Below are 57671 nucleotides of genomic sequence, written 5' to 3' on the forward strand. Positions count from 1 at the left end.
CGGGATCGAGGCCGCTGCGGCGAAGCTGGGCCATCCGCTCATCCGTCCGGTGCGCGGGGACGAGCCCGAACCCGGGGTGGAGGTGTTCCCGTCCTGGCTGCGGCAGCGGATCGAGGCCGTCATCTGGACGTTGAAGAACCAACTCGGTCTGGAACGCCACGCCGCGCGCACCAGCGAGGGGCTGTGGGCCAGGGTGTGCCAGCGTATCTGCGCGCTCAACGCCGCGATCTGGCACAACTGGCTGGTGGGTGCCCCGGTCAAGCGGTCATTGATCGCTTACGACCACTGACCAGGACACCAAACCCCCATCAACGATCTAGGCCTTGCGGCGCTGGCGCACGGCCTCGGCCAGCTGGGTCAGCACCTCGCCGGTGGTCTCCCAGCCCATGCACTTGTCGGTGATCGACTGGCCGTAGGTCAGGGCGGCGGGGTCGCCCAGCTTCTGGGCCCCCTCGACGATGAAGCTCTCCAGCATCACGCCGATGACGCCCGTCTGGCCCTCGGCGACCTGGGCGGCGATCGCGGCGGCCACACCGGGCTGGCGGGTGTGGTCCTTGCCGCTGTTGGCGTGGCTGGCGTCGATCATCAGGCGGCGGGGCAGCCCGGCGCCCTCGATGACGTCCAGGGCGGCGTTGACCTGCCCGGCGCCGAAGTTGGGGCCGCTGCGGCCGCCGCGCAGGATGACGTGGCAGTCCGGGTTGCCCTCGGTGACGACCACCGAACCGGCGCCGGTGGGGTCGATACCGAAGAAGGTGTGCGAGGCGGCGGCGGCGCCGACCGCGTCCACGGCCACCTGGACGTCGCCGTCGGTGCCGTTCTTGAAGCCCACGGGCGTGCTCAGGCCGCTGCTCAGCTGCCGGTGCACCTGGCTCTCGGTGGTGCGCGCCCCGATCGCGCCCCAGGAGACGACGTCGGCGATGTACTGCGGGGTGATGGGGTCGAGGAACTCGGTCCCGGCGGGCAGCCCGAGCGCGTTGATGTCCAGCAGCAGCTTGCGCGCGGTGCGCAGGCCCCGGTGCACGTCGTAGGTGTCGTCCAGGCCGGGGTCGTTGATCAGGCCCTTCCAGCCGACGGTGGTACGCGGCTTCTCGAAGTACACGCGCATCACGACGCACAGCTCGTCGCGCAGGGAGGGCACCAGCTCCTTCAGGCGGCGGGCGTAGTCCATGGCGGACTCGGGGTCGTGCACCGAGCAGGGGCCCACGACGACCAGCAGGCGGTCGTCGTCACCGTCCAGCACCCGCTTGACCTCGGCGCGGGACTCCTCGACCAGGGCGCTGCGCTCGGCGCCCAGCGGGAGCTCGGCCAGCAGGTCCCGGGGCGCGATGAGCGGCTTGTAACTGGCCACCCGGGTGTCGTTGGTGCTCGGCATGGTGTTCCCCTCGGGTCCCGTCTGTCGTGTTTTCCGCTGTCGCCACGAAAACCGTCTTATGAAAACAGTAGCGCGGACGGTTCGGCGCTCCGCTGCCGCGTCGGCCGGCACGGTTCGCGTGACAGAAAACACCACACCGGTTTCGGGCGCCGAAAAGCGTCTCATTGCGTGAGACGGAATTCTCCCGGTTCCCGCGGCCATTTCCGTCGGGGAGCGGCTCCGGAGCCCGGTCGGTCACCGCTCCAACCCCGGGAGGTCCTCCTCCCAGTACTCGCGCGGGTTGCGCGCGCCGTCGGCGACCGTGCCGCGCTCGGCCTCGGCCCGACGCAGCTGCACGCGACGGATCTTACCGGAGACGGTCTTGGGCAGCTCACCGAACTCCAGGCGGCGCACCCTCTGGTGCGGTGACAGGCGCTCGCGCGCGTGGGCCAGGATCGACCGCGCGGTCTCGGCGTCGGGGGCCACCCCCTCGGCCAGGGCCACGTACGCCTTGGCCACCGCCAGCCGCAGCGGGTCGGGGGAGGGAACGACGGCCGCCTCGACCACGTATTCGTGCTCGACCAGAACGCTTTCGAGTTCGAATGGTGAGATGCGGTAATCTGAGGCCTTGAACACATCGTCGGATCGACCGATATAGGTAATGTAACCGTTCGAATCCCGGCTGGCGATGTCACCGGTGCGGTAGCGGTCCCCGCGGACCACCTCGCGGCTGAGGCCGGGGTTGTCGGCGTAGCCTTTCATCACCCCCACCGGCTCCCGGGCCAGGTCCACGCAGATCTGCCCGGTGTCGGCGGGCTCGTCGGTGGCCGGGTCCGTCAGCACCACGTCGTAGCCCGGCATCTCGCGCCCCATCGACCCGCGCACCACCCGCTGACCGGGGCCGTTGCCCAGCAGTACGGTCGTCTCGGTCTGCCCGAACCCGTCGCGCACGGTCACGCCCCAGGCCTCGCGCACGCGGTCCACCACCTCGGGGTTGAGCGGCTCCCCGGCGGCCACCGCCTCGCGCAGCCCCACGTCCCACACGGCGGGGTCGGCCTGCGCCAGCGTCCGCCACACCGTCGGCGGCGCGCACAGCGTGTCCACCCCGCAGCGCACGACCGCGTCCAGCAGCCCCGCCGCGTCGAAGCGCTCCTGGTTGACGACCAGCACCGTCGCCTCGGCGTTCCACGGCGCGAACACGCTGCCGTAGGCGTGCTTGGCCCACCCCGGCTCGGACACGTTGAGGTGGACGTCGCCCGGCCGCACGCCCAGCCAGTACATGGTCGACAGGTGTCCCACCGGGTACGAGCGCTGGGTGTGCACGACCAGCTTGGGCAGGGCGGCGGTGCCGGAGGTGAAGTACAGCAGCAGGGGGTCGTCGGGGTGGGTGGGGTGCGGGGGGTGGAAGTCCAGACCGGCGTGCTCGGAGTCGGTGTAGTTCAGCCACCCCTCCACGTAGCCCGTGCAGATCCGCGTCCAGTGCCCCCGCAGCGGGGCGAACTTCTCGGTCTCGGCGGCCGAGCACACCACGTGCGCGATCTCGCCGCGCTCCAGCCGGTCCAGCAGGTCGCCCTCGGACAGGGAGGTGGGGGTGGGGCAGACCACGGCGCCGAGCTTGATCGCGGCGAGCAGGGTCTCCCACAGCTCCACCTGGTTGCCCAGCATCAGCAGGATCCGGTCGCCCGGGTGCACGCCCTGGTTGTTCAGCCAGTTGGCCACCTGGGCGGAGCGCTCCGACATCCGCCGGTAGGTGTACCTGGCCTGGCCGCCGTCCTCCTCCACGATCCACAGCGCCGTCCGGTCCGGACGGCGCCCGGCCACCTCGTCGAAGTAGTCCAGCGCCCAGTTGAACCGGTCCGACCGGGGCCAGGTGAACTCCCGGTGCGCCCTCCCCTGGTCCTCGCGCAGGTCCAGGAGCAGGTCCCGGGCGGCGCGGAACTCGGCCGCGCCCGCGGCTGCCGTCTCTCTCGACATGTGGCGACCTCCGGTTCGTGGACAGGGTGCCGACCGCACTGTCCGCCGGTCCCGCCCGGGCGGGGCGGTGCAACGGGTGTGCCCCGCTGGTCCTACCCGGGATGCGCCGCCGTGACGCTTGGGGCCCGTGGTCCGGACGGGCCCTTGACCTCGGGGGACGGTCCGGGCGCCCGGACGGGGCAGGTGCCGGGCGTGGAGTCCGTCGGGGGTGGCGGGCAGTGGGCGGCGCGTGTGCGGTGAGGCGGAGGCCCTGGAGAGCACCGCCCCACCCGCCGTCGGGCGCCCGTCGCCGCGAACCGGGACGGTGACCGCATGCGGCCCCGCGGGGCGGGTCCCGCTGGCTCTAGGATGTGTGGACATGGAGGAACTTCGCGGACACCACGGAACCTGGCGGATCGACGACGAGACGATCCGTGTCCGCTTCGACTCCGGCCGCAAGGTGCCCGCCCTGTTCCGGTCGTTGGGGAGCTGCTCGGTTCCGCTGGCCGCCGTCCGCGAGGTCGACTTCGACCGGGGCACCCGCAAGCACGGGTGGCGGCTGCGGCTGCGGCTGGTGGAGGGCGGCGACCCCTACGCGCTCCTGGGCGTCCCCGGCCGGGACGCGCTCACCCCGCTGCTGATCACCGGCCCGCACGACGGAGAACTCCTCGCCGAGTACTACTCCGAGCAGATCGCCTCCTCGGCCCGCTTCGCCCGCGAGACCCTGACCGGGGAACTCGACCCGCGCGAGGTCGCCCGGGGACTGGTGGCCCGGCCCCCGCTCCAGGTCCGCACCGCCGAGGGCACTGCCTCCTTCGACGGCACCCGCGTGCGCCTCCAGTGGGACAACTGGCTGGCCAGCACGGCCAAGCAGAAGGAGAAGGCCCGCGACTACCAGCTCTCCGAGATCGAGACCGCCCACTGGCACCCGCCGGTCGACGTCACCGAGGGCTACCTGCGCATCGTGCTGCGCGGGGTGACCATCCCCGAGGCCACGGCGCTGGACCACGACTTCTTCACGCTCGCCTCGCACGGGACCAAGGGCAGCGAGGAGACCCTGCTGATGGCCGCCACCGTCAACGCCCACGTCGCGGCGGCCGGGGACCCCCGGCAGGAGCGCGCCGCGCTCGGAGCGGCGGACGACGACGGCAGCGAGGCGATCTTCGCCAAGATCCGCGAACTCGGGCGGCTGCACGCCGAGGGCCTGCTCACCGACGACGAGTTCAGCGCCAAGAAGGCCGAGCTGCTCGACCGCCTCTGACGGCGTCCCCTGTGTGTTCGCGCCCGGTGGACAGCTGGGACGCCGTACCCTCTCCTCGTCGTTCTCCGTCAGGCGTCCGCCGGACACCTCCGTCCGCGGCGCCCGACTCCGCCGGGGTCCCCGGGGAGGAACCACGTACACGAACACGTCCACGAAAGGCCCCACGCTTTGCGTACCTTGTACCCGCCCATCGAACCGTACGACTCGGGGATGCTCGACGTCGGCGACGGACACCGCGTCTACTGGGAGCTGTGCGGCAACCCCGCGGGCAAGCCCGTGGTGTTCCTGCACGGCGGCCCCGGCGGCGGATGCGTGCCCGACCACCGCAGGCTCTTCGACCCGGAGCGGTACCGGATCCTGCTGTTCGACCAGCGCAACTGCGGCCGCTCCACCCCGCACGCCAGCCAGATGGACACCGACCTGTCCACCAACACCACCTGGACGCTGGTGCAGGACATGGAGCGGCTGCGCGAGATGATCGGCGCGGAGTCCTGGCAGGTCTTCGGCGGGTCCTGGGGCAGCTGCCTGGCGCTGGCCTACGCCCAGCGCCACCCCGACCGCGTCAGCGAGCTGGTCGTGCGCGGCATCTTCACGCTGCGCGAGAGCGAGCTGCGCTGGTTCTACCAGGAGGGCGCCTCCCAGCTCTTCCCGGACCTGTGGGAGTCCTACCTGGCGCCCATCCCCGAGGAGGAGCGCGGCGACCTCATCGCCGCCTACGCGCGCCGCCTGAACTCGCCCGACCGTGAGGAGCGCCTGGCCGCCGCGCGCTCGTGGAGCGTGTGGGAGGGGTCCACGGTCACCCTGCTGCCCAACCACGAGCTGCGCGAGCACCACGCGGACGAGGACTACGCGCTGGCCTTCGCGCGGATCGAGAACCACTACTTCGTCAACCGAGGGTTCCTGGAGCCCAACCAGCTCATCGACGGGGCGGAGGCGATCCGGCACATCCCCGGCGTGATCGTGCAGGGCCGCTACGACGTGTGCACCCCGGCCCGCACCGCCTACGACCTGCACAAGGCGTGGCCGGAGGCGGAATTCCACATCGTGGACGACGCGGGGCACGCGTTCAGCGAGCCGGGCATCCTGGACCACCTGATCGAGGCGACCGACCGCTTCGCGAAGTAGGCGGTCCGGTCCCGGGGCGGGAGGGCCGCCCAGGGTCTGCGGGCGGAACGCGGGGGTGGAGCCCCCGTGCTTATGCGCGCCCCGAGCCCCGCGCGCCCCGTCCGGCCAGGCCGGGGCGCGAACGCGGCCGGAGCCGTGCGCGGGAGGGATCGCGCGAGGCGTTCGCCGGGAGCGGGGCGGCGGGGGCGTGCGCCCGCCGCCTCCCTAGTAGCCGCGCTCGTAGGAGCAGCTCATCCCGGCCTGGCCGCCGATCTCGAACAAGCCCAGTTCGTCCAGCTGCTGGAGGCCCCGGTGGCGGGACAGGTTCCACGACGCGAACCCGGCGTCGTCGGCCTCCTCCACGAGGTCCTGGAACCCCACCAGGGCGCAGTCGCGTTCGTTGCCCTCCAGTTCGAGCAGGCCGGGGATCGCGTCGGCGGACAGGTCGCGCAGGTACCAGGTGTCGACCGTGGACAGGTCCAGGTCCTGGTGGCTCTCGGCGATCCGCAGGTCCGGGTTGCCGTAGGCGAACACGGCCAGTGCCGTTCCGGCCAGGGCGGCCGTGACCCGGGGCAGCCAGGCTGCCGACCGGCCCAGGGTGTCGAGCGCCCCCGCCACGAGCAGCAGGCCGAACACCCCCGCGCTCCACACGATCCACGCCTCGGCGCTGGCCCGCATCCGGGTCAGCCCGTAGGTGTCGATGTACAGCTGCAGGCGCAGCATCGCCGAGGCCAGGATGACCAGGGTGAGCGTGCACAGCAGCCCGAGCAGGACGTTGCGCAGGACACGGGTGGTGCTGGAGGGCAGGATGCGCACGACCACCGCGATGACGCACAGGACGAGCAGGCTGACCACGACCAGCTGGAAGAAGCCCTGGCGTGCGTACTCGGCGTAGGTGACCCCGGCGACGCGCTGGACGTACTCGTCGCCGCCGAACATCGCGACGGCCTGGACCGCGAGGAACGCGGTGAACAGGAGGACCAGGGCGCCGAGCGGGATCGTCCACACCCACACCGGCAGGGGAGTCCGCTCGCGGGAGGGGTTCACGGGGAGGGAGTCCACGGGAGTGGTGTGGGGGGCGTGCCTCGGCGCGTGGCGGCGGCGCGCGGCCAGCACGGCGGAACCGGTGAGCAGCATCGCCGTCACCATGGCGAACAGGTCGCCGAACGGGTTGAGGTCGCCCTCCCTGAACAGGTCGGTGAACATCCGGCCCAGGTAGCTGCCGAACACCGGGTCGGCGAAGGCGAAGAGCACGCCGAAGACGAGCAGCAGCCCGACGGTGGCCACCGTGGTGACCAGGACCGGCCCGACCAGGCGGCGGGACCGCGAGCTCTGTAGCGGAGCGGCCAGGAACCGCGGTGTGGAGGGCAGGTTGCGCAACAGGGCGAGCGAGCCGGTGACGACGCCCACCGCGCCCTGGCGGGAGGCGGGGTTGCGCGCGGCGAAGGCCATCGAGGCGAAGAGGAAGGACGCGGTCAGGGTCCACAGGAGCACCCAGCCCGCGTCCCGGAACACCGCCGTGAACAGCAGGGCGGCGGCGAGCACGCCGTAGACCGCCGACCAGGTGTGGGGGTAGCGGTCAGGTGTGGGTTCGGGGTCAGGGGCGGGGGCGGCAGAGGAGTGAGGAACAGAGGGGTGGGGGGCAGAGGCCGCTGGGGTGTGTGGGGCTGTGGGGTGGGAGGAGGTCTGAGGAGTGGGGGCGGGCTGAGGGCCGGAGGTGGATGGGGAGGCGGTGGCAGTGGCGTGTGGTGCTGCGGGGTGGGGGAGGGGCCCGGTTGGGGGTGCGGCGCCTGGAGCGGTCCCGGCGGCCTCAGCGGTAGCGGTTTCGCCAGCACCGGTGGAGGCGGTATTGGTGGCCTCGCCAGCCTCGCCAGCCTCGCCAGCCTCGCCAGCACTGGTGATGCCGGTGGCGCCGGTGGCCTCTTCGCTTCCAGGCGTACGTGTTCCGCCGCTGTCGGATTCACCGGCCTCCGTGGCCTCCGACGCCCCTTCCGTCTCGGCCGAGGGATCGGCCCCGCAACCCTCGCGGGCCTCTGCGGCCCCAGAAGCCGGATTTTCGGTCTCAGGGGAGACCCCGGCCTGCTCTGCGTCCGCTGCGGCTACGGAGGAGTTCTCGGGCCGCGGTTGTCCGTCGTCCTTGGCGGGGCCGCTCTGGGCGACCGGATCGGGGACACCGGAATTCGCGGCGCTGGAGGAGTCCTCTGACCGCGCTCCCTCGTCGCCCTTGGCGGGACCGCCCCGGACGGTCGGACCGGGGAGACCCGAACCCCCGGCCACGGGGGTCCGCGTGTTCCCAGCGGTGCCGGAAGAGCCCCCGGGCCCCGGCTCCCCGCTTCGTTCCTCCTCGTCCTCCATACCGCTCTCGGGGACGGCCGGGCGCACCATCAGCGCGGCGAAAGCGGTCAGACCCGCGACCACACCGGTGATGACCAGGCCGATCCCGGGCCGGTCGAACGTGGCCAGCAGCGCGGCCACCACGCCGACGCCGAGCACGGCGACCGGCAGCCACGCGGGCGCACGGGGCAGGGGCACCCGCGGCCGCTCCCGGTACCGGTAGGCCGGGTCGTGGTACGTCTGCTGGTAGTGCTGGGCGTAGGACAGATGCGCGGACGTCGCGCCGTACTGCTGCGGTTCCCGGTGGGCGCTCCGCGGGCTTGCCTGCCCCACCTGTCCCGGGTGACCCGTCTGACCTGGAGGGACCGGATACCGCTCCTGCTCCGGCGGGCCCGGCCGTCCTGAGACTTCCGACGGACTCAGTCGCCCGGTTCGTAACGGTGGATCCACCTGCCCCGGCTGCCCCTCCCGCTCCACCCGCCCCGCTGGACCCGGTGGCACGGGGGCCCCGTTCGGCCCCGGCACGGGGGCGGCCTCCGCCGCCGACCTACGGTTCTCGGGATTCCCGGTGGTCTCGTCCTCGCTCACCCGTGTGCCCCTTTCCCGACGGCACCGGACGGCCCGGTGCTGTCGGCAGTGGGACAGCGTGTGCGCACTGGTGGTTCACACAACATCCGTTTTATGGACAAAAGCGAAGTTATGGACGTGCGCCGGTGTGCCCGTCCGAGCCCGTACAGCACGGCCGTCCCGGCTAGAGTCGGGGGTCACACCCCTTCCGCGCGAGGAGTCCAGCGACGATGCGAGTCGAGGTCGACTACGACCAGTGCGAGAGCAACGCCCTGTGCACGGCCGCCGCACCGGAGGTCTTCGAGGTCCGCGACGACGACTTCCTCTACCTGCTCACCGAGGAACCCGCCGCCGCGTCCCACGAACGCGTCCGCCAGGCCGAACGCATGTGCCCCAAGAGGGCCATCACCGTGCGGGAGTGACCCCCGCGGCCGCCAACGCCTCGTCCCACGTCGTCGGCTTCTCCAGCAGACCCCGGTAGCGCATGGTCTTGGGCGTGGAGCGCAGCCCCAGCACACCGGTGAGCATTCCGCTCCGGCCCAGGAAGGCCACGAACTTTCGGTCCTCCGGGGAGCCGTGCACGAAGGCGACCTGATCGGCGGGCGCGCCCTGGCCCAGCAGCTGGACCTTCATCTTGTATTGGTCGGACCAGAAGTAGGGCACCGGAGTGAAGGGCGTGCGCCCGCCGTCGCCCGCCAACAGGTTGTGCGCCGCGGCCTCGCCCTGCTCGCCCGCGTTGGTCCAGTGCTCCAGGCGGATCCGCCCGCCGTAGCGCGGGTGCGGCCAGTTCGCCAGGTCGCCGACCGCGTACACGTTCGGCACCGGGGTCGCGGAGTACTCGTCGCACGCCACCGAGCCGTCGGCCAGCAGCTCCACCCCGGACCCGCGCAGCCACTCGGTGTTCAGGTGCACGCCGATCCCGGCGACCACGAGGGAGGCCTCCACCGCCGAGCCGTCGGCGAGCCGGACCCGCTCCACCCGGCCCCGGCCCTCGAAACCGGCCACGCCCACGCCCAGACGCACGTCGACGCCGTTCTCCCGGTGCAGCTCCGTGAGGACCTCGCCGATCCTCGGGTCCACGACCCGGGTCAGCGGTGTGGGCGCCGCCTCCACCAGGGTCACGTCCATGCCCACCGCACGGGCGCTGGCCGCCACCTCGGCGCCGACGAAACCGGCCCCGACCACCACCAGCCGACCACCGGAGTCGAACTCCGACCGCACCGCCTCGGCGTCGTCCAGGGTGCGCAGCACGTACACGCCCGCCAGGTCGGTGGCGGGGCGGCGCGCCCGCGCGCCCGTGGCGATCACCAGGCCGTCGTAGCGCACCGTCGAGGCGGCGCCGTCCGGACCGGACACGCTCACCTCACGGGCGGCGGTGTCCAGCCCCACGGCCCGGCTGCCCGGACGGAAGTCCAGGTCCAGCGCGTCCACGGCCTCGTCCTCGCGCAGGCGCAGCGCCCGGTGGCCCACCAGCCAGCCCGGGCCGCCGCCCGCGGGTTCCATACCCACCCCGGTCAGGACCTCCTTGGACAGCGGAGGCCGCGAGTAGGGCCGGTGCGCCTCCTCGCCCAGGAGCGTCAGCCGCCCCTCGTACCCGCGTTCGCGCAGCGCCTCGGCCGTGTGCAGCCCGGCCATCCCCGCGCCGACGACGACGATGTCGTTGAGGGTGTCCCGCACGGTGGTGTCCCTTCCGGTGGTGGTTCCCCGAGGTCGGGGTCGGTCAGAGTGGGCGGACCTCGCCGACGGGGGCGCCACCTCCGAGGACGTCCACGCGCAGCCGGTCCTGGACGGGGGAGACGTCCACACCGAGGGTCCGCAGCGCGTCGAGTGCGACCAGCGTACGCGCCCGCTCCTCGGCGTCCCCGTCGCTGATCTTGACGGCGACGGTCTCGCCGGTGGCGGCGCTGAGCACCAGCACTCCGTCGGCTCCGCCCTTGGCCACCAGGCCGGGCATCCGCCTCATGAGTTCGGTGTCGATCCGGTCGCTGCCCGCCACGTACAGCGGGTGGGCGCTCATCGCCTCGACCACGGCCCGTTCCGGACCGCCCTCGGGGGCGGTGCGCATGCGCCACAGACCGCGGGCCAGACCGGTCAGGGAGACCGCCATCTGGGGCGCCCCGCAGCCGTCCACGGCGGTGTGCGCGACCGGCTCCTCGCACAGCTCCTCGATGGTCTCGCGGACCAGGACCTGGAAGGGGTGCTCTGCTTCCAGGTAGTCCCCGGTGCTCCACCCCCGGGCGACGCAGGCGGCGAGCATGCCCGCGTGCTTGCCCGAGCAGTTCATCAGCACGCGCTCGGGCTCGCGTCCGGCGCGCACGAACGCGGCGCGCGCCTCCTTGCCGCCGGGAGCGGCCGGGGGACAGCCCAGGGCGTCGGCGGTGAGCCCGGCCGCGGCCAGGATGCGCTCGGTCTCGGCGGTGTGCGCCTCCTCACCGGAGTGGCTGCCCGCGGCGATGGCCAGCGAGGGCCCCTCCAGGCGCGCGCCCGCCCGCAGCATCGCCAGCGCCTGGAAGGGCTTGGCCGAGGAGCGCGGGAACATGGGCTGGTGCACGGGGCCGCGCGCGTAGGCGATCCGGCCGTCCGCGGCCAGTCCGACGACCGCGCCGTAGTGGACGCTCTCCAGCATTCCGGACCGGACGACCTGTGCCAGGGGGACGTACTCGGGCAGCGGGCTCTGGGGCATGCGGGCTTCTCCTCGCCGTTGAGGTCGGGTCAGGGTGCGCGTGGAGTGTCCGCCTGTGGGTGGACACGACTGAGAACGTTACATAACCCCCCTTTCTTCCGGTCGCCCCGCGGTCGCGGAACCGGCCCGACCGCAGGCGCCTCGCGGCCCGGGGGCCGACCGGAGCGGTCGGCCGCCCCGCCGCCGGGAGGGGCCCGCCACGTGCGCGGGGTCCGCTGTCGGACGCGGGGAGTAAGGTCGTTGCCGGTACGCGGCGAGGCGGGACGGCCGTTCGACACGAGGTACGAGGGAGTGGGGCACACGATGGGAACGCTGCGGATGGGCGCGCTGACCCGGCGCAGGGTCGGCATGCGGGCGGCGGACCTGGAGTACGCGGTGCTCGACATGGAGACCACCGGCCTCGAACCGCGCGAGGGCGCGCGCATCGTGGAGATCGCCGTGGTGCGCGTGCGCGGCGACGGCAAGCTCGTGGAGGAGTTCAGCACTCTGATCGACCCGCGCGCGCCGGTGGGCGGCCGGGAGTTCCACGGCATCGGCGAGGGCGACACGGTGGGCGCCCCGACCGCGGCCCAGGTGGTGCCCAGACTCACCGAACTGCTCTCCGGGGCGGTGGTGGTCGGCCACAACCTCGACTTCGAACAGCGCTTCCTGGCCTCGGAGCTGGTGCCCGCCGGGCTGCCCACGGGCCAGGCCGGGCTGTGCACGCTGCGCGCGCTGCGCTCGCAGGTGGAGCTGGAGCGGTACTCGCTGCCCAAGGCCTCCCACCGGCTCAGCGGCGACTGGCCGACCGGACAGCACACCGCGCTGGGCGACGCCCGTGCCTGCGCCAAGCTGCTCGCGGAGATGCTCACCAACGCCCCCGGCGAACTGCGCTACGGCGGTCCCGCGCCCAAGCGGCTCGCGGTGCCGGACCCGGCCCCCGGCCCGGGCGGCGCGACGGGGCCCGTCCGCTGGAAGCCGCGCACGGCGTCGGTGCCCGGCGGACTGCCCCCGCTGAGCCCCTGGCAGGCGCGGTGGCGGCCCCACGAGCTGGACCCGCTGCTGTGCGGCGGGGCCTTCGGCGCCACGGACCGCGCCATCGCGGAGATGGCCGCGCACCGCGACACCCGCTTCCGCGAGCGGCTGGCCGCGGCCGCCGCGGTGACGGGCGGGCTCGCGGCCACCGCCGCGGGCGGCCTGCTGCTGCGCATGGCCGGCGGCGGGAGCACGCGCGACCCCGGTTACCCGGCCGGACGCGGTGACGGCTCCCCGGCGCGGCTGCTCGGCCGGATCGGCCGGTCCGTGCCCAGGGACCGGCCGGGGTTCACAGACCGGACAGGGTGAGGAAGAACGCCACGATCAGCGCGCTTCCGCCGAGTGTGGTGAGCAGCGCCTTGCCCGGTTCGGTGAGCCGGGCCGACACCAGTCTCACGCGGGGGCGCACCATCTCCGGGCTCTGCGCGGCGGCCACGGAGCCGCCGCGGCCGGGGCGGGGCGCCGGGATCCGCCCGGGGACGTAGCTGGGGACCTTGTTGAACATGGCGACCGCCACCAGGACGGCGCCGAGGAGGATCAGTACGAGGGACACGTCGGAGAGGGCCTCACACTCGGTCGAAGGGGCGACCGCCCCGAGGGGCGGGCGGGGTCACCGATTCTGACCGATGTCGCCGTACCGTTGCGACTTGATATCGCCTCGCCAACGTTGTGGCGCAGGTTATGGGCCAGCCCTTATGACTGCGTGTTTACGAGTCACCACTCCGGGTGTTCCTCGCGGCCGTTTGCGGAAGAACGGTGTCCACGGTTTCGGTCGCCACGCCGAGGGCGCGGAGCACGAACCGCGTGACCAGGGCGTGGGTCTCGTCGAGGTCGATCTCCCCGCTGACGAGGGGCAGGCGCTGGGAGCCGACCATCGACAGGGCCAGCCGGGAGACGGGCTCGGCGGGCAGGGGGTCGAACTCGCCCGCGGCGGTGCCCTCCTCCAGGATCTCGGTCAGCAGGCGCTGCATGGGCGCCACGTGGGCGGCGAGCGCCTGGTAGGCGTCCGGGCCGAGGCTGGCCCCGAGTTCGGCGGCGGGCGGGTGCGGATGCGCCATGATGCCCTCCAACTGGAGGCGGACGAACGCCGAGAGCCGCCGCGCCGCCGAGACGCCCGAGGGGAGTTCGCGCCTGTACCGCTCGACGAACGCGCTGTTGACCTGCTCGGTGAAGGCCAGGAGCAGTGCGGGCTTGTCGGGGAAGTAGTTGTACAGGGCGGTACGGGTGATCCCCGCGGAGTTGGCCACGTCGGTCATGGAGATGCGGTCGATCCCCTGGGTCCGGATCAGCTCGTCGACGGCGTCCATGATGCGATCCCGTGTGCGGGCACGGTGGGCGGCGATGGTCGGCGCCGTGATCTTGGGCATCCTCCTATGGTGTCACGCCCGGGGGCGGACCGTGGCGGTGTTCGGTGACCGTGCGCGACGGTGGTGGCAGGGCGGCCGGCAGGGAGCCGTAGGGCCCTGAGCGGGTCGGGGCGGATCGGGGCCCGCGCGCCCCGCCCGGGCTCCGGAACGACCGGGCCCCGCCGCCGGGGCGGGACCGGCGGGCGGTCGGTGGCGCGCCCGCCCGGCCACCGGTTCCGCCCGCTCGGGCGTCATCCCCGGGGCGCCGTCAGCGTACGGGTCAGGAAGTCCCGGATGCGCTTGGCGGTACCGTCCAGGTGGCTCTCCAGCAGGAAGTGGCCGCCTCCGGGCACCAGGCGGATCTCGGCGTCCGGCAGGTCGCGGGCGAAGGCGCGCGCGCCGTCGGGGCCGAAGATGCGGTCCTCGGCTCCCCACACGGCCAGGAGCGGGACGCGGCTCTCCCGGAAGTACGCGTGCACCCGCGGGTAGAGGGGCGGGTTGGTGGCGTAGTCGCGCAGGAGGGCGAGCTGGACGAGGTCGTTGCCGGGACGGCTGATGTCACGGTGGTCGGCCGTCCAGGTGTCGGGATCGACCAGTTCGGGGCGGTCCACCCCGTGCAGGTACTGCCAGCGGACCGCGTCCAGGCCGAGGGCGGTGCGGACCGCCGGTTCCGTCGCGGGTCCCGGATCCTTCGCGTAGGCCCACACGGGCGCCCAGAACTCGGGGACGAAGCCGTCCTCGTAGGCGTTGCCGTTCTGGGTGACCACCGCGGTGACCGCGTGCGGGGCGCGCAGCGCGAGCCGCCACCCGACGGGAGCGCCGTAGTCCTGCACGTACATGGCGTAGCGGGTGACGCCGAGCCCGGCCAGGAGCGCCTCCGTGACGTCGGTGAGCGCGTCGAACGTGTACGCGAACGCGTCGGCGGGTGGAGCGTCGGAGTGGCCGAAGCCGAGGTGGTCGGGGGCGATGACGCGGAACCGGTCGGCCAGCCGCGGGATCAGTCGGCGGAACATGCGCGAGCTGGTGGGGAACCCGTGCAGGAGCACCAGGGCGGGCGCGTCGCGGGGCCCGGCCTCCCGGTAGAAGACGCGGTGTCCGCGCACGGTGGCGTACTGGTGGCGGATCTCTGTCATGACTAACCCTCCAGGGCAACTTTGATGGTTATCGCTGCCACCAGTGGAGCGGATGCGGGGTAACCTGTCAAGTCAACGAAGAGGGTTAGTCCGGGAGGCGGGTGGACATGGTCGACGAGGAGGCGCTGCTCGAAGCGCTGAACAGCACCCCGGTGGTGGACGGCCGGATGTGGGACCTGTGGGCCGACGACGCCGCGCCGCGGCGGTGGGCGCGCGAGCACGGGGGTTCCGATGGCGCGGCGGCGATCGACTGGCTGCGGACGGCGAGGGACGTGCTCCAGGCCGCCACGCGCGGACCCGTGCCCGAGGCGCGGATGCGGGGGGTGCTCGCCGGGGTCTCCCGGGTCCCCGACATCGACGGGTCGGACCTGCGGTGGACCCTCCGGGCGCCGCCCGAGCGGACGCTCGCGGTGGAACTGGTGCTCGCCTGGTACGACGTCCAGGAGCGCAGGCCCGGGCGGCTGCGTCCCTGCGGCAACGACGAGTGCCGTCTCTTCCTCCTCGACCGCAGCCGCGCCAACACCGCCCGTTGGTGCTCGATGAGGACCTGCGGCAACCGCCTGAAGGCCCGCCGCCACCAGGAGCGCGCCCGCCGGGCCCCGGAGGCCTGACGGGCGCGCGGCCGGGGTCAGGCGGCGTCGGCGTCCGCTCCGGGCTCCGGCGCGTACATCCGGCCCAGGTCGGCGAACACCTCGGTGTTGAGCTGGTAGGCCAGCCGGGTCTCGGCCACCAGGCGGGCGGCCGCGTCCCCGTCCAGGGCCAGGGAGTCGAGCCGCTCCCGGTACCCGGCGCGGAAGCGGGGCAGGCTGCCCAGCGCGTCGAAGACGTAGAAGGAGACGCCGGCCGCGTCGGTCAGGCCGTAGGTGCTGGCGGCCACGCGGCGGATGAACTGCCCGCCGGACACGTCGCCCATGTAGCGGGTGTAGTGGTGCGCGACGAACCCCTCGGGGTGGTCGGCCATCTGCTCGATGCGCGCCGCGTAGGTGCGGGTGGCCGGGGTGGGGGCGATCCTGTCGCGCCAGTCGGCGCCGAGCAGGTGCTCCAGGTCGCGGACCAGCGCGGGGACCCGCTCCAGTTCCGGGTAGTGGAACCTTCCGGCGACGGGGTCCTCTGCCAGGCGCCGACCGGTCTCCTCCAGCGCGACGTAGGCGAAGTAGTGCTGGGCGACCATGCCGGTGTACCCGTCCAGGGGGAGCGTGCCGTCCATGAGGGCCCGGGTGAAACCGTGGTCCTCGGCGGCCTGGTGGTCGCTCCAGGTCGCCGCGCGCAGGCGTTCGGAGAACGTCCCGGGGGTGTCGGGGGCGGTCGTCGCGGGAACCTCGGCCGTTGCGCTCATCGGTGCTCTTCCGCCTTCCGTCCGGCACGTTTATGACATCATGTCATTTAGACGGAGGCAGCTGTCAAGGGGGATATGACACCCTGTCATGAAAATCTGCCGGCGTGACCAGGGGTGCCGGGCTCGCCTTCCCTCCGCTTTCGGGCCCTCCGCCCCGGACTCCCTCACGGAGGCCGCCGCACCGCTTCCGAGTGCGACTCCCGCAGGGGCGCCGAGCCCTCCGGAGGGGTCTCGGGTACGCTCGAAGAAATCCAACGCGTGTCCCCCGTCACACCCTGCATGTGCTCGTGCATGGGCACATGCTCGTTCCGTCCGCACGTCGGGGCGGAGCGTCAGCGGGTTCCCACCGCGGGCCAACAGGCCCTCACACAGGGAGAACAGGACTGTGATCCCGGTCTCCGGCGTCGAATGTGTCTCGTCACGGCCGCTGGTCAACAGGTCACCGGGGCGATTATCGTTTGGGTGTCGTGCGGTCCGGACCGCCGGGAGAACCCGGGGCGCTCCCCGGGATCACACGGCGCGACACGGCACCCACGAACCGGCAGACCAAGGGCGATGAGTGGATACCAGGAGAACAGGGCACGATCCCGTGACGGTGATCGGCGGGGAGGCGGCACGGGCCGCCTCCGCCAACGACGCTGCCCCGCACGACGGGGTCTTCCTGGGCGACGACACCGTCCCGAACGAGCGGGTGGAGGCTGCTGTCGAACCGGTTGACGTCCTACTCATAGAAGACGACCCCGGGGACGCCTTCCTCGCCGAGGAACTGCTCGACGAGACGGCCCTGCCCACGCACATCACCTGGGTCCCCACGCTCGCCGAGGCGCGCCGGCACCTGGAGGGCTTCCGGGGCTGCGTGCTGCTCGACCTCAACCTCCCCGACGCCCACGGGCTGGACCTGCTCCGCGAGGTCCTGGAGGGCGCACCCGCGGCCGCCGTCGTCGTCCTCACCGGACTCGACGACGAGCACGAGGGCGTCGCCGCCGTGGCCGCGGGCGCCCAGGACTACCTCGTCAAGGGCCAGGTCGACGGCTCCCTGCTCGGCCGCAGCCTGCGCTACTCCCTGGAGCGCCGCCGCGCCGACGAGAACGCCCGCCAACTGCGCGAGGCCCGTATGAGCGCCCGCGAGAACATGCGCCTCGAACGTGGGCTCCTGCCCCAGGTCCTGCTCCAACGCTCGCCCCTGGAACACCTGGCCTACTACCGCCCCGGCCGCAAACGCGCCCTGGTCGGCGGGGACTTCTACGACGCGGTCGAAAAGGACGGCACCACCCACGTCATCATCGGCGACGTCAGCGGGCACGGCCCCGACGAGGCCGCGCTCGGAGTCAGCCTGCGCATCGCCTGGCGCGCCCTCATCATGGGCGGCGTCGACGAGGACAAGGTGCTGACCAGCCTGGAGGACATCCTGGTCACTGAGCGGGCCCAGGAGGAGATGTACGCCACCCTGTGCATGGCCAGCCTGGACACCGGCGACGACCGGGTCAGGCTCCGCGTCCTGGGCCACCCGCCGCCCATGGTCCTGCGCGACGGCGCCGTCGAGGAGACCCGGGTCACCCCGCAGCCTCCCCTGGGCGTCTTCCCCGTCGAGCAGACCGACACCGACACGGTCGTGCTCCCCACCGGGGCGACCATGCTCTTCTACACCGACGGCCTCGTGGACGCCTACGACGGCGCCCCGCCCGCCCGCCTGGAGGTCGCGGGCCTGCGCCGGATGGTCTCCGGCGTGCTGGAACGGGGCACCTCCCTGGCCGGGCTGCCCGAACGCCTGGTGGACGAGGCCGAGCGCAGCAACGGCGGACCGCTCCAGGACGACGTGGCGATGCTGCTCATCACCCACGGAGAGCCCGAGTGACACCGGCGACCGGAGAGGGGCCGGAAATGGAGACCGAGGGATCCGGGCCCGCCCCGGACACCGGCGTGCGCGGCGCGGCCTCGACCGGCGGCACGCACTTCGTCAACGGCACCAACCGCGAGGGGAAGCGCTCGGCCCACCAGTCGTGGAGCCTGCGGCGGCGCGTCACGAGCCTGCTGGCCGTGGTCGCCGTCGTCCTGGTCGTGGCGGTGTCCGTCATCACCCTGGCGGCGTTCCAGGCCCGCGAGTCCCTGGCGCTGCAGGTCGACTCCCTGACACCCGCCGTGAGCGCGGTCGAGCAGACGCACTCGGCCTACCTCACCCAGGACCACGCCCTGCGCGGCTACATCCTCACCCAGGACCGCGAGTTCCTCCAGCCCTACGTCGAGAGCCAGCTGACGCTGACGGAGAACCAGGCCGTCCTGGCCCAGCTGGCCGAGGACAACCCCGAGGTGGCCACCAACGTCGACGACCTGCTCACCGCGGGCCGGGTGTGGACCGAGGAGTTCGCCGAGCCCGCCCTGGAGCGGGTCAGCAGCGGCCAGGAGGTCACCCAGGAGGAGCTGCGGCGCGGCCGGGTCCTCTTCCTGGAGCTCAGCCGGATCAGCGACGCCACCACCAGCCAGCTGGAGGCGGAGATCAAGGAGGCCCGCGAGGGCCTGACCCTGGCCACCCAGCAGGTCGTGGCCCTGCTGGTCCTGGTCGGCCTGGTCGTGGTGTTCCTGTCGGTGTTCCTGTGGGTGATGCTCCAGCAGTGGGTTCTGCGCCCCCTGGAGGAACTCGCCGGGCACATGCGCCAGGTGTCGGAGGGCTACTACGCCCACCGGATCTCCCTGCACGGCCCGCCCGAGATCGTCCGGCTCGGCCAGGACGTGGACGCCATGCGCGAGCGCATCGTGCAGGACCTGGACGAGGTCGCCTCCGCGCGGCGCAAGCTCCAGGAGCAGTCCGTCCTCATGGAGAACCAGACCGAGGAGCTGCGCCGCTCCAACCTGGAGCTGGAGCAGTTCGCCTACGTCGCCTCCCACGACCTCCAGGAGCCGCTGCGCAAGGTGGCGAGCTTCTGCCAGCTGCTCCAGCGCCGCTACCAGGGGCAGCTGGACGAGCGCGCCGACGCCTACATCGACTTCGCGGTCGAGGGCGCCAAGCGCATGCAGACCCTCATCAACGACCTCCTGGCCTTCTCCCGGGTCGGCCGGGTCAGGAACTTCGCGCCGGTCGCCCTCGACGACGCGCTGGACGACGCCCTGAGCAGCCTGTCCACCCGTCTGGAGGAGGCCGACGCCGAGGTCACCCGGGACCCGTTGCCGACCGTGCAGGGCGACCGCACCCTCCTGACCCAGGTGTTCTTCAACCTCGTGGGCAACGCCGTGAAGTTCCGCGGCGAGGAGGACCCCCGGGTCCACATCAGCGTCGAACGGCGCGGTGACGAGTGGGTGTTCTGCTGCTCCGACAACGGGATCGGAATCGAACCGCAGTACGCGGAGCGCATCTTCGTGATCTTCCAGCGGTTGCATACCAGGGACAAGTACACGGGGACCGGCATCGGCCTGGCGATGTGCAAGAAGATCGTGGAGTTCCACGGGGGGCGGATCTGGCTGGAAACCGGCTCCCAGGACCCCGGGGAATCCGAAACCTCAGGTGACCGGGACTCTGGTCGAACCGGAACGCGCATATGCTGGTCCTTGCCCGCCGACCCCGCGGAGGACGAGGACCCGGCCCCCGACAGGGGAACCGCCGAGCCCCTCGCCGTCGATAACGGGGACGAGGGCACCGAGGACGCCGAGACCACCCCCGAGGACTCGGCTCCGACGGCCGCACGACAGCCCACGGGTACGGACAACCCTGGGGAGGACGGCGCCGAACCGGGCGACAGGCCCGGCGGCGTCCGCTCCGCCCAGCCCGACACCGGTGGCGGTACGGTTCCCCCCGGTCACGGGGCGGGACCCTGAGCAGGGGTCTGGAAGCTTGAGCGAGGTCATGTTGGTGCATCCCATCGAGGTGCTGCTGGTCGAGGACGACCCCGGCGACGTCCTGATGACCAGGGAGGCGTTCGAGGAACACAAGCTGGGCAACCGCCTGCACGTGGTCTCCGACGGTGTCGAGGCGCTGCGCTTCCTGCGTCGCGAGGAGGAGTTCGCCGACGCGCCCCGTCCCCACCTGATCCTGCTCGACCTCAACCTGCCCCGCAAGGACGGCAGGGAGGTGCTGGAGGAGGTCAAGAACGACGAGGACCTCGCGCACATCCCCGTCGTGGTGCTCACCACCTCGGAGGCGGAGGAGGACGTGCTGCGCAGCTACCGCCTGCACGCCAACGCCTACGTCCCCAAGCCGGTGGACTTCGACCAGTTCATACGGGTGGTCCGGCAGATCGACGACTTCTTCGTCAGCGTGGTGCGACTGCCCAAGGGGTAGGCGGCGCGCCCGCCCCACGGGAGGACGCGGCAGCGCCAGAGGCCCGCGCGGGGACCGGCAGGGGGAGGCCCGCTCGGCCGCGGCGGGCCCTCCGCGGGGTTGTCCACAGCCGCGCACGGGGACTACCGCGGCGCGCCCGCCTGCGGTTCCATGGATACAGGGGGGCCACCCACCCCTCCCGCTTCGCGCTGCCCCGCCCCGCCCGGCGAACGCGCGGGAGCCACAACACGTGGCCGCAACGGTTTTTCGTTACGGTAAGGGCATGAGCTTGCCGGAACCGCGTGACCCCGCTGGTCCCTACCGCGTCAGTGTGGTGTGCCTGGGCAACATCTGCCGCTCGCCCATGGCGGAGAAGATCCTCGCCGCCGACCTCGAACGCGCCGGGATGAGCGACCTCGTGGCGGTGGACAGCTTCGGCACGGGCGACTGGCACGTGGGCGGCGGCATGGACCCGCGCGCGGCCTCCACCCTGCGCGTGCACGGATACCTCACCAGTCACACCGCCCGCCAGTTCGCCCACGAGGTCCTCGCCGACCGGGACCTCGTTCTCGCCATGGACCTGGACAACGTCGACGAGATCCGGCGCATCGTCGACGAGTACGGTGAGGAGTACGGGTTCGACATGTCGCGGGTCCGCCTCTTCCGCTCCTTCGCGCCCGGCACCGGACCCAACCCGGAGGTCCCCGACCCCTACTACGGAGGCGACGACGGGTTCACCGCCGTACTCAACATGGTGGAGTCCGCGGCCAAGGGCCTCACCGGCGAACTCGTCACCCGGTTGAGGCGGTAGCGCGGGTGAGGGGGGAGCGGATCGTGCGGGACTTCGGAGGCGACGGCGGCGACGGGCCCGGAGAGGGCCGCCGCAGGGACCCGGTCAACGGAACCATGGCCGAACGCCTCACCGTCCTGCTCGACCGCGACGTCAGGCGCGCCGCCCGCGCGGGCAGCAGCCACGACTGGGACATCTACTACGCCGAACTCACCGACGGCACCCGCCTGTTCGTCAAGTCCCTGGTGCGCGGAGCCCCTCCCAACGGGGTGCTCACCGCCGAGGCGCGCGGCCTGGACTGGCTGGGCCGGACCTTCGGCTCACCCGCCGTCGACGTCGTGGCCTGGGACGACCGCATCCTCGTCCTGCCGTGGATCGAGGAGCGCGAACCCACCGTCCAGGCCGCCGAACGCCTCGGCCGCCAACTCGCCGGGATGCACCTGACCGGCGCCGACTGCTTCGGCGCCGACTGGCCCGGCTACATCGGCCCCCTGACCATGGACAACACCCCCTCCCGGGACTGGCCGCGCTTCTACGCCGAGCAGCGCCTGCGCCCCTACCTGCGCCAGGCCCTGGACCAGGGCTCCCTCACCCCGTCCGACGGCCGCGTGGTCGAGAAGGTGGTCGACGCCGTCGCCGACCTGGCCGGAGAACCCGAGGAGCCCGCGCGCGTCCACGGCGACCTGTGGAGCGGCAACGTCCTCTGGCGGGCTCAGGACGCGGTGGTCATCGACCCGGCCGCGCACGGCGGGCACCGTGAGGCCGACCTGGCCATGCTGGCCCTGTTCGGCCTGCCCCACCTGGAACGGGTCCGCGACGCCTACAACGAGGTGGCGCCGCTGGCCTCCGGGTGGCGGTCGCGGGTCGCCCTGCACCAGCTGCATCCGCTGCTGGTCCATGTGTGCCTGTTCGGCGCCGCCTACCGCACCACGACCCTGGAGGCCGCGCGCACCGCCCTGCGCGGCGGCTGACCGTGCTGGTCGTTCCGCGCGGTGGTCGACCCTGTCGGCCGGTCTGGACGGTGTTCGGCCGTGCCGAGCGTCCCGCGTACTGGTCGTCCCGTGCTGTGGTCGGCCGTGCCGAGCCTTCTGCGTGGTGGCCGCCCCGTGTGCCGACCCTCCTGCGGGGCGGCTGGGGCCGTGCCGACCGTCCGGTGCCGTCGGGACCGGGGGAACCGCTGGAGCCGTTGACCCCCTCCGGCGGGAACGGCTGGGGGGACCCGCACTATGCTCGCCAACGTGCCCGGCGGATCACTGAACCCTCCTGTAACTGAGTCCCCACACATCCCGGGTGGCGCAGCGGAGGAACCTAGGGAGCGCTTCTCGTGACTTCACCCTCCGACATAGACGTGATCGTCTTCGACGTCCTGGGGACCATGGTCGATGAGCCCGGTGGTGTCGGACGCGGCATCCGGACACTGCTCCCGGACATCGACGACGTGAGGGCGCGCGAGTTGGTCCAGGTGTGGAACAGGCATGTCGACGAGCAGCAGCAGGAGATCCTCGCGGGCCGCCGCCCCTACGCCGACAGCACGGTGATCGACCTCGAAGCGGCCACACGCGTCGCGGCCGAGGCCGGTGTCGACGACGCGGACGCGATCCGCTCGCTGGCGGCCTCCGCGCAGCGGTTGGCGCCGTGGCCGGACTCCGCCTCCGCGCTGGACCGGATCGCCTCGTACTTCCCGGTGGTCGGACTGTCGAACGCCAGCCACTCGGCGCTCACCCGTATCAGCGCACATGCCGGGCTCCGCTGGCACCAGGTGCTCTCCGCCGAGGACGCGCGCGGCTACAAACCCCATCCCGACGTGTACCGGCTCGCGATCGCGAACGCGGACTGCCCGCCGGACCGCCTGCTCATGGTCGCCGCCCATGCCTGGGACCTTCGGGGCGCGCAGGCCCTGGGTATGCGGACCGCCTACGTCGAACGCCCCGTCGGGGATCCTCCGCGCGCGACGGACCGCTTCGACCTGGTCGTGAAGGGCCTCGACGAACTGGCCATAAGCCTCAACGCGATCTGACGGCCCGAGAACCCCGCCCCCGGAACCGAGGCCGCCCCTGGAACCAAGGGTGTGGATTCCGGAGCCTGAGTCCTTGAACCGAGGATCGGGGACCTGCAACCCGGAGCCTGGAGCCTCGAAACCCGGGACCGGGGGTCTGGGCTCCGGGCTCTGGGATCTCGAACCCAGGACCCAGGACCCAGGGTCTCGGCTCCGGAACCCTGAACCGAGAGTCGAGTGTCTGGTCTCCCAAGCCTGGTGACCCAGACCCGGATTCGAGGCTGTAGAAGCCGAAGGCTGGAACCTCGGCCTGAGAGCCCGGAGAGCGGAGCCGGTGACCCGTGTCCGGCGGCCTGGCCCGGCCCTATCCGGCCAGGTAGACCCGGCCGGGCAGTTCCCGGAAATTCCCTCGCTCCCGCTCGCCTCACCCGGTACGGTCTCGGAGTGCCGCCGCCGCGGAGTCCACGAGACCCGCGCGCGGCCACCCCGTCGGTTCCCACGAGGAGAGCAGGTTTCGTCCATGGCATGTCGTATCAGTGAGCTCGTGCTCTCCTGCCGCGACCCCGAGGTGCTGGCGCGGTTCTGGTGCGAGGTCCTGGACTTCGTCGTGCTCGACCGCGAGGAGGGCTGCATCGAGATCGGGCCGCGTGAGGGGTTCGGCGGCCTGCAGCCGACGATCATCCTCAGCCGCACCGAGGAGCCGGAGAGGGCGAAACCCCGGCTGCACATCGACGTCAACGCCACCGACCGCGACCAGGACGCCGAACTCGAACGCCTTCTCGCCGCCGGTGCCGTGTTCGCCGACATCGGTCAGAGCGGGGAGGAGCCCTGGCACGTCCTCGCCGACCCCGAGGGCAACGAGTTCTGCCTGCTCAGGGCCCGCCTCGACCGGCTCTGACGGCCTCCGTCCACACCGGCGGCCAGCCCGCCTCCGTGGTCGCGGCCGGTGACGGCGCCAGCCGTTCCCACCGTCCACCACCCGCCGCGCACCGGCCGGGTCGGACCGCCGGAGGCCCGCCTTCCCGACGCCTACCGCCGAGGCCGGGGGAGAAGGTCCCCGGCGGTCGCCGCGTCCGCCAGACCCGGGCTGTGGCAGTGGGCGGTACCCCTCACCCGGCGGTGAGCTCCAGAACGGCCTTGCCCCGCAGGCGGCGTTCGAGGAGGGCGGCCACGGCCTCGTCGGCCCGGTCCCACGAGCCTCGCCAGGAGATCCCCGGATCGAGGTCTCCTGAGGCGACCCGACCGGCCAGCCAACCCAGGTCCCCGGCCGGAGCCACGCCGTTCTGGAGGTGGAACGTGGTGATGGAGCGGCCGTGCCGCCCGTCGTCCACGAGGAACGCGTCGAGTGGGAAGTGCTCGGGCCGCCCGGTCACGTGTCCGACGGCCACCAGGGTTCCCCCGGTGTTCAGCCTGTCGAAGGCCGTGACCAGCTGGGGGCCTCCGACACAGTCCACGACCCCGTCGACCAGGTAGTCGAGTTCCCCGGGTTCCGACACCACCTCGTGGGCGCCCAGGCCGCGTAGTTCGGCGCCGTAGGTCCGGGGTTCACCGGTGCAGGCGGTCACGTGCGCGCCGCCCATGCGGGCGAGTTGGACCGCGTACCGTCCCACGCCACCGGTGGCCCCGGTGACCAGGATCCTTCTGCCGAGGAGGAACCCCACTTCGCGCAGGGCGCGCAGAGCACTGGTGGCCGCCACCGGGACGGTGCTGAGGGCTCCGTGGTCCGCGCCCTCCGGGGCGACCCCCAGGGAGGCCGTGTCGACGGCGCGCAGTTCGGCCCAGCCCCCCGCCGCGTCCAGGGTGACCACCGCGGTTCCAGCGACGGGGCCGGACCCGTCGGCGGCGGGGCGTTCCACGAATCCCGCGGCGTCCCACCCCGGCACGGTCGCGTCGGGCAGGCGGGAGACGGTGGACACCTCACCGAAGTTGAGGGACGCGGCGGTGACGCGGACCAGCGCCTGGTGCGGGGCCACAACCGGTTCGGGGGCCTCTCCGAGTCGCAGGTGGCGGGGTGCGGTGCGGTCGACGACCAGGGCGCGCATGGCCGGGCTCCTTCACGAGACGGGGTGGACGGCATCAAAATATGGCACTCAGGGGCATTATGCGTCAAGAGGCTAAAGCATCCAAGGGACCAAAGCCGCCAAGGGGCTATGGGCGTCGAGTGGCGGTCTGCTTCGGTACACTGCGGCCATGGCCAGCACCCGACCCCGCCCCGCCGCCTCCGAGGAGTCCCTGCGCGAGCGCAAGAAGCGCCGCACCCGCCGAACCCTGGTCGACACCGCGCTGGAGCGTTTCACCCGGGCGGGGTACGACCAGGTCACGCTGGACGAGGTCTGCGCGGAGGCGGAGGTCTCCAAGCGCACCTTCTTCCGCTACTTCGCGAGCAAGGAGGAGCTGGCCATGGCTCCGTTGCAGGACCTGTGGGGGGCGTTCCTCCGGGTGCTGGAGGAGAAGGGGCCCGACGGCCGGCCCCTGGTGGAGCTGGCACGCGACGCGGTCCTCGAAGCCGTGGAACACGTGGCCGACCGGGAGTGGATGCACGCTGCCCGGCTCAGCCTCAGCCTGGCCGGGAACACCCCGGCGATCAGCGCCCACAACCTCCAGTCCTGCGAACGCACCACGGTCCGGGCCCTGGCCGTGCTGGGGGTCGGCGACCAGGGCGACCCGCGTTCGCGGCTCGCCCTGGACATGGTCGCCTCCGCGGCCCGGTACGCGCTGGCCGACTGGGCCGCCGCGCCGGGGACCCCCGCGGTCCCCGACCTGCTCGCCCGGTACCGCCGGGCCTTCGACGCCCTGCCCGGGGGCCTCACCGTGTCCGCCCCCGAGCGCTGAGGGCGTCCGCGGGCCGCGAGGGAACGGCACGTGCCGCCCGCCACCAGCGGGTCGGGGCGGCACGCCCTAGATTGGTGGCATGGCTGACGCACCCGAGGCACAGAGCACACCCGAACACGACGGCCCCGAACTGCACGTCGCCCTCATCGGTTACGGCAAGGGCGGTGAGGTCTTCCACGCGCCGCTGATCGACGCGGTCCCGGGACTGCGCCTGTCCGCGGTGGTCACGGGCAACCCCGACCGCCGCAGGGCAGCCGAGGCGCGCTACCCCGGCGTCACCGTGTACCCGAACGTCGCCGAACTGTGGGCCGACGCCGAGCGTTACGAGATCGCGGTCGTCACCACGCCCAACGACACCCACGCCCCACTCGCCCAGGCCGCCCTGGAAGCGGGCCTGGCGGTGGTGGTGGACAAGCCCTTCGCCCTCACCGCCCTCCAGGCCCGGGAGCTCACCGACCTCGCGGACAAGCTGGGCCGGGTGCTCACCGTGTACCAGAACCGCCGCTGGGACGCCGACTTCCTCACCCTGTGGGGCCTCATCGAGGAGGGGAGGCTGGGCCGCGTGCACCGCTTCGAGTCGCGGTTCGAGCGCTGGCGTCCCCAGGCCAAGGGCACCTGGCGCGAGAGCGGCGGCGTCGAGGCGGGGGCCGGGCTGCTCTACGACCTGGGCCCGCACCTGATCGACCAGGCGGTCAACCTGTTCGGCCCGGTCTCCTCCGTCTACGCCGAGATCGACGCCCGGCGTGAGGGCGTCAACGCCGACGACGACGTCTTCCTGGCCCTCGACCACGCCCGGGGCACGCGTTCCCACCTGTGGATGAGCGCGCTCACCGCCCAGGGCGGACCGCGTTTTCGGGTGCTGGGGGACGAGGGGGCGTTCACCAGCCACGGCATGGACGGCCAGGAGGCCCGACTGACGGCGGGGGAGCGGGCCGACGCCGACGACTGGGGCGTGGTACCCGAGGCGGACTGGGGAGTGCTCGGGGTGGACGGCCACACCCGGCCGGTGCCCAGCGCGCGCGGCGCATACCCGGAGTTCTACGCCGGGGTGCGCGACGCGGTCGGCGAGGGCGAGCCCCTGCCGGTGGACCCGCACGAGGTGATCCACGGACTGGAGGTCATCGAGGCCGCCCGGCGCAGCGCCCGCACGCGGTCGGTGGTCGACGTCTGATCCCCGGCTCCCGCGGGAGGCCCGGGCGCTCCCCGGACCGCCCGCATGGGCCTATGTTGGAAGGACCCACCCCAGCTCGCCCCGGGGTTTCGCCGAACGCCGAAGGAGACGCGCCGTGGCCCAGGTCCTCGTGGTCGCCGACGAACTCACCGGTGCCAACGCCACCGGTGCCCGGTTCGCCCGTACCGGGATGCGTGTGGCCACGGTGACTCCCGAGCACGTGAGTCGGGTCGTGGGGGACTACGACGTGGTCGTGGCCAACCTGGACAGTCGTCATGTTCCCCCCGAGCACGCCGCGGACCTGGTCACGGACGTGGTCGAAGCGGTGTGGCCGGTGGGGCTGGTGGTCAAGCGGACCGATTCCACGCTGCGCGGCAACATCGGTGCCGAACTGGAGGCCACCTACGACGCCGTGCGCGAGCGCGTACCCGCCGGAACACGGGTGCGGGTGCTGTTCGTTCCGGCCTTCCCGAGTTCGGGGCGCATCACCGAGGACGGGTTGCAGTTCCTCAACGGGTTGCCGCTGGAGCGCACCGAGCTGGCCGATGATCCGCTGTGCCCGATGACCACCAGTTCCGTCGCCGACATCCTCGCCGTCCAGACCGACCTTCCGGTGCGCCACGTGCCCGTGCGGCAGGTGACGCAGACGATGCTCACCGCCGAACTGCTCGCCGGTGACGAGCCCGTGGTCGTGTGCGACGCGAGCACCGAGCAGCACCTGACCGACATCGCCGAGGCCGCGGCCGCCGCGCACCACGACACGGGAATCGTGTGGCTGGCGGCCGACCCCGGGCCCACGGGGGCGCTGCTGGCCTACGCGCTGCGGTTGAGGGGCCAGGCGGGTTCGCGCGGGCCGCTGCTGGGGGTGGTGGGCAGTACCACCGAGCTGACCCGGCGGCAGTTGGCCACCGTCGCGCGCACGGGCGCGGTGCGGTTCGTGGATCTGGACGCGGTGGAGTTCAGCGTGGGGGAGCGCGCGGACGAGGTCGCCGAGCGGACCGCGCGGGAACTGTTTGAGCAGCTGACCTCCTCGGGCTTTCCGGAACTGTGCGTGCTGCGGGTGGTGACGCCCTCCGACCGGGTGCGCGAGCTGCCGGTCCAGGTCCGCGCGGAACTGCCCGGCCGGATCGCGCGGCTGGTGGCGGACGTGGTCAACGAGGTCGCCGACACCACGGGGGCGCACGCGCTGCCCAGCGGGCTGTACCTGACCGGCGGAGACCTGGTGGCGAGCCTGTTGGACGAGCTGGACGTGCACGCGTTCGATGTCGGGGGCGAGATCGTTCCGCTGACGGTGCACGGCCACCTGAGCGGGGGACCGCTGGACGGAACGCCGGTGGTGGCCAAGGGGGGTCTGGTCGGGGACGACATCACCCTGGTGGAGTGCCTGACGAAGCTCCGACGGGCGGTGCAGACCCGGTTGCACCAGGTGCACTCGGAGGTGTCGGAGCACGTGGTGCCGACGCCGCTGCGCGACACGGTCTGACTCGACCGGGGGTCCTTACCCATCGGGCTGGCCGAGGCCGAGACGGTGTTGATGGTCCCCCTCCGAGGCCGATGCCCGCGAAGGGCCCCAGGGGGCTCCCCGCGCACGCGGGGACGGGCCGTTCCACGTTCGGCACGGATGCCGCCGGACCTGGAATTCCAGGAGTGACCGAGTCCGGCCAACGCTGGTGCTCCACGGGGCATGCCGCGTTACGGTCCTTCTCAGAACAGACATCCGAGGAGGCGCCCCGGTGGGTAGTCACGGCAAGCCGGACAGCGAGGACAAGAAGCCCGATCCGAAATGGCAGCAGGACGGCCAGAAACCGAGTCCCCACGGCGGCGGTGGAAAAGAAGGCAACGGCAAGTAGTGGGTTTCCCCGACGCCAGTGCCCGTTTGGCCGCTCTGGTGGACGGCCTCCAGGCGACGGGCGCGCTCACCGACCCCCGGTGGCGGGACGCCTTCCTCCAGGTGCCCCGGCACCTCTTCATTCCCGACCGGATCTGGGCCGACGACGGTGCCCGTGCCGACGGGTGGATGGTTCCCGTGGGCCGGGACGATCCGTACTGGTGGGAGAACGTCTACGCCGACTACGCCTTGCCCACCCAGGTCGATGACGGAACCCCGGCCGGAACTGACGGCCGGGGCCGGTACACCACCAGTTCCGCCTCACAACCCTCCCTGGTCGCCCGCATGCTGGAGGCCCTTCAGGTAACCGACGGTATGCGGGTGCTGGAGATCGGTACCGCCACCGGATACAACGCGGCACTGCTGTGCGCCAGGCTGGGTTCGCACAATGTCACCAGCATCGAGGTGGATCCCGCCTTGGCTGATCTGGGCGGCACGGCTCTGGAAGCCACTGGGTGGAAGCCGACTCTGGTGTGTGGGGACGGTGCCCAAGGCGTTCCCGAAGCCGCCCCGTTCGACCGGGTTCTCGCCACCGTCGCCGCCAAGCAGATCCCCTACGCCTGGGTGGAACAGACCAGACCGGGCGGAGTCATCCTGACCCCATGGGGAAACGACTACGCGGCGACCGTGCTGTTGCGCCTGACGGTGGATGCGGACGGTACCGCGACCGGCCGCCCCATTGGCGACGCTCCATTCATGTGGCTGCGTGCTCAGCGCGCTCACCGGGGCCGATGGTCGGATCACGTTGACTTCGACGCTCCGGTGCGCACCCGCCACACCAGCGTGGACCCGCACCATGTGGTCGCCCACGGGTCAGGCGCCGAGTTCACCGTTGGTGTGGCGGTGCCGGACCTGTGCCGGGCCTGGTTCGACGCGGACGACGATTCGGGGGAGAGCACGCTGTGGCTGTACGACACCGCGGGCTCGTGGGCGTCGGTGGACTACGTGCCAGGTGCCGGGGCATACGCGGTTGAGCAGGCTGGCCCCCGCAGTTTGTGGGCGGAGGTTGAGTCCGCCTGGAGGTGGTGGGAGACGCACGGGCGCCCTGACCGGAGCCTGTTCGAGGTCACTGTGGGTACTGAAGGCCAGCGAGTACGTCTCGTCCCTTCAGGTGAGCGGACACGACCCACCGACCTTCCGAGCGGCCCATGACCGATCACCCAACCGTTACGGCCACGGTTCCGAGGGCTATGCGCTTCGTCCTTTTTGTCTCTTTTTCAAGAAGTTGGAAAAACGGCTGCTTGCCGCTGGTAAGTTCGCAGGTCTTTGGCGTGCTCCCCGCGCACGCGGGGATGGTCCCCGAGCACCTCGACGCCCGGGTCGACCTCGACCGTGCTCCCCGCGCAGGCGGGGATGGTCCACACACACAGTGCTCCCCGCACACGCGGGGATGGTCCCCCGGTGATCCGGGTCGCGGAGGTGGCTCGTCTGTGCTCCCCGCACGCGCGGGGATAGTCCCCTGGAGGCGCTCATGTCCGGGACGGGCATCGAGTGCTCCCCGCGCACGCGGGCATCCTTTCGTTTTTTGCGAATAGAGGTAAGGTGGGGGCATGGTGAGTGCACTGCGTGAAAGAACCCTTCTCCCGCCGGACGATCGCTCGGAGCTGGCCAGGTTCGCGCGCGGATTGGCAGATCCCCAAGCGACTTCACGCGCCCGCCTGGTGGGCCCTGACGGCTCCGAGGTCGAGATCCCCAACGAGTTCTACGGTGTTCTGCGTGACGTGGTGTCCGCCCTCTCGCAGGGGCTTGCGATCTCTATCGCGCCTCACAACACGATGTTGACCACTCAGGAAGCTGCTGATCTCCTGAGTATCTCTCGCCCCACTTTGGTGCGCCTGCTGGATGACGGGGAAATCCCCCACAGCATGCGCGGCCGACACCGGCGGGTTCTGCTTCGTGATGTGCTGGCCTACCAGGAGAGCACCCGACGAGACCGCGAACAGGTGTTGGACCAGATGGCCGCGGAGGCGGAGGAAGACGGTTTGTACGAGGTTACTTCCACTCCTGGGAACACCAGGTGAGAACGGTTACTTGTGGCTTTCCCCGCTTTTCTTGACACCTGTGTGCTCTATCCGGCTTACCTGTGTGACACCCTTTTGCGGCTCGCGGTCGCCGGATCATACCGGCCTCTGTGGTCCGATGATGTCCTGGGCGAACTCCGTCGCAAGCTGGTGCAACGCGGCATCGAACCCGGCAGGGTGGACCGCAGGATCTCTCAGATGAAGAGATCCTTCCCGGACGCGACCGTGCGAGGATATGAAACGCTCATCAGTGGTATGGAAAACGATCCGAAGGACCGGCATGTCCTGGCCGGGGCTGTACGTGCCAGCGCCGAGGTCGTGGTCACCTTCAACACCAAGGATTTTCCCGACGTTGCGTTGAAGCCTTATGACCTCCTCGCGGTTCATCCGGATGAATTCCTGCTTGACCAGCTTGACCTCTACCCTGGGCTGACGCTCGACGTGCTGGAGAAGCAAGCCGCTTCCTACCGCCGAGAGCCGACAACCGTGCCCGGAGTATTGGCCTTGTTGGAACGAACCGGTGTTCCCCGGTTCGCTGCTGAGGTTCACCGACACCTGCGTTGAGTCGTACATAGGGGAATGACGCTTCTCCGGGAAGTTGTGGAACGGTCCAGTCGACGCGGTGAACGTGCAGGTCCGTTCCGCATTCCCCGCGCACGCGGGGATGGTCTGTTGACGCCATCCAGCCAGGGTGTGCGGCACCCCGGTGAAGCGCGGCCTGGTCACCCGTCCTTCCGTCACCGAGGGTGGAGAGCGTTCCTAAGACGCACCCACACCCTTCGGAAGTAGGCCATGAGCACCACGTTCTTCGACGAGGACCTGCTGAGGACCATCGCCGCCGAGCCGCACCGCCCGCTGATGTTCGTCAACGCCGCCGTGTACACGTTCGACCCGCTGATCGGCGACCTGACCGGTGCCGACCTTCTCCTGGACGGGAAGGAGATAGCCGGGGTCGGCACCGGCCTGCACACGGCCGCCGAGGACGACGGCGCGGTCGTCGTGGACTGCTCGGGGCTGACCGTCGTCCCGGGCGTGGTCGAGAACGACACCGTCGCCGGACTGCGCAGGAGCTCCTCCGACAGGGTCGGCACGCTGGCACCCGGGAACCCGGCGACCTTCGTCGTGCTCTCCGGGCACCGTCCCGGGACCACCGCGCTGGAGCAGGTGATCTGGAGCCCTGAGCGAGCCGCCGCGGTCGTCATCGACGGCGAGTTCGCCCTGTTCAACGGCCGACGCCTGGTCGAGCCCCGGACCGAGCGGTTCCCGGGGCCGACGCGGACACCGGCGGACAGCCCGTACCTGGGGATGTGGATCGACGAGACGGGCTTCATCCACCAGGAACTGACCGCCGACGGCCGCTACGACGAGACGCGCGGCGGACGCCCCCACGCCTACCAGGGGTCGTTCTGGATCGAGGGGGACCGCATCGTCTACCGCGACGACCTGGGGTTCTGGGCCTACGGCCGCTTCGCCGACGATGTGCTCCACCACGCGGGCTACGTCTTCCACCGCGGGTGAGCGCACCCGCCGGACACGGGCCGCACCTCGCAGGTCAGCGGGGAGAGGCCGCACACCACCCACCGGCGGGGCCCTCGCCAGGACGGCCCCGAGGCCCGGCCCCCGCGCGCAGTCGTCGGGGGCCGGGCCTTCAGGGGCAGTCGTGCCTTGTGTGACGGGGACGGACATCCCGGGAAAACAGACCCGGTGTCAGTTGTCGATCGCCTGGTAGAGCGTGGTCCAGAAGTCGTGGATGAGCCGCGCCGAGTCCGGGACGGACATCCCGACCTGGGTGAGCACGATGCCGGTGAGCCGGTTCTCCGGGTCGGCGTAGGTCGAGGTGCCGCTTCCGCCGTCCCAGCCGAACTGGCCGACGGGCGCGTAGTCGCCCCGGTAGGTGCGCACCGCCATTCCGAAGCCCCAGCCGCCGTGCTGCCCCTGGCCGAACGACACGTGGACGTTCTCGGTGGCCATGGCGTTCCGGGCGGCCTGCTGCGCGGGCGTGAGGCGGTTGGTGGTCATCAGCTGGACGGCGGGCCGGGACAGGATCCGCTCGCTCCCGTGCATCCCCTGGTTCAGCAGCATCCGGAAGTAGGCGTGGTAGTCGTCGACTGTGGAGACCAGCCCGCCGCCACCGCCCTGGAACGCCGGAGGCTGGCTGTGCCGTCCCCCCTCGGCCGGGTCCCACACGTGGAACTCCCCGGTCTGCGGGTCGGGGGCGTAGAGCGGCGGCAGCCGGTCCATCCTGTCGGCGGGCACGTGGAAACCGGTGTCCCCCATACCCAAGGGCTCGAAGACGCGCTCGCGCAGGAACGCCTCGAACGACTTCCCCGTGACCCTGGAGACGAGCACGCCCAGCAGGTCGTTGCTGACGTGGTACTGCCACTGCTCACCGGGCTGGTGCATCAGCGGAAGCGTGCCCAGGCGGCGCATCCACTCGTCCGGCTCGGGCATCGGCTCCGGCAGGTCGGGCGTGAGCCCCTGAGCGAAGAGCGCGTTCATGATCGGGGTGCCCAGCGCGCTCCGGTCGATGCCGAGTCCGAACGTGGAGGTCAGCACGTCCCGTACGGTGATCGGCCGCCGCGCCGGAACGGTGTCGTCCAGCGGGCCGTCGATCCGCCTCAGCACCTGCCGGTCGGCGAGTTCGGGCAGCCACTGCTCCACCAGGTCGTCCAGCCGCAGCCCGCACTCGTCGAGCAGGACCATCGCCGCCGCCATCGTGACCGGCTTGGACGTCGAGGCCATCCGGAAGATCGTGTCCCTGCGCATCGGGGCGCCGCCGTCATGGCGCATCGTCCCGATCGCCTCGACGTGCGTCTCACCACCCCGGCTGACCAGGGCGACCAGACCGGGGATCCGCCCGCTCTCGACGTGCCGTGTCAGTACGTCGCGCATCCGCCGCAGTCCCGCCTTGGAGAAGCGGCCGTTGTCGTTTTCCATCGTGGATCTCCGTGAGTCGTCAGGTGGTCGGGGGATACGGCTGCTCAGAGGCTGCGGGCGGTGATGTCGCCGTGGGAGGTGATGGCGTGGATGTCCAGGGTGGTCTCGCCGTCGTTCTTGAGGGCGTTGTGGACGCGGCCGTGGGGAGTGCCCGCGTCCAGGGCGGCGGAGACACCGGGGGCGGCGCTGACGGTGATGTCGCCGGACTCGGTGCGCACCTCGACCGTGCCCTGGGTGGCGTGGGCGATGTCGATGTCACCTCTGGCGGTGCTGATCTGGGCGGGGCCGCCCAGGCGGCCGAGCGTGACGTCGCCGTCCTGGAGGGTGAGGTGGGCTCCGGCGGCCTCGTCGAGCTTGACGGGGCCCTGGGCGGCCTCGAAGGCGACCTGGCCCAGGCGTCCGACGCCGCGCAGTTCGGCGCTGGCGGCGGTGGCCTGGAGGTGGGAGCCGGTGGGCAGCTGGACGGTGATCTCCACCGATCCGGAGGGGCCGAAGACCTGGTTCTTGGCGGGCGGGGCCTGGACGCGCAGGACGCCGTCGTCGTAGGTGACGGTGGTCTGCTGGGCGGCCTTGACGTCGCGGTTCTTGTCGGGGTTGGCGGGCCGGACCTGCACGGTGGTGTCGGTGCGGTCGGCGGCGATGAGCTGGACGCGTCCGGCGGGGATGTCCAGGACGGTGGTGATGGCGGTGGGGGTGGGGAAGGTGTGCATCGTACTTCTCCTTCTTCTGGTACGGCGCCGGTGCGGCCCGCTGTTTCTGATGATGGAAAAGCTACGTTGCGTTCATGGTTATGGCAACAGAGTTCTCGCGAGAAAACCCCGTATTAGCAGGTGAAATCGGGGAAATTGTTGCAATGGCTCTGAATCTAATGCAACGGACTCCACTCGTTTCGTTGCAATGGGGAGAAAGTAAACGCTAGGGTGGGCGCACCCACGCACCACGAAGGAGACCGCGATGCCCGGAGGCAGGCTCACCCAGTCCGAACGCCAGCGCATCGAGCTGGGACTGGCCCAGGGGCTGGCCTACGCGCGGATCGCCAAGGACCTGGACCGCCCCACCTCGACCGTCACCCGCGAGGTGACGCGCAACGGCGGCCCCACCTCCTACCGCGCCGACCTGGCCCACCGCGCCACCCAGCACCGCACCCGCCGCCGCACCAGGACCGCGACCCGGGCCGCGCAGGCGCCTCCGCAGCCCTACGGACGCGACGCCGAGGCCGTGCGCGAATACGAGGAGGCCTTCACCGCCGTCTTCATGCAGTCGGGCCTGCCCAAGATGACGTCCCGGGTCCTGGTGTCCCTCTACACCACCGACGAGGGCAGCCTCACCGCGGCCGAACTCGTCCAGCGCCTCCAGGTCAGCCCGGCCTCGGTCTCCAAGGCGATCACGTTCCTGGAGGGCCAGGGCCTGGTGCGCCGCGAACGCGACGAACGCCGCCGCGAGCGCTACGTCGTCGACGACGACGTCTGGTACCAGTCGATGCTGGCCAACGCCCGGGCCGAGGCACACCTCGTCGAAGCCGCGCGTCAGGGCGTCCAGGTCCTGGGTCCCGGCACTCCGGCCGCCGTGCGCCTGGAGAACATCGCCCGCTTCGTCGACTTCGTGCGCGAGAGCATCATCCGCGCCTCGGAGCAGGCACGCGAGGTCCTGCACACCAAACCCGAACCCGTCCCGGACCGCACCGACGAGCCGTCCCCGGAACCCCGGTAGGCAGCCGCTTCGGCTGTCACGGCCGCATGCGGACGCTTCTCCGAACGGCCGCCCGGGAGCACGCGGTGAGCCCGGCGCACACGCGGACCGGACCGGGCCGACCCGGTCCGGCGTGCGTGCTCCCCGTGCCTTCGGGGTCTTCGCACGCCAGCGCCCCCGGCCGGGGAGCCGGGGGCGTCAGCGCGGAGCCGGGGGGTCAGGCGGCCCGTGTCCGCGGCTCCAGGTGCTCGGCGGCGAGCCTGTCCACCGTCTCGGCGAGGGCCCTCGGGTACTCCAGCGGTCCCATGTGGCCCGCGCCGGGGATCTCCCGCACCTCCCGGCAGTCCTTCAACAGCGACGCGATGTGGTGCGCGTGCCAGGGCGGGGTCAGCTTGTCGTCGGTGCCCACCATCACCACCGTGGGCACCGAGATCTGCCGGGCGGTCTCCTCCGCCTCCAACGTGCAGATCACCCGCCCCCACGCGCCCCGGGACACACCACCGCACGCGTGCACCATCCTCATGCACAGCCGCACCATGCGCGGGTCGGCTCTCCTGCCCATCACCATGGACTTCAGTACCGCCGTGGTGAGGGCGTTGCGCGGACCCAGCGGTATCGGGGCCCTGAGGAAGACCTGCGCGCCGAACGTGCCCAGCGGGCCGGGCAGCGGGATCGCGGTCGACCGCATCGGCAGCTCCTTGCACCCGGTGTTGGTGAGCAGCACCGCGGCGGCCCTCTCCCGGAACACCGGGTGCGCACCGGCCGACATGATGGTCATCCCGCCCATGCTGTGTCCGGCCACCACGGCCTTCTCACCCTCGGGCACGGTCGCCTCCAGGACCGCGCACAGGTCCTCGGCCAGCTTCCGCGCGCCGTACCCCGCCCTGGTCAGCGGTGCCTGGGTGCGTCCGTGGCCGCGCTGGTCGTAGAGCACCACCCGCAGGGACGGGTCCAGTTCGCGCACCACCGGTCCCCAGGAGGCGAGCGAGGTCGCCCAGCAGTGCGCGAGGACCACGGTCGGCCCGTCCTCCGGGCCGCGCACCTCGACGTGCAGCAGTGTGCCGTCGTCGGAGCGCACCTGGAGTTCTCGGACCTGACCCACGTGTCGGGTTGCCATCGGGGATACCTCTCACTCGGGGGGAGACCGCGCCGGGTGCCGGAAGGTGCCGCGCCCCGGGTCGGCGCGGGCCGGGGCGTGCGCGGACGCGTTCAGTCGTCGGACGCGTCGATGTCCACGTGGGGCACGGCGAAGGGCGGTGAACCGGCCCCGTTGACCGGATGGCCGCCCCACAGGTTGGGTTCGTCCAGAACGCCGGTGCCCTCGAACCCGTCGGGGGTGCGCACCACGACCGTACGCGCGCCCGCGCGGAAGGCCGCGGTCACCTCGGGGCTGGGGGACAGCCGCCCCCGCCAACGGTAGTCACCGGTCAGGGGGGAGAAGTGGCCCGCCAGGTGGGCCTGGACCCGCACGGCGACGCCCTCGTCCTCCGTACCCTCCGCATCTGCCGTACCTCGCGTATCCGCCGCGTTCTCGACACCCGACGCACCCGACCCATCCGTCACACCGTCAGTATCCGGTGACTCCGGCGACCCCTCAGCATCAACCGCAACCTTCGTACCAGGCGCCCGCTCCGGCCGCTGCGCGCCGCCGGCGACGGGCAGCACGACCGTCACCGGGCCCCGGTACTCCTCCTCCTCGTCACCGAACCCGCTCATACCGCTCCCCTTCCGGAGCCGCTTCGGCGCGGACCGCGGGCCGTCGGGCGCCGCGGCCGCGGGAGCGGTCCACCCGCAGGTCGTAGTTGTGGGGGTCGAACCAGCGCGTGCGCAGCGCGAACTCCCAGGTGAAGGTCGGCCACAGCGTGGTGTTGCGGCCCTGCTCGTTGAGGTACCAGCTGTCGCAGCCGCCGGTCACCCAGACCGTGCCCTCCATGGCCTTGGCGACCATCTCGTTGTAGTCGCGCTGGGCCTCCGGGAGCACGTCCATGCGGTCCAGGCCGTTGCGGCACAGGTACTTCAGCGCCTGCATCGTGTACCGGATCTGGGCCTCGATCATGAACAGCTGCGAGGTGTGCCCCAGCCCGGTGTTGGGCCCCGCCAGCACGAAGGCGTTGGGGAACCCGGCCACGGTGGTGCCGCGGAAGGCCTGCACGTCCGTGCCCCAGTGGTCGGAGAGCGAGCGCCCCTCGGCGTTGAAGATCCGCCGCGCCACGGGCGGGTCGCTCACGTGGAAACCGGTGCCGAGGATGATCGTGTCGACCTCGTGCTCGGTCTCGCGGCCCGAGGCGTCGCGGGTGACCACGGCGTGGGGGCGCACCTCCACGATGCCGTCGGTGACCACGTCCACGTTGGGCCGGGCCAGTGCCGGATAGTAGTCGTTGGACATCAGGATGCGCTTGCAGCCCGCCCGGAAGCTCGGCGTGAGCTTGGCCCGCAGCTCGGGGTCCTTCACGCTGCGGCGGATGTTGGCCCGGCCCAGCCCCTCCACGATCGAGAGCAGCCTGGGGTTCTTGGCGAAGCCGAGGACGTAGGTCTCCCGGCCCCAGTAGATGCTCTTGCGGGCGATCTGCTGGGTGAGCGGCACGTTGCGGTACAGCCAGCGCTCCAACCGGGTGATGTCGCGGTCGTGCCGGAACATCACCCACGGGGCCGTGCGCTGGAACAGCGTCAGCCTCCCGGCCTTGGGCTGGATCCTGGGCACGAACTGGATCGCGGACGCCCCGGTGCCGATCACCGCGATCCTGCGGCCGGTGAGGTCGTGGTCGTGGTCCCAGGCCGCCGAGTGGAACATCGTCCCCTCGAAGGCGTCCAGGCCCTTGATGTCGGGATAGGAGGGGTCCGCGAGCGGTCCCGCCGCGCTGATGAGGAACTGGGCGGTGACGGTCCCCCGGTTGGTCTCGATCCGCCACCGGTTGCCCTCGGGCTCCCAGTGCGCGGACCTCATGTCGTGGTCGGGGCGGACGTGCTCCCGCACCCCGTACTCCCCGGCGACCCGCTCCATGTAGTCGTGGATCTCGGGTTGGGGGGAGAAGCTGCGGCTCCAGTGCGGGTTGGGCGCGAAGGAGAACGAGTACAGGTGGGAGGGGACGTCGCAGGCGGCGCCCGGGTAGGAGTTGTCACGCCAGGTGCCGCCGATCCCGTCGGCGCGTTCCAGAACCACGAAGTCCTTCAGACCGGCCTGCTTGAGGCGGACGGCCATCCCGATCCCGGCGAAGCCGGAGCCGATGACGGCCACCCGGAAGTGGGGTGGTGCTTCGGTCACGTCTTGGTCCCTTCGTGCGGACCGGCCCGGACGTGTCGCCGTCCGGATCGGCGGGTGTGTCCCCCGGGGGCGCGGCGCGTTTCGCCCCCGGGGGAGTTGTCACCCCGTGAGGCGCGGCGTGTTCCGCCTCCGGGGAGCGGGCTCCCGGGGACGTGGCGCGTTTCGCCCCCGGGAGGCGGGTCCACCGCCGGGGGACGCGGCGCGTTTCGTCCTCCGGCGGTGGGGTCTGGGGCCCGCAGGCCGCAGCGCTTCCGGACCGGAGTCCGCGGCCTGCGGGTTCGGGGGCGGACGGGGAGCGGGCCCGTTCCCCCGAGGGGACCCGGTCGCGGGGCGTCGACAGGAGAGACGTCCGCGCCGGGGAGGGGCAGGGTCAACCGAGCAGGCCGGCCTTCTTCCAGAAGTAGCGGCCCAGGCCGGTGATGGCACCGGCGGTGTCCAGGGTGCTCACCACCTTGCGGGCGGCCCAGGTCTTGGTGCCGATCCAGTGGGGGTTGTCGCGGGCGACCCGGGAGGCCTCGCGGGGGTCGAGCCCGACCTGCGCGTACACCTTGGGGTTGATCAGCCGGGTGGCCGAGTAGTAGGTGACCAGGCCGAGGATGATCCGGCTGTAGGCCCGGTTGAGCGGGCCGCGCGTGGCCCAGTCGCGCTGGAACTCCTCGCGGGCGTAGCGCATGTGCCGCGCCTCCTCCACCACGTGGATGCGCGAGACCGAGCGCACCAGCGGCAGGATCTGCTCGTCGGGCACCGCCTCGCGCTGGAGCTGGTCGAGGACCTCCTCGACGAACAGCGCCCCGGCGAAGATCAGCGGGCCGTGCGCGATGGTCTTGAAGAGGTTGCCGAGGTGGAAGGCGACGGGGTCGAGCTTGTGCGTCTGCCAGCCGAGCTTGCCCACCATCTTGGCGAACATCACCGTGTGGCGGCACTCGTCGGCGATCTCGGTGTAGGCGTACTGGACGTGGTTGGTGCTGGGGTCGTGGTGGTAGGCGTGGCGGACCAGCATCTGCATGAGGATGGTCTCGAACCAGATGCCGATGGTGGCGACGCTGGCGATCTCCAGCCGGGAGAGCTCCTTGCGCTGCTCCTCGGTGAGTCGGTCCCACAGGTAGGTGCCGTACAGCGAGAGGCGCTCGGGGCGGATCGCCCACATGTCCTTGTCCACGGGGGCGTCCCAGTCGATCTCGACGAGCGGGTCGAAGGAGGCCTTGGCCGAGCCGCGCAGCAGGCGCTTGGCGATGTCCTCGCGATCGGTGATCTTGGGCTTGGCGGTGATCTCAGCGGTCATCTGTGTGTTCCTCCTCAGGACGCGTCCGGCCGGACCAGGGGGTTGGCGTGCCGCGAGTGGAGTCCCCGGGCGATCTCCGCGTCGCCGAAGGCGCCGTCCGACAGGAGAAGGCCCACCTGGAGCGACACGATCTGTTCGGTGGTGCCGGGGAAGTGCCGGAACAGGTGGAGCCCGGCGGTGCCGAGCGCGGTGGAGGCGGTGTCGCGGCGGGCGTACCTGGCCCCGGCCGCGCGGACCACCGCCATGACGGTGTCGCGCTCGCTCTCGGCGGGGACGAGGCCGTCGAGGGCGACCCCGGTGGCCCGGGAGCTGTTGTGGATCGGGGTGTCGACGTAGCCGGGGTGGACGGTGGTGACGCCGATGTGCGAGCCGTACTCGGCGCGCAGGCAGTCGGCGTAGGCGGTCAGCGCCCTCTTGGAGACCGTGTAGGCCCCGGCGAAGGGCAGCGACAGGTTCGCCAGGAGCGAGGCGGTGATGAGGACGCGTCCCCTGCTGCGCAGCAGCGCGGGCATCGCGGCGGCGGTGACCCGCCAGGTGCCCAGCAGGTTGACCTCCAGCGCCTGGTGCACGTGGACGTCCGGGGCCTGGCCGATGTCCACGGCCGGTCCGACGCCCGCGTAGTGGATCAGCAGGTCCAGGCGTCCGTCGAGCCGGTCCAGGGCCTCGGCGACTCCCTCGCGCACCTGTGCGTCGTCGGTGATGTCGCAGCCGACGACTCCGGGGGCGGGCTTGCGGTCGATGCCGACCACGTTCACACCGAGGTGGCGGAGGACGGCCACCGTGGCACTGCCGAACGCGCCGGAGGCACCGGTGACGAGGGCGTTCTGGCCGGGCAGTCGTCGCAGGTGACGCGGCAGGGGGGTCCTCATGTGATCTCCTCCACAGTTCCTGCCGGAACGTTACAACGCGCATTGTCACAATGCAATGGGGTGACACGGGAAATTTACTGACGAGTAAGGTTCGCGGTTGTCCCTAGGCTGGACCCATGGCCGAATACCGCATTGACGAACTCGCCCGGCTCGCCGACACGACGGTGCGCAACGTCCGGGTGTACCAGGACCGTGGCCTGCTCGCGCCTCCCCGCCGGGAGGGCCGCGTGGGCATCTACTCCGAGGCGCACCTGGCGCGTCTGCGGCTGATCGGCCAACTGCTCCGGCGCGGATACACCTTCGCCAACATCGGCGAGATGTTCCGGGTCTGGGAGCGCGGAGGGGACCTCTCCGACATCCTGGGCTTCGAGTCGGCCATAGGGGACGCCTGGAGCGACGAGATCGCCGGCTACCTGACCATGGGCGACCTGCGCGAACTCTTCGGCCACGGCGTCACCCCCCGCACCGTGAAGCGCTCCCTGGACCTGGGCGTGCTCGAACGCGACGGGCTGCGCTTCCGGGTGCCCAGCCCGCGGCTGCTGCACGCCGGGGTGGAGCTGGTGAAGCTGGGCATGACCGTGGACTCGGTGCTCGACATAGCGGAGAACCTGCGCGACAAGGTCGGCCACGTCGCCGAGCACATGGTCCGCCTGGTCGCCGACCACATCATCGCCGAGTACGCGCCCGGCACGGTGGTCCGCAGCGAGGAGACCGCCGAGATGGCCGAGCTGATCCGCCGGGTGCGCCCGCTCGCGCAGCAGGCCGTGGACGCGGTGCTGGCGCAGGCGATGGCGGAGAACCTCACCAACGTCATGGGGGAGCACTTCGCCCTGGCGATGGAGTACCTGGACAAGGAGGGCGCGGACAAGGAGGGCGTCGGAGGGGGCGCGGCGGCGCCGCCGAAGGGCTGACGGGGGTGCGCCTGAGGGCCTTCGGCGCGCTCGTCGGCCTTCGCGGCCCGCGGATGCCGGGTTCGCGGGCGGTTCCGGTGCGCGGGCACGTCTGAGCGCTGGCTACCTGTTCGAGGGCCGGGTGTCGCGGCGGTTCCGGTGCGCGAGCGCGTTTCCACAGGCCGAGGAGCGGTCTGGCGGATACGGGGCGGGCGGGGGACACTGGAATCCGGGGGCGGTACGCCCGCCCGGAAGCGGCACGTGGCGCCCCCGAAATCCAGCCTAGACCGGTTCCCCCGACGCCACCAGGGCTCCCGCCGTCCCTGTGGACGACCGGCCCCGGGGCGTCGGCCTCACGTTCGTGCGTCCTCCCCAGCGGCCCCGGTCTCCGCAGCGGCCCCGGTCTGCCCAGTGGCCCCGGTCGTCCCGCCGGCGGCCGCCGCGTCCGCTGACGGCGCCTCCGAGTCCACCACCGAGAGCGGGAGCGAGGCGGTGAACCGCAGCTCGGCGAAGGCGCCGGCCGGAACCGCCGGGGAGGCCGGGAACACCGGCCCGACCCGCCGGTACCGCTCACCCTGCTCCGGCCGGGTGTCCTCCTCGCCCTTGTTGGGCCACATCGACATCGCGCGCTCGGCCTGCGCGGTGATGGTCAGCGACGGGTTCACCCCCAGGTTCGCGGTGACCGCCGAGCCGTCCACCACGTGGACGCCCGGGTGGCCGTACAGCCGGTGGTAGGGGTCGATGACCCCGGTCTCCGGGCTGTCGCCGATCGGGCAGCCGCCCAGGAAGTGCGCGGTCATCGGGACGTTGAACACGTCGCCCACCGTGCCCCCGGGAAAGCCGTCGATGCGCTCGGCCAGCCGGTTGGCCGCGTCCTGCCCCGCGGGGATCCACGTCGGGTTCGGCTCGCCGTGGCCCTGCCGGGAGGTCAGCCTCTTCCTCCCGCCCAGCGGCCCCCGCCGCACCGACGTCATCAGCGAGTTGTCCAGCGACTGCATCACCAGGCCGATGATGGTCCGCTCCGACCAGCGGCGGGCGGAGAGGCTGCGGGCGAACACCACCGGGTGGCGCGCCGCCAGCCCCAGGAACCGCAGCCAGCGCGGGATCCGCCCGCCGCCGGGCACCTGCATCGCGGTGAGCAGCGCCATCGCGTTGGAGCCCTTGCCGTAGCGGACCGGTTCGATGTGGGTGTTCTCGTCCGGGTGGATCGAGGACGTGATGGCCACGCCCCGGGTCAGGTCCTCCTGCGGTCTCACCCGGCGGGTCATCGCGCCGACGAGAGCCTCGGAGTTGGTGCGGGTGAGCGTGCCCAGCCTCGCCGACAGGCGGGGCAGCGCGCCCGAGTCGCGCATGCGGTGCAGCAGCGTCTGGGTGTTGTAGGTCCCGGCGGCCACGACCACCTGGCGGGCGGTGAACGTGCGGGCGTTCGACCGCCGCCGGGGCGCGTCGGTCCTGACGGTGTCGGCGGCGAAACCGCCGCCCGGCAGTTCGCGCAGCCGCTCGACGGTGGTCAGCGGGTGCACCTCGGCGCCGTCGCGCTCGGCGAAGTACAGGTAGTTCTCGGTCAGGGCGTTCTTGGCGCCGTGGCGGCATCCGGTCATGCACTCCCCGCACTCCGTGCAGGCACGCCGGTCGGGGCCCGCGCCGCCGAAGTAGGGGTCCCCCACGGACGCGCCGGGCTCGGCCCGGCGGCCGTCGCCGTCCCGTCCGTCGCCGAAGCACACGCCCACCGGGGTGAGGCGGAAGGTGTGCCCCACGCCCATGTCCTCGGCGATCGCCTTCATGTGCACGTCGGAGGGGGTGACGGTGGGGTTGGTGCGCACGCCGAGCATGCGGCGGGCCTGGTCGTAGAACGGCGCCAGCTCCGACTTCCAGTCGGTGATGTGCCGCCACTGCGGGTCCTCGAAGAACGGGTCCAGCGGGTGGTACAGCGTGTTGGCGTAGTTGAGGGAACCGCCGCCGACGCCGGCGCCCGCCAGGATCACCACGTCGCGCAGCAGGTGGATGCGCTGGATGCCGTACATGCCGAGCCGGGGCGCCCACAGGAAGTTGCGGACGTCCCAGGACGAGGAGGGCAGCGTCTGGGGCGTGAAGCGGCGCCCCGCCTCCAGGACGCCGACGCGGTAACCCTTCTCGGTGAGGCGCAGGGCGCTCACCGAACCGCCGAAGCCCGAGCCCACGACCAGGACGTCGTAGTCGAAGCGGTCGGCGCGGTCACCGGTCGCGGATCCGGTCTCGGCCCTGGTACCGGTCGGGGTTTCGGTTGGGGTTTCGGCCGCGGTCCGGGAGGTGGGAGCGGAGGAGCTGGGGGTGGCGGTGGGATCTGTGCTGCGCTCTGGGGGCACGGTGAGACTCTCTCCAGGTCAGACGCGGTTTCCCGTAGTGCGCCGGATACGGGTCCGCAACATTGAATGCGCCATCTAGAAATGTGACAACAACTATTGTAATGTTCGTCACTACCGCCGAGTAGGGTGTGTTCCATGTAACACACGTGGCGTGCCTCGGCGCAAGTTCGGCTCCCCCTCACCGCCCACGGGCGGCGGAACACTGGAGGTACTCATGCCCAAGGCTTCCGGCGAGGCGTCCGAGGCGCCTCAGGACGCGCCTGAGCAGCACGAAGCCGGTGGCGGGACGCGCTGGCGCAGGTTCGCCCTCGTGGCCGTCCCCGGGTTCGCGGCCGCCGCGGTCCTCGGAGGCATGACCACCCAGGGCCTGCTCGCCGCCTCCTTCGCGGTGTCCGGGGACAGTTTCAAGATGTCCGCCGACCAGCTCGTCGGCACCGGCTTCACCCAGTACGGCGACGCCGCCACCTCCGTCGACGGCTCCTCCCGCCCGGTCGGCCTGTCCTCGGTCGGCTCCGCGGAACTGACCAACCTGTGCATGTCCTCCCTGTGGGACCTGCCCATCGGCCAGGCCACCCTCGTCATCACCGCGGGCGAGTCCACTCCCGTCCAGGGCACCAACCTCGTCCTCGACATCGAGCAGCTCCAGGGCGACGCCGAGTTCGGCTCCATCGAGATCGGCCGCGACGCCAGCACGCTGGACAGGGCCGAGGGCGGCCAGGGACCGGCGGGCGGCTTCGGCCTCCAATCCCAGAACATCACCGTCTCCGACATGGAGCTGACCACCTGGGCGGTCACCTCCGGATCCCTGAAGCTGTCCGGTCTGAGCCTGGCCGTCCGGCCCGGCGAGCACGAGTGCTTCTGATCCCATGGCCCACGCACTGACCCTGCTCCGCGGGGGCCGGGCTCGCCTGCGCGACTGGCGGCGCGGCCGCCCGTTCTGGGGCGGGCTCCTCCTCGTCATCGCCGGAGTCGAGCTGCTGGTCGCACCGGCCGCGCAGAGCCTGATCCTGCCCATCGACCTGATCGCCTACACCGGTATCGCCGGTGTGTCGGGCCCGCTCATCGCGGTACTGCTGATCACCCTGGGAGTGCTGAGCTGGTTCCAGCCCGCGCAGCACCTCTTCTTCGGGGTGGTCGGGCTCATGCTCGCCCTGGTGTCCTTCGTGACCTCCAACTTCGGCGGCTTCGTCATGGGGATGCTGCTCGGCATCGTCGGCGGCTCCCTCGTCTTCGCGTGGGCGCCCCACGTGGACCGTCGCCGAAGGCGCGGCCGGGGACGCCGACGGGTCGCGGACGCCGACGCCGCCGGTCCAGGGGCGTCTTCCGGGGCATCTCCCGGGGACGCCGGCCCCTGCGGTCCCGAAGCGCCCGACGAGACCGGTGGGCGCGCGGCCGGGGAGGAACCCCCGACCGCCGTCCCCGCCGAGACCGCGCCCGACGCGGGCGCCTCCGAGCTCCTTCCCGACAGGGACGCCGGTTCCGCGACACCCGACGGGGCCGTCAGCGCCCCCCGGCCTCCGTCCCGGCCGCTGGCCGCGCTCGCCCTGCCCCTGGCACTGGCCGTGACCCTGGTCGGCGCCGCCGCGCCCGCCGACTGGCCCTGGGACTGGTTCCTGCCCCCGGGCGACGAGGAGGAGCAGCCCTCGCCCTCTCCCTCCCCCTCGGACGAGCCCTCGGCGAGTCCCACCGACCGGCCCGCCCCGCCGGGGCCCGGGCCCGGCGCGGGCGAGGGGGACGGTCCGGACGAGCGGCCCGAGGACCAGCGGCCCGAGGACGAGGAGACCGAGGAGGAGCCGGAGGAGGACGGTCGGGACCGGGAGGCGAACCCGGACGAGTGCGAGATGGGCACCGGTGAGTCCGCCCTGGCGGGGTCAGAGGAGGAGTTCCTGGACGCCGTCCGCGCCTGCCAGGCGGCCCAGGACGCGGGGGAGCTGCCCGAGGTTCCGGTGGAGGAGGCCCACGACTGCTCCACCGGCTCGGTCCGCACCTCCGGCCTGACCGCCGACCGGCTGACGATGAGCGGCGCCCGCTACGACGGAGTGGTGGAGTGCCCCACCCTCGACGGCCCCCGCAGGTACATCCGGCTGACCATGAGCCGGGCCGACTTCGTCAACGCCGAACTGTGGTTCGAGGACGCCGGAACCCGGATGAGTCTGGGCCTGCCCACCATGGTCATGGACGGGACCGTCCAGATGCACATCACCCGCATGCACGTGCGCATCCTGGGGATCCCGCTCACCTTCACACCGGACTTCCCGCCCCCGCTGCTGCTGCCGTACATGATCGTCACCGACGTGGACGTGGACGACCCGCTGGCCAGCACCGACGTCATGAACATCCCCCACCTCAACGGCCGCTACGGCGGCGCCTGACCGCGCCGCCGCACACGGGGGCGGGGGCGCCGCCTCCGCGACGCCCGCGCCCCCGCACCGTCACAGACCGGGGTCGATCAGACGGCTGGCCCGGCCCACGTGCGACACGTACAGCGCGTCACGGGCCCGGGTGCAGGCCACGAACAGCAGCGTCCGCTCCTGCTGGAAGGCGTGCTCCAGCGCCACCTGGTCGCCGTCGGCGGCCTCGATCGCGGCCTTGGGCGGCAGCAGGTGGTCGCTGACGCCGATCAGCGCCACGCACCGGAACTCCTGGCCCTTGAGCCGGTGCATCGTTCCCACGCGCACCGCCTCGGCGGCGCCGCTGTCCTCCAGCTGGGCGGTGGGAACGCCTCTGGCCTCCAGCTCCTTGGCGATGCCGCGCACGATCCACTGGTTGCGCCCGGCCACCGCGATCTCCGCCGGGTTGACCCCGGCCTCCAGCCACACCCGCACCCAGTCGCCCAGCGCGGTGAGCTCCTCGGCGCGGTCCTCGCAGCCGCGCACCACCGGAGCCGGACCGCGCAGCAGCGAGCGGTACCCGGCCAGGGTGTCGGCGTTGTCGTCCATGCCCAGGGCCGCACGGCGGTCCAGGATCGGCATGCTCCAGTCCAGGATCTCCTGGGTCACCCGGTAGCTCACCCGCAGCCGCTGGCCGCGCCCGCGCACGTTGATGCCGAGCGAGGCCAGCGACACCCGGTTGTCGGACACCCGCTGGTGCGGGTCACCGACGATGAACAGGTCGTCCGGCCCCTCCGGGACGGCGGCGCGCAGCATCCGCCACTGAGCCGGGTGCAGGTCCTGGGCCTCGTCGACCACGGCGTGCCGGAACAGCGGCTCGCGGTGGCCCAGGATCCGCGCGGCCTCGGCGGCCAGCTGGGGGTAGGACCACATTCCCTCCACCCTCATGGCGCCGACGTAGCGCCGCACGGTCTCCCACACCTGGCGGCGGTGCTCGGGCGCCAGGTGCTGCACCCGCCCGCTGCGCTCGCAGCGGATGTAGTCGGGCAGCAGCTCCAGGCCCTTGGCGAGGATGACCTGCTCCCACTCGTCCACCAGGAAGCGGCCGGAGAAGGGCAGGCCGTCGGCCACCGCCACCGCGCGCCAGCGCCGGGCCAGCTCGTCCTTGCCGACCATGCGGGGCGCCACGCTGGTGTGGGTCTGCACGACGGAGCGGGCGAGGCTGTCGATGGTGGCCACGCGCACGCGGGCGCGTACGGCGGGGTCGGGCAGCAGCTGGTCCAGCCGCTCGGCCAGGGACTGCGCCAGTGCCCGGTTGTAGGTGGTCAGGAGCACCGACTCGCGGGTGTCCTCGGGGCGGGCGGCGGCGTCGCGCTCGGCCAGGTAGGCGGCGCGGTGCAGCGCGATCACGGTCTTGCCGGTCCCCGGGCCGCCGGTGACCTGCGTGGACCCGTTGTAGTGCGCCTCGGTGATCCGGTGCTGGTCGGGGTGCAGGGTCAGCTGCCACTGGTCGAAGGGGGCCCTCAGGGCCCCGGCCAGCTCGGGCGGGCCGCTGGGCGTGGGGTCGGCCTCGGCGGGGTCGATCACGGCAGACACCTCGGGGCGCAGGTCGCGCGCGAAGCGCAGGGCCTCGTCGCGCGGGCGCACGGTGACCAGGCGGTAGTGGGTGCCGTCGGCGAGGCCGCCGTCACCGGTCCGGCCGTGGCCCGCGGCGTCGGGGACGACGACGCCGGACCAGTCGGGGGCGATGCTGACGACCCGGACGCCCGGGTCGGCGGCGCCCGCGACGGACTCCAGGTCGGGCTCGTCGCCGACCTGGCAGGCGCGCATCACGGCCAGGGTGTTGAGCTGGACGTCGGGCGTGAGGCGGGTGAAGTCGCTGAGAAACGTCGGGGCGATCGCGAGGGCGGACACGTCGTGGTTTCCTCCGGTCTTCGACCAAGGTGGTGTCTGTGGTGCTCGGGGAGGTCGGAGCGGATGGTCTGGCCTGGGAGAACGGCCTGTGCGGCCGCGGCTCCCATAGGAAGGATGCTCGCCGCGCAATTCCGGCAAACGCCGCTCCCGACGCGTTTCCCGCCGGGTTTCGGAGGCGTTGGGGCCTTCGCGTTTTGCCTGTTCAGAGAGGTTTTTGCGGAGGTGTGTTCGAGGGGTGTGCGAAGGTTTTCCGGGGCGGCCGGGCGCGGCCCGCGTGACCTGCGGTTCTCCGGTCGGATGCTATGTCCGGAACGGGGGTTATGTATCTGACCGAAACCTGCTCGACGGCGGGGTCCGGTGCCGGAAGAGTGCCTGTTCCGCGTGGTCTTGGCGGGGAGTGTGAGGGAGTCCCGACCGAGCGCGGAGGGCGGGACCGAAAACCGGAAGGGAAGGGAGGGGAACGCCGGGCCCGTACGGCGGGCCGCGCGGCGGGGGAGCGGTTCACGGGGTGGCCGGTTGCGGACACGCGCTGTGCAGACGCGCGCCGACGCGAGATCGTGTACCGGGGGGAGGCAGGAACCACGTGTGGTTCAGGACTCTGCCGGGGTCCGTCCTACCCCGGCAGAGTCCTCAACCACCCTAGAGAAGCGGTACCCAGTCCCCGACCTCCCCAAAGCGCGCCGGGCCGCGAACCTGCGGTGATCGGGGACGCGGGTGCCGGTCGCGGCCCCGCGGCCGCTTCCGCCCGCGTGAGGGGCCGGTCCGCGGCGGCGCCGGTTCCGCACCGCGCTCCTTTCCACCCATGCTCTACCGTGGTGGTGACAAAAGGAGCGGGAAAGGACCGGGCGAGCGACAGTGGCCTCCAATGACATGAGTCGGATGCGTGTCTCCGACGCGGAGAGGGACCAGGTGGCGGAGGTCCTGCGGGAGGCGGCCGCGCAGGGGCGCATCACCCTCGACGAACTCGACGAACGGCTCAACGCCGTCTACGCGGCCAAGACCTACGCCGACCTCGAACCGGTCACCGCCGACCTGCCGACGGGCGCCGAGACGCTGCCGGGCGCCGTCGCGCGGCCGGTGGAGGGCGTCCTCCCGGAGCGCCACGACGGCGGCGACGCCCTCGTCATCCGCTCCCAGGGCGGTGGCCCCGTCATCCGCAGGGGCGCGTGGCAGGTGCCGCACCGCGTCGAGGTGCACAACAAGTACGGCCTCACCCGGCTCGACTTCCGCGAGGCCTCCCTGACCAGCGCCGTCGTCGAGGTCCACGTGGACGCCTCCTGGGGGAGCGGCACCCTGATCCTGCCCGAGGGAGCCACCGCAGAGGTGGAGGCGGACGCCTCCTGGTTCGGCACGCTGCGCAACAGCACCGACTCCCTGCGCCGGGCGTCCGCCCCGCACTTCGTCATCACCGGTTCCTGCCAGGGCGGCTCCCTGACGGTTCGGTACAAGCGGCCCTTCTCCTGGGGCGGCCTGGCGGGTCTGGGGAGCTGAGCCCGGGATCCCGCGCGGGGGCGGCAGGCCTTCGCGAGCGGGAACCCGGTTCCGTGCACGGCCGGTCCCGGGCGTCCCGGGGCGGCAGGCCCGGTACGGAGGTTCCGACGCGTCCCGGTTTCCGGCCTCCCGCACGGGTCCGTGCGCCTTCGTCCGGATAGCCGGGCTCCGCCGGTGCGCCATGATGGGTGCGGCGCGCGGCCCCGCGCAAGCGCGGGGCTGACGGCGGCCGCCGTCTCGGGAGCACCCGAGCGGACCGCGGCCCCGCGCGGGCGGGTGACGGACGCGCGCCGGACGACGGAGAGGGGCGGCAGGGTGGGCTTGTGGATCGCGGCGGTCGGAGCGGGCGCGTGCGCCCTGGCACTGGGCCCCTACGCCTGGACCTTCCTGGGCAGCGCCGGGCGCCGAGCGGAGGTCGACACCGTCCCGCACCGGCCCGTGGCCGTGGTCCTGGGGGCCGCCGCCTGGAACGACGGACCCTCACCGCTGCTCGCCCGCCGCCTGGACCTGGCCGTGCGCCTGTACGAGAACGGCCGGGTCGAACGGATCATCGTCTCCGGCGACAACCGCGAGGTGTCGCGCCGCGAGACCGACACCATGACCGCGTACCTGGTCGCGCAGGGCGTGCCAGCCGACCGGATCGACGCCGACCGCCACGGCTACCGTACGTGGGACACCTGCGTGCGGGTGCGCGACCTGTTCGGGGTGCGCGAGGCGACCATGGTCACCCAGTCCTTCCACCTGCCCCGCACGGTCGCCCTCGCCCGCGCCGCGGGGATCGACGCGGTCGGGGTGGGCGACTCCAGCATGGGCGCCCGCCGCCGCTCCACCGTGATCGGCTACGCCCGTGAGGTCGCCGCCGCGGTCAAGGCCCTGCGCGACGCCGTGCTGCGCCCGGCGCCCGCCCGGAGCGAGCTCTAGCGGCCCCGCCCGGACTGAGTCCTGGCGGGTCCTGCCCGGACCCGCCCCGTCGCACCGCCCCGGTCGTCCACAGGCGTGAACCGCCTCTGGTGCCGCCGTGCGGCGCGGGCCTAGCGTGGTAACAGGGGGGTCCCCGGGCTCCTCCGCTTCGTGCTGCCCGCCCCCGGCCTCGGGGTTCGGCGCCGACGCACCGTCCCGGTCGTCCACAGGTGGATTCGCGCGTACCGGCTCAGGCGGGATAATCGGCACCATGAACGCGACCACCGACCCACACGACGGCGCGGAGAACGTGGACTGGGCGACCCTGGCCCCCGAGGGCGGCGCTCGCATCCCCGAGCTCCTCGGCCAGCTCGCCGGGAGCGACAGCGCGCTCTCCGAACTCCACGACATCATCCACTTCCCCGCGCCCGGACACCTCGCCGCACCCAAGGCGGTCGACTTCCTGGTCGACCTCGCCTGCGCCGAGTCCACCCCGGCCACCGACCGCTGGCGTCCCCTCAGCCTGCTCCTGGAGCTGGTGGCCGGGCACGCCGAGGACCGCTTCCCCGAGACCCGCGACCTGGACCAGTGGCGCGACGAGGTGGCCTGGGCGGCCTCCAACGACGCCGAGAAGGTCCGCCAGCAGTACCGCGACTGGGCCGAGGAGGCCCCGGACGAGCAGCACTACCACCGCATGCGCAACCGGCTCGCCGTGATGGAGCAGCCCGACGGCGCCGCGATCCTCCAGGCCGAGCTGGACACCTACGAGGCCGTCCGCGCCCGAGTCCCCGACCTGGTCGCACTGCTCCACGGCGGCGCCAACCGCGGCGGCATGGACCGCGCGGGGGAGTGGGTGAGCTACCTGCTGGCCTTCCTGCCCGACGACGCCGAGCGCATCACCACCGAGATCACCGGAGCCTCCCAGGTCCTGCTCGCCAAGGACCTGCGCCCCGCCCCGCAGGCGCCCACGAGCCTGCGCGACGTGATGAACGCGCTGGACAGCGGCGGCGACCCGCTCCCCGCGGAACTGTTCGCCCTCGGCCTGCTGGCCAGCCCGACCGACATCGACGTCTCGGTCGGCCTCACCCACCAGATGGCGGGCGGGAACCTGTACAACTCCTTCGCCGCATCGGTGGCGATGCTGCTCATCCACGGCGAGAGAACCCCGCGCGAGGCGCTGCGCCGCGTCGGCCGCGGCGGCGGCACATCCATGGGCTACCAGGGCCTGTTCAACGAGTCCTGGCCGCACTGCGGCGGGCACTCCCCGCAGGTCCTGGGCTTCCTGGCGCTGGGCCGCGCCGGCGACCGCGCCCGCCGTCTGCGCCTGGACATCCTGCCCGGCCTGATCAATGGCGAGGAGGACTCGCGCGCCCTCGTGACGGGTGTCGGCCTGGAACTGGTGCTCGGCCCCCGCAGCAAGGGCCGCACCGCCGAGGAGCACGCCGAGGCCGACTACGACGAGGAGACCCTCAAGGTCCTCTGGACGATCGCCGAACTGCCCGCCTCCGCCTGGGAGGACGAGGAGTTCACACGGACCCTGAGCGCCTGGGCGCTGCCGGACAACGCCGAGGACTTCTGCGCGCTCGTGGGTGTGGAGCCCCAGCCCGAACCGGAGCCGGAGCAGGCCGCGGCCCCGCAGCCGCAGCAGCCCGCCGCCCCCCAGCCCGGTGGGCTGCTGGGGCGCCTCTTCGGCGGAGGACGGTAGGGCGCGCCCGGTCCACCGGCGCGGCGTAACCCCCGGCGCCGGTGGACCGACCGGTCGCGATCGCCCGCCGCGGCCCCGGGCCGTCGCGTACGGCTCCGGGGCCGCGGCGGCCTCAGCCGTCCGTCGGACCCGGTTCGCGCTCCAGCGCCAGGGCCTCGTCCACACCGGTCTCGTAGTCGCCCAGGAACGTCGGGTCGGGCCGCAGCACCACCGAGCCCAGCGCCGCCACCGCCGCCGGGACCTCACGGAACCACCCGTACACGGTGGCGAAGGTGCGCTCCTCCAGGCTGGAGTCGGCCACGCCCACCGCGTCGATGCCCGCCGAACGGCACAGCCGCACGGCGCGCGGCAGGTGGAAGTCCTGGGTGACCACGGTGGCCTCCCGCACCCCGAACACCTCGTGGGCCCGCACGCACGAGTCCCAGGTGGAGAACCCGGCGTAGTCGCCGACGATGTGCTCTCCCGGGACCCCGGCGTCCACCAGGTAGGCGCGCATCGTGTCGGTCTCGTTGTAGTGCTCGACGCTGTTGTCGCCGGTCACCAGGACGACGTCGACCTTCCCGGCGGAGTAGAGGTCGGCCGCGGTGTCCAGCCGCCGGGCCAGCAGCAGGCTGGGCCGCCCGTCGGGGCGCACACCGGCGCCCAGCACCAGCGCCACCGGGCGTTCCGGCACGGAGACGGCGGTGTGGCGGTGGTCGGAGGTGGAGGAGAGCACCCACAGGAACGGCACGCAGCCCGCCACCATCGCGAACACGGCCAGCACGGCGAGGCGTCCCAGCCACGTCCGGCGTCCGCGGCGGCCAGAGGAGGTCCCGGCGCCCTCGGTGCCGGAGACGTCGTCGCGGGTGCCGTCCCCGGAGCCGCCGGAACCGGGGGAGGGCCGGTCACGGAGGACACCGGTGTCGTCGTCGGACGGGGGACTCTGGGGTGTGGCGGGATCTGGGATCGTCACGCTTGGGAAGACGCCCGGCCCCGCTCCGGAGTTCCGGTGCGGCGCAAGTTCCGGTACGGCACGGCGGACCCGGCCGGTCCGGTTGCGGACCGTCCGGTTGTGGCCAGGCTTCGCCCGGTTCGGGTCCGGCGCGGGCCTGGTTCCGACCCGGCTCCGGCTCAGGCCCGCGAAGCGGTCGGCGTTCCGGTCCCGGTTTCCGGCCGGATCCATGTCCGAATCGGGCCCGTTCCAGGGCCGCTGACCGTCTGTCCGCACGGCCCTCTCCGGGGCTAGAGTCGCCGCATGTCCTTCCAGCCACAGCACGAAGACCTGCCCGCGCGGCTCCGGCGCCTGGCCGACCTCAGGCCGAGGAACATGCGCGAGGGCTCCGGCATGCACGAGTACGACGGCAAGGCCGCCGACCTGTCGCCCGAAGGGGTCCGGGAGGCCCTGGCCGGACTCGGCGGCGAACCCCTCGACGACCCGCACGACGAGGCCCACCTGGCCGCCTTCGAGAACGCCCTGCGCTACGAGCTGGGCGAACTCCAGTTGCACCGCGCCAACCCCCTCTACCACGTCAACGAACTCGACCTGTCGGGCTACGACCGCGCGTACGCGCCCCGGGCCGAGCGCGACGCCGCCCGCGTCGCCCACCTGGCCGAGTGGCCGCGCGTGGTCGACAACGCGATCGCGGCCCTGGACCGCCTGCCCGCCCCCCTCGCCGAGTCCCTCCTCGGCGCCGTCCGGGGAGTGGCCGACGGTCTCCCCGAGGACGTGCCCGCCGACGTGCGCGACGCGGCCCTCGCAGCGCACGCGCGCCTGCTCGCCCACGTCGAGAAGGCGGTGCGGGAGGGTCCCCGCAGCGCCGGGCTCGGCGCCGAGCCGCTCGCCCGACTCATGGGCAGCGGTGAGGCCGTCGAGGTCGACCTCGCGGACCTGGCCGCCCGCGCCGACGCCGAACGCGACCGCCTGCGCGCGCGTCTGGCCGAGGCAGTCGGGCGCCTCGCGCCCGGTCGCGACACCATGGAGTTCGTCCGCGAGCTCACCCGCCAGCACCCCGACACCGACGGAGTCCTGGACGCCGCCCGCCGCTGGACGGAGCTGGCCGTGGCGTTCACCGCCGAACGCGGCCTGGCGCCCCACAACGACGGCGAGTGCCGCGTGGACGTCTCCCCGCCCTCCCAGCGCTGGGCCACCGCGATGATGGCGTGGTCGGGCCCGTGGGAGGCCGACACGCCCTCCTTCTACTTCATCACCCCGCCCGACGCCTCCTGGACCGCGGAGGAGGCCGACGAGTGGCTGGAGATGTTCAGCCACACCACCCTGCCCGCCGTGAGCGTGCACGAGGTGGCCCCCGGCCACTTCTCCCACGGCCGTGCGCTGCGCCGGGCGCCCGGGCCGGTGCGCCGCGCCCTGCACTCGATGACCTTCGCCGAGGGCTGGGCGCACTACGTCGAGGAGGTGTGCGTGGACGAGGGCTTCGGCGCCTACGCCGCCGAACGCCTGGGCGACCCCGCCTGGACCGCCGACCACTACGAGACCGGGGTGTGGGTGGAGGCGCTCATCCGCGTCACCCGCCTGTCCGTGGCGATCGGCATGCACAGCGGCACCATGACCGTGGAGGAGGCGGCCACCCGCTTCGCCGAGGACACGCCGCTCCAGGGGCCCGCAGCCCTGGCCGAGGCGCGCCGCGCCACCTTCGACCCCACCTACGGCCGCTACACCTGGGGAAAGCTGGAGATCCTGCGGCTGAGAGAGCGGGCGCGCGAGCGCTGGGGCGACGGGTTCACCCTTGAGCGCTTCCACCGGGCCCTGCTGGACCTAGGCTCCCCGCCGATCGGTCTGATCGGCACCGCGGTCGAACGCGGCTGAGCCGGGCGGGGACCGTCGGGGCCGTCCACAGCCGCGAACAGGGGCTGGCGGGGCGGGCGGCGGCGCGGGACACTCGGATACGGGGGGACCACCCCCTCCCACGGCGGCGCACGGCGCCCCCGGCATCGAGCCTACGCCGTCCGCCCCGCCCCGGGCCAGAGCGACCTTCGGCCTGTGGAAAACCCTCGTGGGCTCAACCCGGGCGGGCGCGAGACCCACGCGGGGCCCAACCCGCGCGAGTACGAGACCCGCGCGGGCCCGGACCCGGGCGTGCGGGCCCGACCCGCGCGGGACAGCGGCCGTCCCGACCGCCCCGCCGCCTACTCCGGGGCGACCTGGCCCGTCAGGCCCAGCCCGGCCAGCGCGGGGCGGACCCGGCCCCGAGCCTCGCCCAGGGCCCGGGCCGCCGTGTCCGCGTCCACGTCGGCCAGCAGCGACACCAGCGCGACGCGGGTGTCGCCCCCGGCCGCGTTCAGCGCCCGCGCGCACACCCGCTCGTCCAACCCGGTGGCCTGCGTCAGGATGGTCACCACGCGGCCGCGCAGCTTGCCGTTGGTGGCGTCCACACCCACCATCAGGTTCGAGTACGTCCGCCCCATCCGCACCATCACCGCGGTGGAGAACGCGTTCAGCGCCAGCTTCTGCGCCGTGCCCGCCTTCATCCGGGTGGACCCGGCGATCACCTCCGCGCCGGTGGCCATGCCCACGTGCACGTCCGCCTCCCGCGCCAGCGGCGCCTGCGGGTTCGCGCTGATCAGCACCGTCGCGGCCGAGCGCTCCCGGGCCGCCTCCAGCGCCCCGCCCACGTACGGGGTGCGCCCGCTGGCGGCCAGGCCCACGGCCAGCGACCCCGGGACGATCCCGGCCGCGTCGGCCCGGCCCGACTCCCAGTCGTCCTCGATCCCCTCCACGGCCCGCGCCAGGGCCTCCCCGCCGCCCGCGTGGTGGGCCACCACCCACGAGGCGGGCACGCCGTAGGTCGGCGGCAGTTCGGCGGCGTCCTGGGCCGCGATCCGCCCCGAGGTGCCCGCGCCGAAGTAGTGGATGGCCGCCCCGCTCTCCAGGGCGGCCACCCCCAGCTCCACGGCCCGCGCCAGTTCCGGCAGGACCGCGCCCACCGCGCCGGGGACCGTGACGTCCTCGGCGTTGATCTGACGCAGCACGTCCAGCGCCGGGAGCAGGTCGATGTCGTGGGTACCGGAGTTGCGGGCCTCCGTGGGCGCGCGCACGATCACGGCCGCACCGCCCCCGTTCTCCCCGGAGGGCAGCGGGGCGCCGGCCTCCCGAGGGGCGTCCCCGCCTTCCGGCCGGGTTCCGCGCCCGTCGTCGTGCACAGCGCTCTCCTGTTCGGTCCGCACCGGTGCCGTTCCTTTCCCTCGTTCGACCGTCCCGCATCCGCCGTCGACCGGAGCCGGGCGGCGGAGGCGGGACGCGTACGGTCAGCCGTCGTTGTCGTCCGTGCTCCCGCCGGGGGCCTCGCCCCTGCGGCGCCTGCGGTCGTCGTTGATCCGCAGTCCCCGCACCGCCTCGAAGGTCGTCTCCAGCGCGGTGCGGCTGTCGGTGTAGCGGCTCTGCGCCAGACCCACGAACAGGCAGTCCACCACGGTCAGCTGCGCGAGCCTGCTCGCGGTGGCCCCCGAGCGGAACGTGGTCTCGCGGGCCGCGGTGGTCAGCACGTGGTCGGCGAACCCGATCGGCGAGCGGGGGAAGTTGGTGACGGCGACGGTCCGGGCGCCGCGCCGCCCCGCCTCCGTGAGCGCCTGCACCGTGTCTATGGTCGTCCCGCTGTGGGAGATGCCGATCGCCACGTCGCGCTCGTCCAGCAGCGCCGCGCTGGTGAGCATCACGTGCGCGTCCGACCACGCGAACGAGGTGAGCCCGATCCGGTGCAGCTTCTGCTGGAGGTCGGCGCCGACGAACGCGCTCGCGCCCACCCCGTACACGTCGATGCGCCGCGCGCCCGCCATCGTGTCGATGACCGTGCGCAGCACCTCCACGTCCAGGGCGGCGCCGGTCTCCTCCACCGCGCGCGCGTCGGTGTAGGCGATCTTCTGCACCACCGTGACGAGGGTGTCGTCGGGGTTGATGTCGCTGGACAGCTCCTGAGCCGCCCCGCGGGCGCCGCGCGCCTGACCGGCCTCGGTGGCCAGGGCCAGGCGCAGCTCCCGGTAGCCGCTGAAGTCGATGGTGCGGCAGAACCGGATCACGGTGGCCTCGGACGTGGC

Annotated in this window: 50 protein-coding genes and 1 pseudogene (1 of these 51 running past the window's edge); 29 read left to right on the forward strand and 22 right to left on the reverse strand. The window is 72.5% G+C overall.

What is annotated here, in order from left to right; translation table 11 throughout:
• Positions 1-289: pseudogene (locus G011_RS31970) on the forward strand (hypothetical protein); the annotation flags it as partial.
• A gap of 27 nt (positions 290-316) precedes the next feature.
• Here G011_RS31970 and G011_RS0100010 read toward each other — a convergent pair.
• A complete protein-coding gene (locus G011_RS0100010) occupies positions 317-1372 on the reverse strand; it encodes a 3-deoxy-7-phosphoheptulonate synthase (RefSeq protein WP_019606655.1) in 1056 nt (351 codons plus the stop codon).
• Between the two features lie 234 nt (positions 1373-1606).
• Complete coding sequence (locus G011_RS0100015; protein ID WP_019606656.1) at positions 1607-3325, reverse strand: AMP-binding protein; 1719 nt, start codon at positions 3323-3325, stop codon at positions 1607-1609.
• A 358-nt stretch (positions 3326-3683) separates the two neighbouring features.
• Here G011_RS0100015 and G011_RS0100020 point away from each other — a divergent pair, with 358 nt between their 5' ends.
• Both G011_RS0100020 and pip read left to right on the forward strand, forming a co-directional pair.
• Positions 3684-4565, forward strand: coding sequence for a DUF4429 domain-containing protein (locus tag G011_RS0100020; RefSeq protein WP_019606657.1), 882 nt, complete (start codon positions 3684-3686; stop codon positions 4563-4565).
• A gap of 168 nt (positions 4566-4733) precedes the next feature.
• Complete coding sequence (pip, locus tag G011_RS0100025) at positions 4734-5690, forward strand: prolyl aminopeptidase (RefSeq protein ID WP_026337861.1); 957 nt, start codon at positions 4734-4736, stop codon at positions 5688-5690.
• A gap of 204 nt (positions 5691-5894) precedes the next feature.
• Here pip and G011_RS0100030 read toward each other — a convergent pair whose 3' ends face one another.
• Positions 5895-7214, reverse strand: a complete 1320-nt coding sequence (locus G011_RS0100030) for a DUF4153 domain-containing protein (protein ID WP_019606659.1) — start codon at positions 7212-7214, stop codon at positions 5895-5897.
• Between the two features lie 880 nt (positions 7215-8094).
• Between G011_RS0100030 and G011_RS32745 the strand changes: the two genes are divergently transcribed.
• Positions 8095-8226 (forward strand): hypothetical protein, encoded by a 132-nt coding sequence (locus tag G011_RS32745; RefSeq protein WP_255342106.1) that lies wholly within the window; start codon positions 8095-8097, stop codon positions 8224-8226.
• 574 nt (positions 8227-8800) lie between these two features.
• Positions 8801-8992, forward strand: a complete 192-nt coding sequence (locus G011_RS0100040) for a ferredoxin (RefSeq protein WP_019606660.1) — start codon at positions 8801-8803, stop codon at positions 8990-8992.
• On the opposite strand, the gene G011_RS0100045 is transcribed toward G011_RS0100040, so the two are convergent.
• Together G011_RS0100045 and G011_RS0100050 are read right to left on the reverse strand one after the other, a co-directional pair.
• Positions 8976-10247 (reverse strand): NAD(P)/FAD-dependent oxidoreductase, encoded by a 1272-nt coding sequence (locus tag G011_RS0100045; protein WP_019606661.1) that lies wholly within the window; start codon positions 10245-10247, stop codon positions 8976-8978. The genes G011_RS0100040 and G011_RS0100045 overlap by 17 nt on opposite strands.
• Before the next feature lie 43 nt (positions 10248-10290).
• Positions 10291-11253, reverse strand: coding sequence for an asparaginase (locus G011_RS0100050; protein WP_019606662.1), 963 nt, complete (start codon positions 11251-11253; stop codon positions 10291-10293).
• Positions 11254-11556: 303 nt separating this feature from the next.
• Between G011_RS0100050 and G011_RS0100055 the strand changes: the two genes are divergently transcribed.
• On the forward strand, positions 11557-12576 hold the full coding sequence (locus tag G011_RS0100055; RefSeq protein ID WP_019606663.1) for a PolC-type DNA polymerase III: 1020 nt from the start codon (positions 11557-11559) through the stop codon (positions 12574-12576).
• Here G011_RS0100055 and G011_RS0100060 read toward each other — a convergent pair.
• The 3 genes from G011_RS0100060 to G011_RS0100070 form a co-directional block, all read right to left on the reverse strand.
• Positions 12557-12820, reverse strand: a complete 264-nt coding sequence (locus tag G011_RS0100060) for a hypothetical protein (RefSeq protein ID WP_019606664.1) — start codon at positions 12818-12820, stop codon at positions 12557-12559. The genes G011_RS0100055 and G011_RS0100060 overlap by 20 nt on opposite strands.
• 154 nt (positions 12821-12974) lie before the next feature.
• Positions 12975-13634 (reverse strand): TetR/AcrR family transcriptional regulator, encoded by a 660-nt coding sequence (locus G011_RS0100065; protein ID WP_019606665.1) that lies wholly within the window; start codon positions 13632-13634, stop codon positions 12975-12977.
• Between the two features lie 230 nt (positions 13635-13864).
• Positions 13865-14746 carry an alpha/beta fold hydrolase gene (locus G011_RS0100070; RefSeq protein WP_019606666.1) on the reverse strand — a complete coding sequence of 294 codons (882 nt, stop codon included), beginning with the start codon at positions 14744-14746 and terminating at the stop codon, positions 13865-13867.
• Positions 14747-14853: 107 nt separating this feature from the next.
• Between G011_RS0100070 and G011_RS0100075 the strand changes: the two genes are divergently transcribed.
• The gene (locus tag G011_RS0100075) at positions 14854-15357 is read left to right on the forward strand and encodes a CGNR zinc finger domain-containing protein (protein ID WP_036552105.1); all 504 of its coding nucleotides are present in this window, start codon (positions 14854-14856) and stop codon (positions 15355-15357) included.
• Between the two features lie 17 nt (positions 15358-15374).
• Here G011_RS0100075 and G011_RS0100080 read toward each other — a convergent pair whose 3' ends face one another.
• On the reverse strand, positions 15375-16082 hold the full coding sequence (locus G011_RS0100080) for a heme oxygenase (biliverdin-producing) (protein ID WP_019606668.1): 708 nt from the start codon (positions 16080-16082) through the stop codon (positions 15375-15377).
• Positions 16083-16671: 589 nt separating this feature from the next.
• Between G011_RS0100080 and G011_RS0100085 the strand changes: the two genes are divergently transcribed.
• From G011_RS0100085 to G011_RS0100115, 7 genes are all read left to right on the forward strand, one after another.
• Entirely contained in the window at positions 16672-17937 is a 1266-nt protein-coding gene (locus G011_RS0100085; protein WP_019606669.1) for a PP2C family protein-serine/threonine phosphatase, read from the forward strand.
• Positions 17938-17963: 26 nt separating this feature from the next.
• Positions 17964-19889, forward strand: a complete 1926-nt coding sequence (locus G011_RS29405; protein ID WP_019606670.1) for a sensor histidine kinase — start codon at positions 17964-17966, stop codon at positions 19887-19889.
• A gap of 28 nt (positions 19890-19917) precedes the next feature.
• Complete coding sequence (locus G011_RS0100095) at positions 19918-20352, forward strand: response regulator (protein WP_013151498.1); 435 nt, start codon at positions 19918-19920, stop codon at positions 20350-20352.
• 262 nt (positions 20353-20614) lie between these two features.
• Positions 20615-21142, forward strand: a complete 528-nt coding sequence (locus tag G011_RS0100100) for a low molecular weight protein-tyrosine-phosphatase (protein ID WP_026337862.1) — start codon at positions 20615-20617, stop codon at positions 21140-21142.
• A gap of 23 nt (positions 21143-21165) precedes the next feature.
• A complete protein-coding gene (locus tag G011_RS0100105; RefSeq protein WP_036552110.1) occupies positions 21166-22092 on the forward strand; it encodes a fructosamine kinase family protein in 927 nt (308 codons plus the stop codon).
• Between the two features lie 353 nt (positions 22093-22445).
• Positions 22446-23138 carry a haloacid dehalogenase type II gene (locus G011_RS0100110; RefSeq protein WP_026337863.1) on the forward strand — a complete coding sequence of 231 codons (693 nt, stop codon included), beginning with the start codon at positions 22446-22448 and terminating at the stop codon, positions 23136-23138.
• Positions 23139-23637: 499 nt separating this feature from the next.
• Positions 23638-24015: a VOC family protein gene (locus tag G011_RS0100115; protein ID WP_013151502.1), complete on the forward strand. Its 378-nt coding sequence runs from the start codon at positions 23638-23640 to the stop codon at positions 24013-24015.
• A 211-nt stretch (positions 24016-24226) separates the two neighbouring features.
• Here the strand turns inward: G011_RS0100115 and G011_RS0100120 are convergent, their stop codons facing one another.
• Positions 24227-25159 (reverse strand): zinc-binding dehydrogenase, encoded by a 933-nt coding sequence (locus tag G011_RS0100120; RefSeq protein ID WP_019606675.1) that lies wholly within the window; start codon positions 25157-25159, stop codon positions 24227-24229.
• 148 nt (positions 25160-25307) lie between these two features.
• Here G011_RS0100120 and G011_RS0100125 point away from each other — a divergent pair, with 148 nt between their 5' ends.
• The 7 genes from G011_RS0100125 to G011_RS0100155 all read left to right on the forward strand — a co-directional run bounded on the left by G011_RS0100125 (position 25308) and on the right by G011_RS0100155 (position 32547).
• Entirely contained in the window at positions 25308-25949 is a 642-nt protein-coding gene (locus G011_RS0100125; protein WP_019606676.1) for a TetR family transcriptional regulator, read from the forward strand.
• A 79-nt stretch (positions 25950-26028) separates the two neighbouring features.
• Complete coding sequence (locus tag G011_RS0100130; protein WP_013151505.1) at positions 26029-27120, forward strand: Gfo/Idh/MocA family oxidoreductase; 1092 nt, start codon at positions 26029-26031, stop codon at positions 27118-27120.
• 115 nt (positions 27121-27235) lie between these two features.
• A complete protein-coding gene (locus G011_RS0100135; protein WP_019606677.1) occupies positions 27236-28603 on the forward strand; it encodes a four-carbon acid sugar kinase family protein in 1368 nt (455 codons plus the stop codon).
• Positions 28604-28996: 393 nt separating this feature from the next.
• The gene (locus G011_RS29410) at positions 28997-30160 is read left to right on the forward strand and encodes a hypothetical protein (RefSeq protein WP_064972180.1); all 1164 of its coding nucleotides are present in this window, start codon (positions 28997-28999) and stop codon (positions 30158-30160) included.
• Positions 30161-30558: 398 nt separating this feature from the next.
• On the forward strand, positions 30559-31029 hold the full coding sequence (locus G011_RS0100145) for a helix-turn-helix domain-containing protein (protein WP_019606679.1): 471 nt from the start codon (positions 30559-30561) through the stop codon (positions 31027-31029).
• A 12-nt stretch (positions 31030-31041) separates the two neighbouring features.
• Positions 31042-31593, forward strand: a complete 552-nt coding sequence (locus tag G011_RS30815) for a PIN domain-containing protein (protein ID WP_081642902.1) — start codon at positions 31042-31044, stop codon at positions 31591-31593.
• A 228-nt stretch (positions 31594-31821) separates the two neighbouring features.
• Positions 31822-32547 (forward strand): Atu4866 domain-containing protein, encoded by a 726-nt coding sequence (locus G011_RS0100155; protein ID WP_019606681.1) that lies wholly within the window; start codon positions 31822-31824, stop codon positions 32545-32547.
• 189 nt (positions 32548-32736) lie between these two features.
• Here the strand turns inward: G011_RS0100155 and G011_RS0100160 are convergent, their stop codons facing one another.
• Both G011_RS0100160 and G011_RS0100165 read right to left on the reverse strand, forming a co-directional pair.
• Positions 32737-33966 (reverse strand): serine hydrolase, encoded by a 1230-nt coding sequence (locus tag G011_RS0100160; protein WP_019606682.1) that lies wholly within the window; start codon positions 33964-33966, stop codon positions 32737-32739.
• Positions 33967-34010: 44 nt separating this feature from the next.
• Positions 34011-34676, reverse strand: a complete 666-nt coding sequence (locus G011_RS0100165; protein ID WP_019606683.1) for a DUF4097 family beta strand repeat-containing protein — start codon at positions 34674-34676, stop codon at positions 34011-34013.
• A gap of 244 nt (positions 34677-34920) precedes the next feature.
• Between G011_RS0100165 and G011_RS0100170 the strand changes: the two genes are divergently transcribed.
• Positions 34921-35676 carry a GbsR/MarR family transcriptional regulator gene (locus G011_RS0100170; protein ID WP_019606684.1) on the forward strand — a complete coding sequence of 252 codons (756 nt, stop codon included), beginning with the start codon at positions 34921-34923 and terminating at the stop codon, positions 35674-35676.
• 196 nt (positions 35677-35872) lie between these two features.
• Here the strand turns inward: G011_RS0100170 and G011_RS0100175 are convergent, their stop codons facing one another.
• From G011_RS0100175 to G011_RS0100195, 5 genes are all read right to left on the reverse strand, one after another.
• Positions 35873-36772: an alpha/beta fold hydrolase gene (locus tag G011_RS0100175; protein WP_013151511.1), complete on the reverse strand. Its 900-nt coding sequence runs from the start codon at positions 36770-36772 to the stop codon at positions 35873-35875.
• Between the two features lie 92 nt (positions 36773-36864).
• The gene (locus tag G011_RS29415; RefSeq protein WP_081642911.1) at positions 36865-37218 is read right to left on the reverse strand and encodes a DUF4873 domain-containing protein; all 354 of its coding nucleotides are present in this window, start codon (positions 37216-37218) and stop codon (positions 36865-36867) included.
• 136 nt (positions 37219-37354) lie between these two features.
• Positions 37355-38917, reverse strand: coding sequence for an NAD(P)/FAD-dependent oxidoreductase (locus G011_RS0100185; protein ID WP_026337865.1), 1563 nt, complete (start codon positions 38915-38917; stop codon positions 37355-37357).
• A gap of 370 nt (positions 38918-39287) precedes the next feature.
• Positions 39288-40199 (reverse strand): diiron oxygenase, encoded by a 912-nt coding sequence (locus G011_RS0100190; protein ID WP_013151514.1) that lies wholly within the window; start codon positions 40197-40199, stop codon positions 39288-39290.
• Positions 40200-40213: 14 nt separating this feature from the next.
• A complete protein-coding gene (locus G011_RS0100195) occupies positions 40214-41068 on the reverse strand; it encodes an SDR family oxidoreductase (RefSeq protein ID WP_019606688.1) in 855 nt (284 codons plus the stop codon).
• Between the two features lie 116 nt (positions 41069-41184).
• Here G011_RS0100195 and G011_RS0100200 point away from each other — a divergent pair, with 116 nt between their 5' ends.
• A complete protein-coding gene (locus G011_RS0100200) occupies positions 41185-41979 on the forward strand; it encodes a MerR family transcriptional regulator (protein WP_013151516.1) in 795 nt (264 codons plus the stop codon).
• Positions 41980-42311: 332 nt separating this feature from the next.
• Here the strand turns inward: G011_RS0100200 and G011_RS0100205 are convergent, their stop codons facing one another.
• The gene (locus G011_RS0100205; protein WP_019606689.1) at positions 42312-44303 is read right to left on the reverse strand and encodes a GMC oxidoreductase; all 1992 of its coding nucleotides are present in this window, start codon (positions 44301-44303) and stop codon (positions 42312-42314) included.
• Positions 44304-44517: 214 nt separating this feature from the next.
• Here G011_RS0100205 and G011_RS0100210 point away from each other — a divergent pair, with 214 nt between their 5' ends.
• Both G011_RS0100210 and G011_RS0100215 read left to right on the forward strand, forming a co-directional pair.
• Positions 44518-45165, forward strand: coding sequence for a DUF6230 family protein (locus G011_RS0100210; RefSeq protein WP_013151519.1), 648 nt, complete (start codon positions 44518-44520; stop codon positions 45163-45165).
• Between the two features lie 4 nt (positions 45166-45169).
• Entirely contained in the window at positions 45170-46675 is a 1506-nt protein-coding gene (locus tag G011_RS0100215) for a DUF6114 domain-containing protein (protein ID WP_019606690.1), read from the forward strand.
• Positions 46676-46735: 60 nt separating this feature from the next.
• On the opposite strand, the gene G011_RS0100220 is transcribed toward G011_RS0100215, so the two are convergent.
• Positions 46736-48547: a UvrD-helicase domain-containing protein gene (locus tag G011_RS0100220; RefSeq protein ID WP_019606691.1), complete on the reverse strand. Its 1812-nt coding sequence runs from the start codon at positions 48545-48547 to the stop codon at positions 46736-46738.
• An 870-nt stretch (positions 48548-49417) separates the two neighbouring features.
• On the opposite strand from G011_RS0100220, the gene G011_RS0100225 reads away from it, so the two are divergent.
• The 3 genes from G011_RS0100225 to G011_RS0100235 all read left to right on the forward strand — a co-directional run bounded on the left by G011_RS0100225 (position 49418) and on the right by G011_RS0100235 (position 52643).
• Positions 49418-50038, forward strand: coding sequence for a DUF1707 domain-containing protein (locus G011_RS0100225; protein WP_174546196.1), 621 nt, complete (start codon positions 49418-49420; stop codon positions 50036-50038).
• 315 nt (positions 50039-50353) lie between these two features.
• A complete protein-coding gene (locus tag G011_RS0100230; RefSeq protein WP_026337867.1) occupies positions 50354-50959 on the forward strand; it encodes a vancomycin high temperature exclusion protein in 606 nt (201 codons plus the stop codon).
• Between the two features lie 250 nt (positions 50960-51209).
• A complete protein-coding gene (locus G011_RS0100235; RefSeq protein ID WP_019606694.1) occupies positions 51210-52643 on the forward strand; it encodes a hypothetical protein in 1434 nt (477 codons plus the stop codon).
• 112 nt (positions 52644-52755) lie between these two features.
• On the opposite strand, the gene G011_RS0100240 is transcribed toward G011_RS0100235, so the two are convergent.
• Positions 52756-53595, reverse strand: a complete 840-nt coding sequence (locus G011_RS0100240; RefSeq protein ID WP_019606695.1) for a vancomycin high temperature exclusion protein — start codon at positions 53593-53595, stop codon at positions 52756-52758.
• 282 nt (positions 53596-53877) lie between these two features.
• Here G011_RS0100240 and G011_RS0100245 point away from each other — a divergent pair, with 282 nt between their 5' ends.
• Positions 53878-55446, forward strand: coding sequence for a DUF885 family protein (locus tag G011_RS0100245; protein WP_019606696.1), 1569 nt, complete (start codon positions 53878-53880; stop codon positions 55444-55446).
• Between the two features lie 320 nt (positions 55447-55766).
• Here the strand turns inward: G011_RS0100245 and G011_RS0100250 are convergent, their stop codons facing one another.
• Positions 55767-56804, reverse strand: coding sequence for an N-acetylmuramic acid 6-phosphate etherase (locus tag G011_RS0100250; RefSeq protein WP_019606697.1), 1038 nt, complete (start codon positions 56802-56804; stop codon positions 55767-55769).
• A gap of 81 nt (positions 56805-56885) precedes the next feature.
• A protein-coding gene (locus tag G011_RS0100255; RefSeq protein WP_019606698.1) for a MurR/RpiR family transcriptional regulator crosses the window boundary here: on the reverse strand, positions 56886-57671 show its 3' portion. It continues 198 nt past the right edge of the window; the window shows 786 of its 984 coding nt (coding positions 199-984); its start codon lies beyond the right edge, outside the window; the stop codon is at positions 56886-56888.

This window comes from Nocardiopsis sp. CNS-639, assembly GCF_000381685.1.
Classification (GTDB): domain Bacteria; phylum Actinomycetota; class Actinomycetes; order Streptosporangiales; family Streptosporangiaceae; genus Nocardiopsis; species Nocardiopsis dassonvillei.

What these genes read in the sequence shown, in the direction of transcription:
- G011_RS0100010 (WP_019606655.1), bottom strand. Translation starts at nt 1,372, where the DNA reads ATGCCGAGCACCAACGACACCCGGGTGGCCAGTTACAAGCCGCTCATC.
- G011_RS0100235 (WP_019606694.1), top strand. Translation starts at nt 51,210, where the DNA reads ATGAACGCGACCACCGACCCACACGACGGCGCGGAGAACGTGGACTGG.
- G011_RS0100145 (WP_019606679.1), top strand. Translation starts at nt 30,559, where the DNA reads ATGGTGAGTGCACTGCGTGAAAGAACCCTTCTCCCGCCGGACGATCGC.
- G011_RS32745 (WP_255342106.1), top strand. Translation starts at nt 8,095, where the DNA reads ATGACCAGGCCGATCCCGGGCCGGTCGAACGTGGCCAGCAGCGCGGCC.
- G011_RS0100195 (WP_019606688.1), bottom strand. Translation starts at nt 41,068, where the DNA reads ATGAGGACCCCCCTGCCGCGTCACCTGCGACGACTGCCCGGCCAGAAC.
- G011_RS0100065 (WP_019606665.1), bottom strand. Translation starts at nt 13,634, where the DNA reads ATGCCCAAGATCACGGCGCCGACCATCGCCGCCCACCGTGCCCGCACA.
- G011_RS0100160 (WP_019606682.1), bottom strand. Translation starts at nt 33,966, where the DNA reads ATGGAAAACGACAACGGCCGCTTCTCCAAGGCGGGACTGCGGCGGATG.
- G011_RS0100130 (WP_013151505.1), top strand. Translation starts at nt 26,029, where the DNA reads ATGGCTGACGCACCCGAGGCACAGAGCACACCCGAACACGACGGCCCC.
- G011_RS0100075 (WP_036552105.1), top strand. Translation starts at nt 14,854, where the DNA reads ATGGTCGACGAGGAGGCGCTGCTCGAAGCGCTGAACAGCACCCCGGTG.
- G011_RS0100210 (WP_013151519.1), top strand. Translation starts at nt 44,518, where the DNA reads ATGCCCAAGGCTTCCGGCGAGGCGTCCGAGGCGCCTCAGGACGCGCCT.
- G011_RS0100040 (WP_019606660.1), top strand. Translation starts at nt 8,801, where the DNA reads ATGCGAGTCGAGGTCGACTACGACCAGTGCGAGAGCAACGCCCTGTGC.
- G011_RS0100175 (WP_013151511.1), bottom strand. Translation starts at nt 36,772, where the DNA reads ATGGCAACCCGACACGTGGGTCAGGTCCGAGAACTCCAGGTGCGCTCC.
- G011_RS0100055 (WP_019606663.1), top strand. Translation starts at nt 11,557, where the DNA reads ATGGGAACGCTGCGGATGGGCGCGCTGACCCGGCGCAGGGTCGGCATG.
- G011_RS0100125 (WP_019606676.1), top strand. Translation starts at nt 25,308, where the DNA reads ATGGCCAGCACCCGACCCCGCCCCGCCGCCTCCGAGGAGTCCCTGCGC.
- G011_RS0100080 (WP_019606668.1), bottom strand. Translation starts at nt 16,082, where the DNA reads ATGAGCGCAACGGCCGAGGTTCCCGCGACGACCGCCCCCGACACCCCC.
- G011_RS0100165 (WP_019606683.1), bottom strand. Translation starts at nt 34,676, where the DNA reads ATGCACACCTTCCCCACCCCCACCGCCATCACCACCGTCCTGGACATC.
- G011_RS0100015 (WP_019606656.1), bottom strand. Translation starts at nt 3,325, where the DNA reads ATGTCGAGAGAGACGGCAGCCGCGGGCGCGGCCGAGTTCCGCGCCGCC.
- G011_RS0100095 (WP_013151498.1), top strand. Translation starts at nt 19,918, where the DNA reads ATGTTGGTGCATCCCATCGAGGTGCTGCTGGTCGAGGACGACCCCGGC.
- G011_RS0100115 (WP_013151502.1), top strand. Translation starts at nt 23,638, where the DNA reads ATGGCATGTCGTATCAGTGAGCTCGTGCTCTCCTGCCGCGACCCCGAG.
- G011_RS0100120 (WP_019606675.1), bottom strand. Translation starts at nt 25,159, where the DNA reads ATGCGCGCCCTGGTCGTCGACCGCACCGCACCCCGCCACCTGCGACTC.
- G011_RS0100190 (WP_013151514.1), bottom strand. Translation starts at nt 40,199, where the DNA reads ATGACCGCTGAGATCACCGCCAAGCCCAAGATCACCGATCGCGAGGAC.
- G011_RS0100155 (WP_019606681.1), top strand. Translation starts at nt 31,822, where the DNA reads ATGAGCACCACGTTCTTCGACGAGGACCTGCTGAGGACCATCGCCGCC.
- G011_RS0100020 (WP_019606657.1), top strand. Translation starts at nt 3,684, where the DNA reads ATGGAGGAACTTCGCGGACACCACGGAACCTGGCGGATCGACGACGAG.
- G011_RS0100225 (WP_174546196.1), top strand. Translation starts at nt 49,418, where the DNA reads ATGAGTCGGATGCGTGTCTCCGACGCGGAGAGGGACCAGGTGGCGGAG.
- G011_RS0100245 (WP_019606696.1), top strand. Translation starts at nt 53,878, where the DNA reads ATGTCCTTCCAGCCACAGCACGAAGACCTGCCCGCGCGGCTCCGGCGC.
- G011_RS0100215 (WP_019606690.1), top strand. Translation starts at nt 45,170, where the DNA reads ATGGCCCACGCACTGACCCTGCTCCGCGGGGGCCGGGCTCGCCTGCGC.
- G011_RS29405 (WP_019606670.1), top strand. Translation starts at nt 17,964, where the DNA reads ATGGAGACCGAGGGATCCGGGCCCGCCCCGGACACCGGCGTGCGCGGC.
- G011_RS0100170 (WP_019606684.1), top strand. Translation starts at nt 34,921, where the DNA reads ATGCCCGGAGGCAGGCTCACCCAGTCCGAACGCCAGCGCATCGAGCTG.
- G011_RS0100070 (WP_019606666.1), bottom strand. Translation starts at nt 14,746, where the DNA reads ATGACAGAGATCCGCCACCAGTACGCCACCGTGCGCGGACACCGCGTC.
- G011_RS0100100 (WP_026337862.1), top strand. Translation starts at nt 20,615, where the DNA reads ATGAGCTTGCCGGAACCGCGTGACCCCGCTGGTCCCTACCGCGTCAGT.
- G011_RS0100200 (WP_013151516.1), top strand. Translation starts at nt 41,185, where the DNA reads ATGGCCGAATACCGCATTGACGAACTCGCCCGGCTCGCCGACACGACG.
- G011_RS0100050 (WP_019606662.1), bottom strand. Translation starts at nt 11,253, where the DNA reads ATGCCCCAGAGCCCGCTGCCCGAGTACGTCCCCCTGGCACAGGTCGTC.